This window comes from Arthrobacter sp. Soil763 (assembly GCF_001428365.1).
Classification (GTDB): domain Bacteria; phylum Actinomycetota; class Actinomycetes; order Actinomycetales; family Micrococcaceae; genus Arthrobacter.
This window is the reverse complement of the sequence record NZ_LMSH01000003.1, coordinates 629,554-685,928: the sequence shown is the minus strand read 5'-3', so window position 1 is coordinate 685,928 and position 56,375 is coordinate 629,554. Positions and strand designations below refer to the sequence as shown.

Sequence of the window (56,375 nt, the reverse complement as noted above, 5' to 3'; positions counted from 1 at the left end):
CAGCCCCTCCAGTACGGTGCCGAGCTCGATCAGGGTGTTCGGGCCCAGGGTGGTGGGTTTGGAGTGGTCCAGGCCGTTGTCCAGGGTGACCAGCGCGAAGGTGCCCGGGCTCGTGCCGTTCACGGCGGGGAGTTCGATGTCCTGGACGTAGGAGTGCGTCACCGTTTCGTTGGGAAACAGCTCGGCAAGCTTGTGGAAATCGGCGGCGCTCATGCTGCGGCTCCAGTCTCGGTGGTGTAGTCGGTGCCGTAGTCGGCGTGGTGCGGGTTTTCCCAGATGACGGTGGCGCCCATGCCCAGGCCAATGCACATGGTCGTCATGCCGAACCGGACGGACGGGTCCTCTTCGAACTGGCGGGCCAGCTGGTTCATCAGCCGGACGCCGGAGGAGGCCAGCGGGTGTCCGACGGCGATCGCGCCGCCGTAGCGGTTGACCCGCGGGTCGTCGTCGGCGATGCCGAAGTGGTCAAGGAAGCTCAGGACCTGGACGGCGAAGGCCTCGTTGATTTCGAACAGGCCGATGTCCTCGATGCCGAGCCCGGCGTTTTTCAGGGCCTTCTCGGTGGCCGGGACGGGGCCGATGCCCATGACTTCCGGCTCGACACCGGCGAAGGCGTAGCCGACCAGGCGCATCTTGACCGGCAGGCCGAGTTCCTCGGCGGCGTCGGCGGAGGCCAGCAGGGCCGCGGTGGCGCCGTCGTTGAGGCCGGCGGCGTTGCCGGCGGTGACGCGGCCATGGGCGCGGAACGGGGTGCGCAGCGCCGCCAGGTCCTCCACCGAGGTACCCGGGCGCGGCGGTTCGTCCACGGTGTTCACGGTCCAGCCCTGGCCCGGCTTCATGGTGGCGACGGGAACCAGGTCCGGCTGGATCTGGTCCTTGGCGTAGGCGGCGGCCAGCTTGTCCTGGGAGGCGACGGCGTAGGCGTCGGTGCGTTCCTTGGTGATGGCGGGGAAGCGGTCGTGCAGGTTCTCCGCGGTGTTGCCCATGTTCAGGGCGGCCGGGTCGACGATCCGTTCGGACATGAAGCGCGGGTTCGGGTCGGCGCCGGCTCCCATCGGGTGGTTGCCCATGTGTTCGACGCCGCCGGCGATGACGACGTCGTAGGCGCCGAAGCCGATGCCGCTGGCGGTGGTGGTCACGGCGGTCATGGCGCCGGCGCACATCCGGTCGATGGCGAAGCCGGGAACGGTGCGCGGCAGGCCGGCCAGCAGGGCGGCGGTGCGGCCGATGGTCAGGCCCTGGTCCCCGGTCTGGGTGGTGGCGGCGATGGCCACCTCGTCGATCCGTTCCGCCGGAAGCGACGGGTTGCGGCGCATCAGTTCGCGGATGCACTTGACCACGAGGTCATCGGCGCGGGTTCCGGCGTAGATGCCCTTCTCGCCGGCGCGGCCGAACGGGGTGCGCACGCCGTCGACGAAGACGACGTCGCGGACGCTGCGGTTCCGTCCGACGGCGGGCGGCGCGGTGGTGGTGTTCCCGCTGGGACTGGCTTGGCTCACGTGTAACTCCTCATTGAGACAGGGTGCCGGATCCGGGCCCGCGGGCTTGGCGGGACTGGAGGATCCAGACGGCATCTCCAGCTATGTTACCCGCGGGTAACTTAGCTGGCAAGGAGTTTCGGAACGGCGGCGGGGCGCGCTCAGGGAGCCGGGTCGGCCGCGGCTGCCCGGGGTTCCTTGGGCGGCAGCGGTGCCGGGTTGAGGAAGGCGTCGGCGATCAGCGGGGAGGTCAGCTGGATCTGCCACTGCCGGGCGCCCAGGTTCTGCAGTTCCTCGGCGATGCCTTCCTCGCTGATCTCCGCCGGCGGACGCCAGGCCACGCGGCGCAGGTAGTCCGGGGTCAGCAGGTTTTCGACCGGCAGGTTCAGTTCCTCTGCCAGTGCCTGCAGCTTGGGGCGGGCCGTGGCGAGCCGGGCGGCGGCCTCCGGATCCCGGTCTGCCCAGACGCGCGGCGGCGGGGGAGCGTTGGTGGCCAGGTGCAGCGGCGGAAGGTCTTCGAGGCTGCGGGCGGCGCTGATGCAGCGCAGCCAGCGCGGTGCTTCGCGCTGTGCGGCCCGGCCGTGGAAGCCCTTGGTCCCGAGCAGCTGCGGGACGGTGCCCGGCATGGCCTTGGCGGCGGCCACCAGGGCGGAATCGGGAATCAGCCGGCCCGGCGCGACGTCACGCTTCTGGGCCAGCGAGTCGCGCTCCAGCCATAGTTCCCGGACCGCGGCCAGCTGGCGGCGGTCCCGGATCTGGTGCAGCCCCGAGGTTTTGCGCCACGGGTCCACGCGCGGGGGAGCCACGCCGGCTTCGAGGATCGCGGCGAACTCCTGCTCGGCGTACTCGAGCTTGCCGTCCGCGGTGAGCATCTCGATCAGCTCTTCGCGGAGCTCGGTGAGGACCTCGACGTCGAGCGCCGCGTAGCGCAGCCAGGGTTCCGGCAGGGGCCGGGTGGACCAGTCCGCGGCGGAGTGTTCCTTGGCCAGGCCGAAGCCGAGGAGCTGTTCGATGACGGCGGCCAGGCCGACGCGGGGCAGGCCGGCCAGGCGGGCGGCGAGTTCGGTGTCAAAGAGCCTGTCCGGCCACATGCCCAGTTCGGAGAGGCAGGGGAGGTCCTGGGTGGCCGCGTGCAGGATCCATTCGACGCCGCGCAGTGCGTCGTTGACGATGCGCAGGTCCCCGAAGGGTTCCGGGTCGATCAGCCAGGTGCCGGCTCCCTCGCGCCGGATCTGGACCAGGAAGGCCCGCTGGCCATAGCGGAACCCGGACGCGCGTTCGGCGTCGACGCCGGCGGGACCGTGTCCGGCGGCCAGGGCCGCGGCGCAGCGCTCCAGCCCCGCCTGGGTTTCGATGACGAGCGGGACGCCGTCGCGGGGAGCATCAAGGTCGATGACCTCGGGGACCAGGCTGTCGAAGCCTTCCACCGTGATGTGGGCCGTGGTGTCGGCAGCTCCAGCTGCGCCGGGGGAGCTGGCGGGGACGGTGCCGGCCGTGGTGGTTTCCGGGTTATGAGGGGTCATGGTGCCTCCAGTTTACCGGCGGCGCGGCAGTGCCGTGACGCCGTCGGGCAGGGGAGGCAGGCCGGCGAAGGTGCAGACCATGTCCGACCACGCTTCCAGGTGGGCGGTGATGTCCCGCCCGGCCGGCGTCCACGAGGCGCGCAGTTCAATGTCGATGGTGCCGGGCCGGTCCGCGAGCGAGCCGAAGCTCTCCGAGAGGACCCGGGTGGCGGTTCCGCCCGCCGAGCGGTATTCCGCGGCGTGGTTGTCCAGTGCCTCCACCAGCCAGGTCCAGGCCACGGAGCCGAGCATTTCGTCGTTGCCCATGTCCGGTTCCAGCTGGGCGCGGATGTACGTGACGATCCGGAATTCGCCGTCCCAGACCGCCGAGCCCTCCGGGTCGTGGAGCAGGATGAAGCGGCCGGTGGCGAGTTCGACGTCGTCGCTGCCGGCTGCCGGGGCCAGCGCGGCTGCCGCCGGCCCGTGGACCGAACCCGGCAGTCCGCCCGGGACCACCACCTCGGCGCCCAGCGCCACCGCGAACGGCGCCAGCCGGGCCGGGGCCGGGATCTCGTCGAGGCGCAGCTCGGCCCGGACCCGTGCCTTTCGCAGGGTTTCCAGCGCGAAGCGGAAATCCGGGGGAACCTGGTCGAGTGCGTTCACAGTGACAGGGTATGCACGGCCGCCGCCCGGCCCCGGCAGGCTCGCCGCCGGGCCGGGGTGGGCGGGCCGCTAGCCGGCAGCGAGCTCCCGCTTGATGGCGGCGATGAAGGAATCAACGTCTTCCTCGGTGGTGTCGAAGGAGCACATCCAGCGCACTTCACGGGCCGCTTCGTTCCAGTCGTAGAAGCGGAAGGACTTCCGCAGCCGGTCCGCGACGCCGGCGGGCAGCACCGCGAAGACGCCGTTGGACTCGGTCTTCTGGCTCAGCTCCACGCCCGGGATCGACTCGACGCCGGCGCGGAGCCGGGCCGCCATGGCGTTGGCGTGCGAGGCGGAACGCAGCCACAGGTCGCCTTCCAGCAGGGCGATGAACTGCGCGGACATGAAGCGCATCTTGGAGGCCAGCTGCATGTTCATTTTGCGAAGGTAGACCAGGCCGTGGGCGGCCTCCGGGTTCAGGGCCACCACGACCTCGCCGAAGAGCAGGCCGTTCTTGGTGCCGCCGAAGGAGAGGATGTCGACGCCGGCGTCGCGGGTGAAGGCGCGCAGCGGCACGCCCAGGTGCGCGGCGGCGTTGGCGAGGCGGGCGCCGTCCATGTGCAGCTTCATGCCCTTGGCGTGGACATGCTCGGCGATGGCGCGGACCTCCTCGGGGGTGTAGCAGGTGCCCAGTTCGGTGGTTTGGGTGATGGAGACCGCCAGCGGCTGGGCGCGGTGTTCGTCACCCCAGCCCCAGGCCTCCTGGTCGATCAGCGCCGGGGTGAGTTTGCCGTCGGGGGTGGGGACCTGCAGGAGCTTGATCCCGCCGATGCGCTCCGGTGCGCCGTTCTCGTCCATGTTGATGTGGGCCGTGGAGGCGCAGATCGCGGCGCCCCAGCGGGGAAGCAGGGACTGCAGGGCCAGGACGTTCGCGCCGGTGCCGTTGAAGACCGGGAAGCACTCGATGCCGGCGCCGAAGTGCTGCTCCATCAGCTGCTGCAGGCGGGCGGTGTAGTCGTCCTCGCCGTAGGCGACCTGGTGCCCTTCGTTGGCGGCGGCCAGGGCCGCGAGTATCTCGGGGTGCACGCCGGAATAGTTATCCGAGGCGAAGCCCCGGACGGACGGGTCGTGGAGCCGGGCCGGGGCCGGGCTCGCCGTGCTTGCTGGGACGGTGGTGGTTTCGACCGTAGTCGTCATCGCTTTGCTCACGCTTTCAGTCTAGAGAGGTGCCGGGTCATCGGCTAAGAGGCAGCCGGCGGCCGTTCAGCTCGGCGGCCGGGGTCCCGAACAGCCCGACAGCGGCCGCCGCGAGCTCCTCGACGTCGGTGAAGCCGGGGAACTTGCGTTCGGGGGAGGCTGCCCGCATGGCGTCGTCCACGAGGGCTTTGACCACGAAGATCACCGCCGCGCTGTGCTGCTCGACAGGTTCCTCCTTGTGTCCTGCCTGGGCGCGCCGGAAGCCGTCCGCGACCGCCAGGGTCCAGGCATCGGCGGCGGCCTTGGCGGCGGCGTAGGTGGCGCCGGCCGCCGTGGGGTTGGCCACCGCGGTCGAGGAGACGATGGCCAGGCGCCCCGTGCCGGAGGCGGCGAGGTCGTCGTAGAAGGTTCGGCTGACGTTGCGGAGGGTGGTGATGGCGTTGCGCGCCAAAAAGTCCCAGTCCTCGTCGCTTTGGTCGGCGATGCCCTTCGCGCCGCGCCAGCCGCCGACGAGGTGGATGACGCCGTCGATGCCGCCGGTCCCCTCGAGCAGATCCGCGTGGAGCCCGCGGACCTCCTCCGGGTCGGCGAGGTCGCAGGCCAGCGGCACCACGCCGTCGCCGGCGGCCGCGGCGGCAGCCTCGATCCGGGCGGCGTCGGAGCCGACGGTGAAGACCGCGTGGCCGGCGCCCCGGAGGGCGCGGGCCACGGCAACCCCCGACGGGCTGCTGCCGCCGGCTACCAGGATATTGAGGGCGCCGCCGCTCATCCGGCGTTCAGTGCGGCGTTGGAGCTGCCCGTGTCGGACGTGCCCGTGATTCCGGCGGTGGACTCAATCACGGCGCGCATCTTCTTCTCCAGCGCCTCGTAGAACATGGACAGCGGGAACTCGTCGTCCATCACCTGGTCGGTGAGGCCGCGCGGCGGGCCGTCCAGCGGCAGCGCGTCCGGACCCTTCGCCCAGACGGAGGCCGGGTGCGGCGTGACGGTGCCGGAGATCAGCTCGTAGGCAGCCAGCCAGTGGGCGGTCTTCGGGCGGTCGATCGAGCGCCAGTAGAGTTCCTCGATCTTGGCGCCGAGCTCCACCACGACGTCGGCGACCTCGTCCCAGTCGATGCTGAGCTTGCTGTCGGTCCAGTGCAGCACGTGGTGCTGGTGCATCCAGGCGAAGAGCAGCTGGCCGCCGAGGCCGTCGTAGTTGCGCACGCGGCTGCCGGTGATGGCGAAGCGGAAGATGCGGTCGAAGATGACTGCGTACTGCACCAGCTTGGCGTGACGGCGGGCCTCCGGGTCGGCGTCTTCGTCCTTTTCGATCTTCACCGATTCGCGGAACGCCGTGAGATCGCAGCGCAGTTCCTCCAGCGAGTACAGGAAGAAGGGCATGCGCTGCTTGATCATGAACGGATCAAAGGGCAGGTCGCCGCGCATGTGGGTGCGGTCGTGGATGAGGTCCCACATCACGAAGGTTTCCTGCGTCAGGTCCTGGTCCTCGAGCAGGGCTGCGGCGTCCTCGGGCAGCTGCAGGGAGGTGATGTCCGCGGCGGCGCGCAGGACGCGGCGGAAGCGGGCGGCCTCGCGGTCGGCGAAGATGGCGCCCCAGGTGAAGGTGGGGGTCTCGCGGACGGCCACGGTCTCCGGGAAGAGCACCGCGGAGTTGGTGTCATAGCCGGGGGTGAAGTCCAGGAAGCGGATCGGCACGAAGAGCTTGTTGGAGTATTCGCCGGCTTCCAGGCCGTCGATGAACTCGGGCCAGATCACTTCGATCAGCACGGCCTCGACCAGGCGGTTGCTGCTGCCGTTCTGGGTGTACATCGGAAAGACCACGAGGTGCTGCAGGCCGTTGACCCGGTGCTCCTGCGGCGCGAAGGCCTGCAGGGAGTCCAGGAAGTCGGGGACGCCGAAACCGCCGTCGGCCCAGCGGGCGAAGTCGGTGACCAGGAGTTCGAGGTAGCGGGCGTCGTGCGGGAACGACGGCGCCAGTGCCGCGATTGCCTCGGTGATGGTGGCGACGTGGGCCGCGGCTGCGCTGTGGTCGGCGGTCTCCGGTACGGAACCATCCTGGACCTGGAGTGCCTGCAGGGCGGTGGCGGCGGCCTTGAGCCGCTGCCATTCCGGGCTGGCGGCGGTGATCGGGGCGGGGGCGGTGAGGGCGGTGGTGGTCATCGTCGGTCGCCTTTCTGGTTGCTGGGAACGTCTAAGCCGAGCGTAACAAGCAACCAGAACCGCTAACTCAAAAACGGCGTGAGCATAAGAGACTCTGAGTCATTGACGTGTCCGCGGCCACGCCAGAACCAGCCCCACCGCGGGCTGGCCTAAGCCTCCGCCTCCGGCGCAGCGGGCTCCGCCGCGGGAACGAGCCGCAGCGATACCGAGTTGATGCAGTAGCGCTGGTCCGTTGGCGTGCCGTAGCCCTCGCCCTCGAAAACGTGGCCCAGGTGTGAGTCGCAGGCCGCGCAGCGGACCTCGATGCGCTCCATGCCCAGGCTGCGGTCGTGGATGTAGCGCACGGTGCCGTCCGCCAGCGGGGCCCAGAAGGAGGGCCAGCCGCAGTGCGAATCGAACTTTTCCCGGCTGGTGAACAGTTCGCTGCCGCAGGCCCGGCACTGGTAGACGCCTTCGGTGTGGGTGTCCCAGTACTCGCCCGTGTAGGGACGTTCCGTGCCGGCTTGGCGCAGCACGTGGTATTCCTCAGGGCTGAGCTCTTCACGCCACTGCTCGTCGGTCTTGGCCGCCGCGGCCGGGCTGCCGGCGTCGGCGGCGCCCGCGGTGGTGCCGGGGAGGGTGACGGACGGGTTCGTGGGCTTGTTGCCGAAAATACTCATGACTTCATCAACGCCTAGGAGTCCCCGATAAATCCCGACCCGGCGTACAGGTGCAGGACCGGAACCCCGAGCTTGTCCTGGGCTTCGTTGGCCCAGTCGGTGTGGAAGGTGTCGGCGACCGCGTGCGGCCGGGTGATCACCACGGCCTGGCTGGCGTTGAGTTCCCGGACCTTGGCGACCAGGCCGTCCACGGCCTTGCCCTCGACGACCTCGCCCGTGACGCCGCCGCCGAGGCCGCCGAGCGTGGCCAGCGAGGTGGCCAGGGTTTCGGCCGCAGCCGTCCGCTCCTCGGCCGGGTCCGGATGCCGGGCGGTCAGTTCGCGGAATGCCTTGGCGATCTCCAGCAGGGAAAGATTCTCGAGGAAGTCCACCAGCAGGTGCCGCTCGGTGTTGGCCGGGACCAGCACCACCAGCGGCACGTCGCCGTCGGCCACCAGGGTGGCGATATTGACGCGGTCGTCCGCGCCGAGGGGCTCTTCTGTCAGGATGACGATTGGGTCGCTCATGCCCCCAGCCTAGTCCCCGCACCGCCGGCGCCGCACGGACGGGCGCGGCGGGCCCGGTGCGGGGGTTGGACACGCGTGCGGTAAGAATGGACCATGGGATCCTTTCCGCGCCTGGCCCCGCCGCCGCGCAACTCCGCCGCCCGTGCAACCGGCCCTGCTGCTGCCCTCTCAGCTGCGAGCTCAACTGCCCGCCCGGCTGCGCTCCCGCCCGTCCGGTCCGACCAGGGCGCCGGCAGTGCCCGGTGGGCCGTGGGCGGGATCCTCGGCGGCGGCGCGGCGGCCAGCCTGCTGGCCGCCGGCTCCTCGGCGCTGGCCCTATACTTTGCCCGCCGCGTCATCACCCCGGTGCGCGTGCGGGAGGAAGACCAGGAGATCCTGGCGGTCATCCGCGACGGCCGCCGGCAGCAGGTCATCCTCAAGGCGACCATGGACTCCACGGTGGAGGGCGTTTACGGCCTGTTCTTCGACGGCGGCCGGGGACACGCCCGGCTGGGCCGGGTGGTGTCCTATTCGCCGTCCGAGCAGACGGTGCTGCGCGAGGTCGAGGCGGTCTACAGCGGAGACCTGACCAGTGCGCGGCGCGGCTACTGGAGCGGCGCGGTCCATCCCGACCCGGCGGCCCTCGGGCTGCCCTACGAGGACGTGCAGATCGAGGTCGACGGCGGCACGGCTCCCGCGTGGTTTGTACCGGCAGCGCCGTCGGACGGGAAGCCGGCCCCGAACATCTGGGCCATCATGGTGCACGGGCGCGGCGCCACCCGCCAGGAGGGCCTCCGGGCGGTCCGGGTGGCCCGGGACCAGGGCCTGTCCAGCCTGCTGATCTCCTACCGCAACGACGGACTGGCGCCCTCGGCCGAGGACGGCCGCTACGGCCTGGGTTCCACCGAGTGGCGCGACGTCGAGTCCGCGATCGGCTATGCCCTGGACCACGGCGCCACCGAGGTCGTGCTCTTCGGCTGGTCCATGGGCGGGGCGATCTGCCTGCAGACGGCGGACCTGTCCCGCTACCACCACCTGATCCGGGCCATGGTGCTCGACGCCCCGGTGATCGACTGGGTCAACGTGCTGGCACACCACGCCCAGCTGAACCGGATCCCGTCCGCCGTCGGACGCTACGGGCAACTGATGATGAGCCACCCGCTGGGCCGCCGGCTCACCGGGCTGGCCGCCCCCGTGGACCTCAAAGCGATGGACTGGGTCTCCCGGGCCGTGGAACTGCGGACACCGACGCTGATCCTGCACTCGGTGGACGACGAATACGTCCCCTACGGCCCGTCCGCGGCGCTGGCGGAGAAGAACCCCGAGATGGTGACCTTCGAGGCTTTCGCGACCGCGCGGCATACGAAGGAGTGGAACGTGGAGCCGGAGCGCTGGGAGTCGCTGGTCAGCGCCTGGCTCCGGCAGCAGCTGGCGCCCCGCCCCACCCCGGCAGGCTGACCCCCGGAAGCGCGAACGGACAGTTGGAGCCCTCCGCGGAAGCGCGAACGTACAGTTGGAGCCCTTAGGGGGAGCGCGAACGGACAGTTGGGGCCCCAATCCCTGTGGGAAAAGGGCCTCAAGTGTACGTTCGCGCTCAGCGGTGGCGGGTGCTGATCCTGGCCGTGGTGGCAGCGGTCAGCCGGACCAGGTCCGCCGGGCTGAGCTCCAGGTCCAGCCCGCGCCGGCCGCCAGAAACCAGGATCGTCTCCAGCGCCAGCGCGCTCTCGTCCAGCACGGTGGGGGAGGGTTGGCGCTGCCCCAGCGGGGAGATGCCGCCAAGCACATAGCCGGTGCGGCGCTGCGCCGTCGCCGGGTCGGCCATGGCCGCTTTCTTGCCGCCCACCGCGGCGGCCATCGCTTTGAGGTCCAGGTTGCCGCTGACCGGGACGACGCCGACCGCCAGGTGCCCGTCGACGTCGACCATGAGCGTTTTGAAGACCCGGGCGGGGTCGATGCCCAGCACCTCGGCGGCTTCCAGGCCGTAGCTGAGCGCGGCGGGGTCGTGGCTGTAGGGATGGGCGACGAAGGACACCCCGGCTGCCGCGAGTGCCGCGGTGGCCGGGGTGCCCTGGGACGCCTGCTTGCGGGCCATGCCGCTGCCTAGCCCTGCTGCGGCAGTTCGGCGACCTTGCGCTTGATCCGGCCGAGCATTGCCGTCATGCCGCGCATCCGCAGCGGCGTGATGGCCCGGGTCAGGCCCAGTTGTTCGGGCATGTCGTCGGGGACGGCCAGGATCTCGGCCGGGCTTAGCCCGTCCAGCCCCTCGTGCAGCACGCCGGCGAAACCGCGGGTCGTGGGCGCCTCGGGCGGAGCCTTGAAGAACAGCCGCACCCGCTCGGCCGAGCCGGAGTCGCCGGACTCGGTTTCGATGGTCAGGAACAGCGGCGACTGGCACTCCACCACCTGCTCCATCAGCTCCGGATGGTCCTGCAGCCGGGCCGGGGGATCGGGCAGCTCGCGGGAAAATTCCAGCAGCAACTGCAGCCGCTCGGCTTCTTCGAGGGCCTGGAAGTCGTCAACGATTTCCGCCAGGGCGGCGGGGAGGGCGGAGGTAGTCATCTGTTCCAGTTTACTTGCCGACCGGGACGGTGCCGCGGTCGGCGCCCTTGACGATCGGGACCCGGACGGCGTTGCCCCACTCGGTCCATGAGCCGTCGTAGTTCCGGACGCTGTCAAAGCCCAGCAGGTACTTCAGGGCGAACCAGGTGTGGCTGGACCGTTCGCCGATCCGGCAGTAGGCCACGACGTCGTCGCCCGGCGTCAGCCCGGCCTCGTCCAGGTAGAGGGCCTCGAGTTCGCCCCGGTTGCGGTAGGTGCCGTCCTCGGCGGCGGCACGGGCCCACGGGATCGAGGCGGCGGTCGGGATGTGGCCGCCGCGCAGGGCGCCCTCTTCCGGGTATGCGGGCATGTGCGTGCGCTGGCCGGTGTATTCCTCGGCCGAGCGGACGTCGATCAGCGGCTTGCCCAAGTGGGCCAGGACGTCGTCCTTGAAGGCGCGGATCGGGGCATCGTTGCGCTCCACCACCGGGTAGTCGCCGGGGGTCCCGGCGGGCTTGTCCGTGGTGAGCGGGCGGCCCTCGGCCATCCACTTGTCGCGGCCGCCGTCGAGCAGCCGGACATCCTCGTGGCCGAAGAGCGTGAAGACCCACAGCGCGTACGCGGCCCACCAGTTCGACTTGTCGCCGTAGATCACGACCGTGCTGTCCCGGGAAATGCCCTTGGCCGCGGCCAGGGCGGCGAACGCCGCACCGTCCACGTAGTCGCGGGTGACCTCGTCGTTCAGGTCGGTGTGCCAGTCGATCTTGACGGCCCCCGGGATGTGGCCGGTTTCGTAGAGCAGCACGTCCTCGTCGGACTCGACCAGCACCAGCTTCCCGCCGTCGAGCGCGCCGGCGTCTAGTGCCGCGGCGAGCCATTCGGTGGAGACCAGGCGTTCGGGGTGGGCGTAGGCGGCGAATTTCTCGTTCTGCTCAACGGGGTAGGGCATGGGGCTGGCCTTTCACTGGGCGGTCGGGAGGCCGGGCCGTGGCTGCTGCGCGGCGACGGGCCTGTTACAACACTAGCCACGCGGCGCCGGGTTTGCTCCACCGGGTACTCACACGGAAATATGGCCTTCGTCACGTCGACGCGGCCGCCCGGAAGCGGGCGCGCCCATTGCCGGTATCCTTTCTGGGGACACGAGACCAGCAGAACGGACCACCTTGGTACAGATCGAACAGCTTGCCGCCAGAACGCCGGCGGTTTCCGTCGATGAACTCCTCAACGGGTTTTATCCGTCACCGCGGTTCGGCGAGGTCTCCTTTGCCAGCTACCGGCCGGATCCCGCGCAGCCGAGCCAGGCCCACGCCGTGCACGCGCTGCAGAGTTTCGCCGCCGGCGTCGGCTCCCGCGACGGCGAGGGGCTGTTCAAGCGGCTGTTCGGCAAGAAGCAGGAGTCCCGGGCGGGCATCTATCTCGACGGCGGCTTCGGCGTCGGCAAGACGCACCTGCTGGCCTCGCTGTGGCACGCGGCCCCGGGCCCCAAGGCGTTCGGCACCTTCGTGGAGTACACCAATCTGGTGGGCGCTCTGTCCTTCCGCAAGACGGTCGAGGCGCTGAGCCACTACAAGCTCGTGTGCATCGATGAGTTCGAACTCGACGACCCGGGTGACACGGTGCTGATGTCCCGGCTGATGCGCGAACTGGCCGACGCCGGCGTGAAGCTCGCGGCCACGTCCAACACCCTGCCGGGCTCCCTCGGTGACGGCCGCTTCGCCGCCGTCGACTTCCAGCGAGAAATCCAGGTGCTGGCCGACCAGTTCGACGTCGTCCGGATCGACGGCGAGGACTTCCGCCACCGCGGGCTGCCCAAGGCGCCCGCGCCGCTGCGCAACGACGAACTCACCCACCACATGCAGGCGGAGTTCGACGGCAAGACGGTCGCCAAGGACGAGTTCAGCACCCTGATCAACCACCTCGCCGGTGTCCACCCGAGCCGCTACCGCCAGCTGATTGACGGGATCGACGGCGTCGTCTGGCGCAACGTGGAGACGATCACCGAACAGGCCGTGGCGCTGCGCTTCGTCGTGCTCGCTGACCGGCTCTACGACAAGGACGTGCCGATCCTGGCCAGCGGCGTGCCCTTTGACCAGCTCTTCACCGAGGAAATGATGACCGGCGGGTATATGAAGAAGTACTTCCGTGCCGTCTCCCGCCTCACCGCCCTGGCCCGCGAGGGCCAGAACCACGAGCCGTCGTAGCGTTCCGGTCCTTCCGGCGGCCTGACCCGGCCGCTGCTTAAACGACGAAGGTGCCGGCGCCGCCTCTCGGCGGGACCGGCACCTCGCTGACGTACCTGGGTCAGAGGCCCTGCTGCCGGGGTTCCCCGGTGACTGGGGGCACTTCCGCGACGTGCGGCTCTGCGGCGGGGGCCGTTGCCGGCCGGCCGTTCGCGTTGTCGACGTAGTCGGAGGCGCCACGCTGGACGGTATCGACCTTATCGGCGTACTTTCCGCCGGTCTTCGAATCGACGAAATCACCCGCCTTTTCGATGCCGTCCTTGATGGCCTGCTCGTTGCCACCAATCAGATGCTGAGCCTTGCCCTTAAGATCGTCAATTAAACCCACGGGCACCTCCCTTCAGTCGCGGAGCCAGATCGCTCCTAGCACTTCCGATGCTAACCGCCGGGCCGGAGCCTGCCAAGGGAATACGCCCAGAGGAGAAAGGCCCTGGGATCGGGGGGGCAATGAGCCTGGCGCGAGGCCCGCGGCGGATGGCGGGGAGAAATCCTGGGAAACGAAAAAAGCAGCTCCCGGGGGAGCTGCTCTCTTGGTGGGCGATACTGGGATCGAACCAGTGACCTCTTCCGTGTCAGGGAAGCGCGCTACCGCTGCGCCAATCGCCCGCAACCGGAAGGATCCGGAGTGGAATTGTTGAAACAAGAGAGCGGACGACGAGATTCGAACTCGCGACATCCACCTTGGCAAGGTGGTGCTCTACCAGCTGAGCTACGTCCGCATTTAGTCCATTCCGGCTATGCCGGCGGTACTGGATCAAGCAAGTTGCCTTGCTTTGGTGGGCGATACTGGGATCGAACCAGTGACCTCTTCCGTGTCAGGGAAGCGCGCTACCGCTGCGCCAATCGCCCCTATGCATCCGGCGTGAACCGGAAACCAGGGTTTTCACCGAGGTGGGTACGGGATTCGAACCCGTGTATACGGCTTTGCAGGCCGCTGCCTCGCCTCTCGGCCAACCCACCGTGTAAGCAGGATTCCGAAGAATCCGTCTGCCGTGACAGTGTCCTGCGAGCGGACGACGAGATTCGAACTCGCGACATCCACCTTGGCAAGGTGGTGCTCTACCAGCTGAGCTACGTCCGCAATGTTGGCTGCGATTTTCCTGCCGCAATCGGCATTTCCTCGCGTTCCAACGAGTAAGAACTCTATAGGAGGTTCAGGGAACTTACAAATCGGAGCCTCGGCAGGCGGCCGGGACCCCGCTGCTTCCCTGCAATCTCGCGGATTCTGCTAATTACAGGTGTGTAATTCGGAGCCCCGCCGGGCAGCCCATCGAAGGACAGAGACGCCGACTGCGGTGCGCGAGCCATGGCGCAGGGTGCGGGTGTCCGGGGCCGCGCTGCGCGCCCCGGCTAGGGATTGGACGAAAGCGGTTCCTAAAGAGGCCCTCGAAGCGGCCATCTCCGTCAAATGGATGCAGCGCGGTGCTAGCGCGGCGGCTGGAACGGCGACGGCGGCGGGGCGGGTTGACGTGCCGGATGCGACACCCTGGGCCGATTTCGTAATTGCCGCAGGGGTGGGCTAGCATTCAAGGGCACCGGGGCGATTGGCGCAGTGGTAGCGCGCTTCGTTCACACCGAAGAGGTCACTGGTTCGAACCCAGTATCGCCCACCTGGCAAATGGTCCGTTCCGCTCAGCAGAGCGGGGCGGACCATTTTTGTTATGCCGCAGCCCGCGTGCCGCCGCCTGCCGTGCGGCCGCCCGCTGCGGCGTCCTCCTACAGTGTCCGACCCCTGTGAAAGAGTCACGCTATGACCGCCCCGCTTCTTGCCCACGCCACCGAATACGGACGGATGTACGCCCGCTCCACGTCCGCGCAGTTCTCCGTCCCCTCCATCACCACGGTCATCGGGCAGCAGCCGCACGGCCTGGACGGCTGGTTCGGGTACATGGGAGCGAACAGCCTCGCCGCCGACCCGCAGCTGCCTGCCATCCTGGGCAGCCCCGCCAAGATCCGCCAGGCGGTCAGTCGGGCCGCCAAGGCCGCGGAGACCCACCGGGACGACGCCGCAAAGCGCGGGGACCGGGTGCATAACTACTGCGAGCAAGTGGCACTGCGCGCCCTCGGCCGTCCCCACCGGATGCAGGAAACCCGGGAAGCCCTCGCGGCCAACGGCGAAGAAGCCTTCGCTGCCCGCTTCGACGAATGGTGGGAGTTGTTCCAGGTGGAACCCATCGCGCCGGAGATTACGGTTTGGAACGCCACGGTCGGCTATGCGGGGACCCTGGACTTGGTGGCCAAGATCAACGGCCGCACGTGCCTGATCGACTACAAGACCAAGGGAACCACCCGGGACGGCACGGTCAAGCCGCTCGACGACAAGGTTGTCATGCAGCTGGTGGCCGGCATGAAGGCCGAGGAAAGCCTCGTGGACCCGGTGGCAGGGGAGTGGGAGCCCTGGCAGCACGGCGAGTCACCCATCCTGCTGGCCGTCGCCATCGGCGAGACGGAAGTCAGGCCGCAGCGGGCAAACCCCGAAATCCTCAAACACCACTGGTGGAAGTTCTGCGCCCTGCGCCGCGTCTGGGAGATGTCCGCAGACACCCGGGCCGCCGGACCGGCGCTCCTGCCGATCGCGCCGCCGGTGGCGCGCTAAATCCCAGCCCGGGGCTGGCACTAAACTGGTTGGGATCCCTAGCCGCCTACCGTGAGGACAGACAGCCCATGGCCATTTTGAATATCCGTATCATCGGCGACCCCGTGCTGCGCACCGTCGCCGATCCCGTCACGGAATTCGGGCCTGAGCTGGAGAAGCTTGTCGCCGACATGACCGAAACCATGGAGGACGTCGAGGGCGCCGGCCTGGCCGCACCCCAGGTCGGCATCAGCCAGCGGGTCTTCACCTACCGTATCCGCGGCGTCGAGGGCCACATCATCAACCCCGTGCTGGAAAACAGCGACGATTTCCAGCCGGACGAGGTCGAGGGCTGCCTGTCCATCCCCGGGCTGGGGTTCCCGGTCCGCCGCCACCGTGCCACCCGGGTCACCGGCGTCGACGTGCACGGCAACCCGGTGGTGCTGGAAGGTGAAGGCATGCTCGCCCGGGTCTTCCAGCACGAAACCGACCACCTGGACGGCATCCTCTTCACGGACCGGCTCGAGGGCGAGGACCGCAAGAAGGCCCTGCGCGCGATCCGCAACGCCAACTACGACGCCATCACCGGGCAGACGACGGCGAAGCGCGCCAAGTCCGTCGGCTCCAGCTTCGGCGCCGGCGCGTCCTTCGGGGCCGGCCAGTGAGGGTCCTCTTCGCAGGAACCCCGGCCGTCGCCGTCCCCTCGCTGGACGCGCTCGTCGCGGCCGGTTTCGACGTCGTCGCCGTCCTCACCCGCCCGGACGCGCCGCTGGGGCGCAAACGCGTGCTGACGCCGTCGCCGGTTGCCGCCCGCGCCGCGGAGCTCGGCATCGAGATCATCCACGCAGCGAAGGTCGACGCCGGCGTCACGGACCGGATCGCCGCGGCCGCGCCCGACGTCGCCGCGATCGTCGCCTACGGCGGCCTCATCCCGCGGGCGGCCCTGGACATTCCCCGGCACGGCTGGATCAACCTGCACTTCTCGCTCCTGCCGGCCTGGCGCGGAGCGGCGCCCGTGCAGCACGCTCTCATTGCCGGCGACGACGTGACCGGCGCCGTGACCTTCCGGCTCGAGGAGGGCCTGGACACCGGCCCGGTCTTCGGAACCCTCACCGAGACGGTCGGCCTCAAGGACACTGCCGGTGAACTGCTCGAGCGGCTGTCCCACAGCGGCGCCGTGCTGCTGACCCAGACGCTCTCCGCCGTCGACGCCGGACAGGCCGCCGCCGTGCCGCAGCAGGGCGACATCAGCCTCGCCCCCAAGCTGACCCTGGACGACGGCCGCCTCGACTGGCGCCAGCCGGCGCTGGCAATCGGCCGCCGTGCCCGCGGCGTCACCCCCGAGCCCGGCGCCTGGACCACCGTGGACGGTCAGCGGATCAAGCTCGAACCGGTGCTGCTGCGGCCCGAAGGACCGGCACTGGAGCCGGGGCGGGTGGCCCTGGCCGGCAAATCCGTGCTGGTGGGCACCGGCTCCCACCCCGTAGAACTCACCCGGGTCCAGCCCGCGGGCAAGAAAATGATGAACGCCGCCGACTGGGCGCGCGGACAGGCGAAACTGGAAAGCGTGGTCTTCGAATGAGCGAGTCCGGAGCAAGCGGCAGCGGCCGCGGACGGGGCCGGCAGCCCGGCAGGCAGGGCAACAGCGGCACCGGCGGGCAGAACCCGCGCGGCGGTGTCCGGCGCGACGCGCAGGGCAGGGAACGGAACCGCGGCCCCAAGCGCGGCTTCAGCGAAAGCGCTCCCTCCCAGCGCACCCGACGCGCCGACCCGGCCCGCCTCGTCGCTTTCGAGGTGCTGCGTGCCGTGGCGGCCGAGGACGCCTACGCGAACCTGGTGCTGCCGGCCCGCATCCGGCACCACGGCCTGGACAAGCGCGACGCCGGGTTCGCCACCGAGCTGAGCTACGGAGCCCTTCGCGGGCAGGGCACCTACGACGCCATCCTGGCCCGCTGCGTGGACCGCCCCCTGGACCAGCTCGACCCCGCCGTCCTGGATGCGCTCCGGATCGGTGCGCACCAGCTGCTGGCCATGCGCGTCCCGGCCCACGCCGCCCTGGACGAGACCGTAGGCCTGGCCCGCGCCGTGATTGGCGCCGGACCCTCCGGCTTGGTCAACGCCGTGCTCCGCAAGGTCTCCGCGCACACACTGGACGAGTGGCTGGAGCTCCTGCTCAGCGGCGAAGCGGACGAGACCCAGGAGGCGTCGGTCCGGTACGCCCACCCCGAATGGATCGTGCGGGCCTTCCGGCAGTCCCTGGTCGCCCACGGCCGTCCGGTCTCGGAAATCACCGAGCTCCTCGCGGCGGACAACGCCGCTCCGGTGGTGAACCTCGTGGCACTGCCCGGCCTGGGCAACCTCGACGAGGCCCTGGAAAACGGCGCAACGCCCGGCGAGCTGGTCGAAGGCTCGGCGCTCTCCGCCGGCGGCGACCTCGGCCGCCTCGCCTCCGTACGGGAGGGCAGCACCCGGGTGCAGGACGTCGGTTCCCAGCTGGTCGCCCGCGCCCTGGCCGCGGTGGACCTGGCTGGCGGCGGCAACGCCGGCAGCACTGCCGGCACCGCGGACGGCGGCGAACGCTGGCTTGATCTCTGCGCTGGACCCGGCGGGAAGGCGGCGCTGCTTGGTGCCCTGGCCCGCCAGCACGGCGCGACCCTGCTGGCCAACGAGCCGGCGCCGCACCGCGCCAAGCTCGTCAGCCAGGCCCTCAGCGCGGTTCCGCACGAGGTCTGGACCGTGCGCACCGGTGATGGCCGCGACGTCGGTACCGAGATGGCCGAGGGGTTCGACCGGGTCCTCGTGGACGTGCCCTGCACCGGCCTGGGCGCGTTGCGGCGCCGCCCGGAGTCGCGCTGGCGGCGCAGCCCCAAGGATCTTGCCGACCTCGGTCCGCTGCAGCGGGACCTGCTCAAGTCCGCCCTGGACGCGGTCAAGCCCGGCGGCGTGGTGGCCTACGTGACGTGTTCCCCGCACCCGGCCGAGACCACCGCCGTCGTCAGTGACGCCCTGCGCAAACGCGATGACCTGGAACTGCTCGACGCCGGCGAAGCACTGGACAAGGTCAGCCTCACCGGGCACCTCGAGGCCGGCCACGACCTGACCGCCCAGCTCTGGCCGCACCGGCACCGGACGGACGCCATGTTCCTGGCCCTGATCCACAAAAAAGCCTGAGCTTCGGGCCATACTGGCACCAGCTCCCAACTTTCCGAACGAAGAGGACTCCATGGCCCATTGCTGCATCAACCCGAGCATCCTGTCGGCGGACTTCGCGAACCTGCAGTCCGAACTGCACAAGATCCGGACCGCCGATGCCGTGCACGTGGACGTGATGGACAACCACTTCGTGCCCAACCTGTCGCTGGGCCTGCCCGTCGTCCAGCGGCTGCAGGAGGTCAGCCCGATTCCGCTGGACGCCCACCTGATGATCGAACACGCCGACCGCTGGGCGCCCGCCTACGCCGACGCCGGCCTCGCCTCGGTGACCTTCCACGCCGAGGCGTCGATCGCACCGGTTAAGCTGGCCCGCGAACTGCGGGCCCGCGGCGCCAAGGCAGGCATTGCCCTGCGGCCCGGCAGCGCCGTGGAACCGTTCCTGGACATGCTCGGCGAACTGGACATGATCCTCATCATGACCGTGGAACCGGGTTTCGGCGGGCAGGAATTCCTCGACCTGACCCTGGCCAAGATCAGGCGCGCCCGGGCCGCGATCGACGCGTCCGGGCTGGACGTCAAGCTCCAGGTCGACGGCGGCATCACCGAAAAGACGATCCAGCGGGCCGCCGGGGCAGGGGCGGACGTCTTCGTCGCAGGGTCCGCGGTCTACGGCGCCGATGACCCGGCCGAAGCCATTGCCCGGCTCCGCGCCGCCGGCCGCCGCCCGCACCAGTAGGCCGCCCGTACCTGTAGGCACTCCGCCGGCTCCTCACCGGCCACAGATGACGAATATTGCGGCCGTCCGATGCGGGAATAGCCGGGCAGAGCCGGCAGTTGTGCCAGAATAGCTACACACATACGTGCTCCGGGGTCGGTGTAAGTCCGAACCGGCGGTCATAGCCCGCGACCCGCGAGCCGGCAGCCTCCTCCCGGAGGCCGACGGCGGACGGTTGAACCGGTGGAACTCCGGTACCGACAGTTAAAGTCTGGATGAGAGAAGCACGTACAGCTGTTCCCACGGCGCCTCAGGTGCCGTGGAACTGCGCTGTCGTATACCCCCGGAGCCATCGCGGTTCTTGAGGGAAGGAACGACACACGCATGAACCCCCTGCGATGGCTCTCCGCCGACTCCGGGTACCTTCGGGTCCGGGCGGGCGGCAAATGAGCCTGCCAGCACAGCACGCCGGTCACGACGTCGAGGAGCAACAAGCCCCGCACCAGGGCTTCCAGGCCGCCGGCTTCAGCGCCGCGGAGACCGCCGCCATGGACACCGCCCTCGCTGCCGCCGCGCGCGGACCCCGCGGGGCGAACCCCCTGGTGGGCGCGGTCGTGATCGACGCCGACGGGACAGCCCTTGTGACCGGCTACCACCGCGGCGCCGGCACCCCCCACGCGGAGGCCGACGCCATTGCCCAGGCCCGGGAGGCCGGACTGGACCTGGCCGGCACCACCATGGTGGTCACGCTCGAGCCCTGCAACCACTGCGGACGCACCGGCCCGTGCGCCCGGGCGATCATCGACGCGGGCATCACCGACGTCGTGTACGCCGTCGATGACCCGCACGACCCGGCCGCCGGGGGAGCGGCGACGCTCCGCGCCGCCGGGGTACGGGTCCGCTCGGGGCTGGGCGCGGTCGCCTCCCTGGACCTGAACCGGCGTTGGTTCGACGCCGTCGCCGCCCGCCGGCCGTTCGTGACCCTGCACATCGCGCAGACCCTGGACAGCCGGATCGCCGCCAGCGACGGCACCAGCCAGTGGATCTCGAGCGCCGAATCGCTCGCCGACAACCACGCCCTGCGTGGCCGGATCGACGCGATCCTGGTCGGTACCCAGACCGTCCTGGTCGACAACCCGCGGCTCACCGCCCGGACTCCTGACGGCGCACACGCCGAGCGCCAGCCGCTGCGGGCCGTGATGGGCCTGCGCCCCATCCCGGAAGATGCCGCCGTCAACGGCACCGACGGCAAGGTGCTGCACCTGCCCACCCGGGACCCCCGCGAAGTGCTGGACCGGCTGTTCGACGCCGGGGTCCGGCACCTGATGGTCGAGGGCGGCTCGAAGATCCTCAGCGCCTTCCTCGCCGCCGGCCTGGTCGACGAACTCATCGTCTACCTGGCCCCGACCCTGCTCGGGTCGGGCACAGCGGCCCTCGGCGACCTCGGCATCGGCACCCTTGCCGATGCCCAGCACTGGGACTGGGACGAGGCTTCGGGCGGCGCCGTCCAGACACTCGGCCGCGACCTGCGCCTGCACTTGCGCCCCGCCACCACGACTTCATCCGATTCCACCCCGCGCAGCGACGCGGACACTGCCGCAGGAGGCAACTGATGTTTACCGGAATAATCGCCGAACAGGGGAAGGTGCTCTCGGTCGAGCGGAACGGCGACACCAGCGCCACGCTGCGCCTGCACGCCCCCGAAAGCACCGACGGACTGGCCCATGGCGGCTCCATCGCGGTCAACGGGGTCTGCCTGACGGCCACCGACATCACGGGCGCGGACTTCAGCGTCGACGTCATGGGCGAGACCCTGGTCCGCAGCACCATCGGCGCACTGGCCGCCGGTGACACGGTCAACCTCGAACGCTGCGTCCCGGCCGGCGGCCGGCTCGACGGCCATGTGGTGCAGGGGCACGTCGACGGCGTCGGCGAACTGCTCGAGCGCGAAGCGCTTGGCAACTGGGACCGGCTGCGGTTCAGCGTGCCGCAGCCGCTGGCCCGCTACATCGCGGAGAAGGGCTCGATCGCCGTCGACGGCGTCTCCCTCACCGTCACGGCCGTGAGCCCCGCCGGGGAGCCGGCACCGTGGTTCGAGGTGGGGCTCATTCCGACCACCCTGGCCGAGACCGGGCTCGGCGCCAAGCGGCCAGGCGCCGGCGTCAACCTCGAGGTCGACGTCCTGGCCAAGTACACCGAGCGGCTGCTCGCCTTCGCCCCCGCCTCGCCCCGGCAGGAAGGCGCACACCGGGCGGAGGCCGCATCATGAGCCGGCTCCAGGACCCCAGCGGCCTCGCCGTCGAAACGCCCGCCCTGGACCCGATCGAGGACGCCGTCCGCGCCATGGCCGCCGGCCGGCCGGTCCTGGTAGTGGACAACGAGGACCGCGAGAACGAAGGCGACATCATCTTCGCCGCCCAGCACGCCACCCCGGCACTGATGGGCTGGACCATCCGCTACAGCTCCGGAGTGATCTGCGTTCCGCTCGACGCCAGCCGCGCCGATGCGCTGGGGCTGCCGCCCATGGTCGCCGTGAACGAGGACGCCAAGGGGACCGCCTACACCGTCTCCTGCGACGCGGCCGCCGGCGTGAGCACCGGCATTTCCGCCACCGACCGGGCGCTGACCGCCCGCGTCCTCGCCGACCCGGCGAGCCGGCCGGCCGCCCTGACCCGGCCCGGGCATGTTTTCCCGCTCCGGGCCGTTGAGGGGGGTGTGCGGGAGCGTCCCGGGCACACCGAAGCAGCCGTCGAGCTGTGCCGGCTGGCCGGGCTCGAACCCGTCGGTGTGATTGCCGAAGTGGTGCACGACGATGGGGAGATGATGCGCTTGGACGGACTTCGCGGCTTTGCCCTCGAGCACGGCTGCCCGCTGATCTCGATCGCCGACCTGGTGGCCCACCTCGAAGCCGCCGAGCCCGCCGGGCCTTCAGCCCAACCCGCCCGAGACCTTGACTGAGGAGAAACGATGACGACTTCTGAAACGCGCCCGGCGGCCCCGGGCCAGCAGCCGCACCCGGTCAGCGGCGGACCGATCGTCCAGCTGCCCACGGCCTTCGGCGACTTCGTGGCGCAGGCCTGGACCGATCTTGAAACGGGCGCCGAACACCTCGCCGTCAGCTCCCCGCGCCCCGCCGCGGACGGCACCGCGCCGCTGGTCCGGCTGCACTCCGAATGCCTGACCGGAGACGTGTTCGGTTCCTACCGCTGCGACTGCGGCGAACAGCTGGCCTACACCCTGGAACTGATTCACGAGAACGGCGGAACGCTGCTGTACCTGCGCGGGCAGGAGGGCCGCGGCATCGGGCTGGCGAACAAGATCAAGGCCTACGCCCTGCAGGAAGCCGGGTTCGACACCGTCGAAGCCAACGAACAGCTCGGCCTGCCGGTGGACGCGCGCTGCTACAAGGCCGCCGCCCAGATCCTCGCCGAGATGGGCCTGCAGGAGATACGCCTGCTGAGCAACAACCCGGACAAGCAGGACCGGCTGGCCGAGGCGGGGGTGCGGGTGGTCGAGATGGTCGCCACCGAGGTCCCCTCCCGCGAACAGAACCTCCGCTACCTGCAGACCAAGAAGGACCGGATGGACCACCGCCTGGTCCTGGACATGCAGCCTGCCGCAGCGGAGCCCGGGACGGGGCCCCGCGGGTTCGAGCACGAGCAGGACTGACCCCGGCTGCGCCCCGCAGTCCAACCCCCGTACCTCCCCAGAGCAAGGAATTCACATGAGCGGCCACGGCGCCCCCCAGATTGACCTGACCACCTTCCAGCCCGAGGAAACCTCCCAGCTGAAACTCGCCATCGTGGCGGCCAGCTGGCACACCACCATCATGGACGGCCTGCTGGCCGGCGCACTGCGCGCCGCCAAGGACGCCGGCATCGCCGAGCCGACCGTGCTGCGTGTCCCCGGCACCTTCGAGCTGCCGGTCGCGGCCGCCCGGCTCGCACCGCATTTCGACGCCGTCGCGGCGCTCGGCGTCGTGATCCGTGGCGGCACCCCGCACTTTGAATACGTCTGCGAGGCGGCCACCATCGGCCTGACCGACGTCAGCGTGCGCACCGGCGTCCCCGTCGGCTTCGGCGTGCTCACCTGCGACACGGAGCAGCAGGGCCTGGACCGGGCCGGGCTGCCGGGCTCCACCGAGGACAAAGGCCACGAAGCGGTCACCGCCGCGCTGGCCGCCGCCGTCACGCTCAAACAGTACGCCTAGGCTGTGTATTCGCTCACATCCGGGCCGTCTTCCGACGGCCCGGAAGGCGAGGTCCGGCCGTGAACAAGTAGGCTGGAGGGTGTGAAGAATTTCGAGTCGCTGTTCGCAGAACTGAGTGAGAAGGCAGCCACCCGCCCGGAGGGCTCCCGCACCGTCGCCGAACTGGAGTCCGGAATCCACGGCATCGGCAAGAAAGTCGTGGAGGAAGCGGCCGAGGTGTGGATGGCCGCCGAGTACGAATCCGATGAGGCCGCCGCGGAAGAGATTTCGCAGCTGCTCTACCACTTGCAGGTTCTCATGCTCGCCAGAGGCCTCAGCCTGGAAGACGTCTACAAGCATCTCTAGCCACGCCGCACCGCCCCGGCCGGACCTGTGTCTGTCCCGGAGCGGCCCCCGCGTGGCCCGCAGTGCCTGTACATCCAGAACGTCACCACCAGAAAAGAGCCTCCCATGCTGAGAGTTGCCGTCCCCAACAAGGGGTCCCTGTCCGAAGCCGCCTCCGCCATGCTTGCCGAAGCCGGCTACCGCCAGCGCCGCGACACCCGCGAACTGGTCATGGTCGACCCGGACAATGACATCGAATTCTTCTTCCTCCGCCCCCGCGACATCGCCGTCTACGTCGGCCAGGGCACGCTCGACGTCGGCATCACCGGCCGCGACCTGCTGCTCGACGCCGAGGTGGAAGCCGAAGAACTGCTGCCGCTGGGCTTCGCCGCCTCCACCTTCCGGTTCGCCGGCCCGGTCGGCGACTTCACCTCCATCGACCAGCTCGAAGGCAAGCGCCTGGCCACCAGCTACGACGGCCTGCTCCGCGGCTACCTGGCCCAGCGCGGCATCAACGCCAAGGTCGTCCGCCTCGACGGCGCCGTCGAATCCTCGGTCCGGCTCGGCGTCGCGGACGCGATCGCCGACGTCGTCGAGACCGGCACCACGCTCAAGGCCGCCGGCATGGAGATCTTCGGCGAACCGATCCTGCACTCCGAATCGGTGCTGATCGGCCGCAAGGGCGAACAGAACCCCGCCACCGAGGTGCTGATCCGCCGCCTCCAGGGTGTCCTCGTGGCCCGCCAGTACGTCCTGATGGACTACGACATCCGTAAGGAGCTCGTCGAGCAGGCCGCCGCCCTGACCCCCGGCCTGGAGTCTCCGACTGTGTCGCCGCTGCGCGACTCGGACTGGGTTGCCGTCCGTTCGATGGTGCCCAAGCGGGAGACGAACCGGATCATGGACGAACTCTACGACCTCGGCGCCCGCGCCATCCTGGTCAGCAGCATCCACGCCTGCCGGATCTGATTCGAAGCCCGTGAAGCCAACACCCGCAAGCGAAGAGCAGGAGCAGCCATGTCCCTAGCAGTCCGCGTCATTCCCTGCCTGGACGTCGACGCCGGCCGCGTGGTCAAGGGCATCAACTTCGAAGGCCTGCGCGACGCCGGTGACCCGGTGGAGCTGGCGCACCGCTACGACAACGGCGGCGCCGACGAACTGACCTTCCTCGACGTCACCGCGTCCTCGGGCAACCGGGAAACCACCTACGACGTCGTCCGCCGCACCGCGGAGGAGGTCTTCATCCCGCTGACCGTCGGCGGCGGAGTCCGCGGCGTCGCCGAGGTGGACAAGCTGCTGCGCAACGGCGCCGACAAGGCGGCCATCAACACCGCCGCGGTCGCCCGGCCCGACGTCATCGACGAGATCACCCGGCACTTCGGCTCCCAGGTGCTGGTGCTCTCGCTCGACGCCCGGCGCACCCGCCCGGGGTCGCAGCCGACCCCCTCCGGCTTCGAGGTCACCACCCACGGCGGCCGCCAGGGAACCGGGATCGATGCCCTCGAGTGGGCCAAGGAAGCCGCGGACCGGGGCGTGGGCGAGATCCTGCTGAACTCAATCGACGCCGACGGCACCAAGGACGGCTTCGACCTGGAGCTCATCCGGCTGGCGCGTGCGGCCGTCAAGGTGCCGCTGATCGCCTCCGGTGGCGCCGGCCGGCCCGAGCACTTCCCGCCGGCGGTTGCCGCCGGGGCGGACGCCGTCCTGGCCGCCTCCGTATTCCACTTCGGCCCGCTGGACATGATCGCCCAGGTCAAGGCCGCCATCCGCGACGCAGGCTTCGAAGTCCGCTGACCGGCCAGCCTCCCGACCACTGAGACTGCCTGCCACAGACAAAAAAGACGGAGCCACCCACCGGGTGGCTCCGTCTTTTTGTGTCGAGTTTTTGTGTCCCGGGCGGGTTCAGAGCCCGACTTCGGCGGACTGCAGCAGCGCGACGGCGTCCGGCTGGCCCTCGAAGGTCACGAGCGCGTGCCGGGTGCGGCCGTGGGCGTGCATGAGCAGCTCGCCCGGCTCGCCGACGATCGCCACCGAAACGGGGGCCCGTTTGGCCACGTGCCGGGGGCCGGACGGGCGCACCAGCACGATGCCCAGGTCCACGCCCCGGTAGAGGATGGCGGCGCGCTTGATCAGCTCGTCCCAGAGTGCATCGGAGTAGGCCTCGTCGAGGGCCCGCGGCGCCCAACGGTCCACGGCCCGGCGGACGTCCTCGGTGTGCACGAAGTATTCGATCAGGTTGGAACTCTCGTCCAGCGCCTTGATCCGCATGGGGGAGAGCGCCGGGGGACCGGCCCGGAAGGTGTTGACCAGGCTGGCGTAGGCCTCCGGCGTGCGGAGCTCGGCGGCAAGTTCCGCCGTGGCCTGGTCCGAGGCTTTGGACAGGCGCTTGATCAGCAGGCCCAGTCCGACGCGGGCTTTGCGCTCCCGAAGGTAGAGGTGGGCGGCCAGATCGCGGGTCAGCCACCCCTTGCAGAGCGTGGGGGAGTCAGGACCGGCCGCCAGCAGGGTTTCGGCCAGAACTTCACGGGACGGATCGACGAAATTCATCACTTGTGAAACTAGCACGAGACGCCGGTTCATGTGCACTGGAAGCGCCGTGGTTTCGGCGCCTGCGGGGCTTTCGACCGGGATGTTAAGCGCCGGCGCCCGGTCCCGGAGGGCGGCGGGCCCGGAGGCACTAGACTGGCAGTGATGTCTGAGCAGCCCGCCCCCGCCCCCGAACCCGCCAGCGCACCCGCCGGAAGTCCGCTTCCGGCCGAGCTCGCCGCCAGCCTGAAGCGCGACAGCGCCGGCCTGGTGGCCGCGGTCATCCAGCAGTACGACACCAACGAGGTGCTCATGCTGGGCTGGATGGACGACGAGGCGCTGCACCGGACGCTGACCTCCGGACGGGTCACCTTCTACTCCCGTTCGCGGCAGGAATATTGGCGTAAGGGCGACACCTCCGGCCACGTGCAGTGGGTCAAGTCGCTCGCGCTCGACTGCGACGGCGACGCCCTGCTGGTCCGCGTCGACCAGGTCGGCGCCGCGTGCCACACCGGCACCAGGACCTGCTTCGACGGGCGCGGACTTCCCGCCGTCGTCGGCTCCGCCGACTGACCCGGTGCACCCACCCGGCCCTTGCGCCGGCACTTTAGCAACAGCCAGAGAACAGGCGGAAAATCGCAGCCATGCAGGACCTTGGAATCATTAGCCCCAGCCTGGAAGAGTTCCGGGAGCTCGCCGGCCACAGCCGGGTCATCCCCGTCCGGCTCAAGGTGCTGGCCGACGCCGAGACACCGATCGGCCTTTACCGCAAGCTCGCCAAGGGCCAGCCGGGAACCTTCCTGCTCGAATCCGCCGCCGTGGGCGGCGCCTGGTCCCGGTACTCCTTCATCGGCGCCAAATCCCGTGCCACTCTGACCACCAAGGACGGCCAGGCGCACTGGCTCGGCGAACCGCCCGTGGGCGTGCCGCTGGACGGCAGCCCGGTGGACGCCGTGCGGGACACCGTCCGCGCCCTGCACACCGAACGGTTCGAGGGACTCCCGCCCTTCACCTCCGGACTCGTGGGCTTCCTCGGCTGGGAAGCGGTCCGGCACTGGGAAAAGCTCACCAGCCCGCCCGAGGACGACCTGCAACTGCCCGAACTGGCGATGAATCTCGTGACCGACATGGCCGTCCACGACAACATGGACGGGACCGTGCTGCTGATCGCCAACGCGATCAACTTCGACAACAGCTCGGAGCGCGTCGACGAAGCCTGGCACGACGCCGTCGCCCGCGTGCAGGACCTGCTCGCCCGGGTCAGTGCCCCCACGGAACAGCCCATCTCCGTGCTCACGGCCCCGGCAGCAGACTTCGCCGCCAGTGTGCAGGAGCGGTGGGATGAGAACGACTACCTGGCCGCGCTGGACCGGGGCAAGGAAGCGATCGTCGACGGCGAAGTCTTCCAAGTGGTGATCTCGCGCCGCTTCGAAATGGAGTGCGGCGCCGATCCGCTCGACGTCTACCGGGTGCTGCGCAACACCAACCCGAGCCCCTACATGTACCTGTTCAACCTCGAGGACGCCACCGGCCGGCAGTACTCGATCGTGGGCTCCTCACCCGAAGCCCTCGTCACGGTCACCGGCGACGAAGTCATCACCCACCCGATCGCCGGATCCCGGCCGCGCGGCAAGACCACCGAGGCCGACAAGGCCCTGGCCGAGGAACTCCTCGCGGACCAGAAGGAACGCGCCGAACACCTCATGCTGGTCGACCTGTCCCGCAATGACCTCTCCAAGGTCTGCGTGGCCGGAACCGTGGACGTCACCCAGTTCATGGAGGTGGAGCGCTTCAGCCACATCATGCACCTGGTCTCCACGGTGGTCGGCCGGCTCGCCCCGGACGCCACCGCCTACGACGTGCTCAAGGCCACCTTCCCCGCCGGCACCCTGTCCGGCGCGCCGAAACCCCGGGCGCTGCGCCTGCTGGACGAACTCGAACCCCACCGCAGGGGCATCTACGGCGGCGTCGTGGGCTACCTCGACTTCGCCGGCGACATGGACATGGCCATCGCCATCCGCTCCGCCCTGCTCCGCGAGGGCCGCGCCTATGTGCAGGCCGGCGGCGGGATCGTGGCCGATTCGGTGAACGCCACCGAGGCGCTGGAGACGGTGAACAAGGCCGCCGCCCCGATGCGCGCCGTCCACACCGCGCAGTCGCTGCGCAACATCACCGCCGCCACCGTGCCCGGACCCGGGACGGGACAGGCATGAGCGGCGCCGCAATGAACGGGCAGGGGACTACCGTCAAAAGCACCAGCCCGGCTGTTCCTCGCTGGGCCAGGAAGTCGACCCTGGTCCTGCTCATCGCCGTCCTGGCCCTGGCGGTCTTCGGCACCACCACCCAGACCTGGCTCACGGTCAAACTGGACCCGAGCCAGCTCGGCCAGGCCGTCGGCAGCCAGGACGGGCTGCAGGTCCAGGGCAGCAAGGCCGCCACCACCGTCACCGCCCTGGCCCTGGTGGCCCTGGCCGGCGGGCTGGCCGCCTCGATCGCCGGCCGGGTGGCCCGCTGGATCATCACGGCCATCATCCTGCTCGCCGCCGCCGGAATCGTGGCCGCCGCCGTCACCGTGCTCGCCGACCCGCTCACCGCGGCGCAGGGCTCCATCGCCGCCGCCACCGGCATCAGCGGCAGCAACGCCCAGGTGGCCGTGACCGCGTTCCCCGTCCTCGCCGTCGTCGCCGGGGCCCTGCTGGGCCTGGCCGCCCTCGCGATTGTCCCGGCCGGGCGGCACTGGAAGAGCCGGACCAGGTACGACGCCGCGGCCACCGGCGCCGCCGGGGGCCCCGCCCGGCCGGCGGACGAAATCGAGAGCTGGGACCGGCTGTCCCGCGGCGACGACCCCACCTGAGTGCCGCCCGCTGCGCGGGCAGCACCCTGGCGGACACCCCGGCGAACGCCCCGACAAACAACGCTGCCAATAAATGGCAGAATGTAAGCAGTATTGATCCTGAGGAGATTTTCGATGAGCAAAGCCCCTGTTTCTGCACCCAAGCCCGCCGCCGGCACCGGCATCTACGACGACGTCGACCACAGCGAGCCGACCGGCCACGGCAACAGCCCCGCCGCCTGGACCACCGTGATCATCATGCTGGTCGGCGCGCTCATCGCGTCCATCGCCTTCGTGATCGCCAACACCCCGATCTTCATCGCAGGGGCGGTCGTCATGCTCGCCGGCCTCGTCGTGGGCTTCGCGATGCGGAAAGCCGGCTACGGCGTGGGCGGCAGCAAGCTGAAGAACTCCGGCCACTAGGAGTGACTGTTCTCGATGACATCAACGCCGGTGTCAGGGAGGATATGGAGGCCCGCCAGCGCCTCGTCACGCTCGCCGAACTGAAGGACCGCGCCGCGGCCGCAGCTCCGGCACGGGACGCGTGGGCGGCCCTTGGCGGTCCCTCAGCCCGCGACCAGCTCAAGGTGATCGCCGAGATCAAGCGGCGCAGCCCCTCCAAGGGCGACCTCGCGAACATCGCGGACCCCGCGTCGCTGGCCGTCCAGTACGCCGACGGGGGAGCCGCCGTGATCAGCGTGCTCACCGAACAGCGCCGGTTCAACGGATCGCTCGCGGACCTGGACGCCGTCCGGGCCGCCGTGGACGTTCCGCTGCTCCGCAAGGACTTCATGATCGATGAGTACCAGATCTGGGAGGCCCGGGCCCACGGAGCCGACCTGATCCTGCTGATCGTGGCCTCGCTGTCGGACGCGCAGCTGCGCGACTACAGCGCGCTCAGCCATGAGCTCGGTATGAACGTGCTCGTGGAAACCCACACCCCGGATGAGGTCGAGCGCGCCGTGGATGCGGGCGCCCGCATCATCGGCGTCAACGTCCGCAACCTCAAGACGCTCGACGTCGACCGCTCGGTCTTCGCCGGGCTCGCCGCCGGGATCCCCGCCGGCGCCCTGATCGTCGGCGAATCCGGCGTGCGCGGCGTCGAGGACGTCCGGCACTACGCCGCCAGCGGCGCCAACGCGGTGCTGGTCGGCGAAGCACTGGTCAGCGACGCGACCCCGCGGGAGCGGATCGCCGAGTTCATGGCCGCCGGGGCCGAAGAAATCGCCGCACGCTCCTGACCGCGCCCCGGCCGGATGACCGGCCGGGCGCCGCGGCGGACCGGTGCGGCCCGCAGTTTTAGCTAGCAGACAGGATGGTGAGACCGATGGCCGATGCGCCTACGACGGGCCCCGAGGACAACACGGTGGAGGCGTTCCTGGAAGGGAACAGGCCGGACGAGAACGGGCCGCAGGCCACGCCGTCGCTGCGCCACGCCCCCGGACCCTACTTCGGCTCCTACGGCGGCCGCTGGATGCCCGAGTCGCTGATCGCCGCCCTCGACGAGCTTGAGGACACGTTCGAGAAGGCCAAGGCCGACCCCGACTTCACCGCCCAGATCGCCGACCTGAACAAGAACTACTCCGGCCGGCCCTCCCTGCTCACCGAAGCCAAGCGCTTCGCCGAGCACGCCGGGGGAGTGCGCATCTTCCTCAAGCGCGAGGACCTCAACCACACCGGTTCGCACAAGATCAACAACGTCCTGGGCCAGGCGCTGCTGGCCAAGCGCATGGGCAAGACCCGGGTCATCGCCGAAACCGGCGCCGGCCAGCACGGCGTCGCCAGCGCCACCGCCGCTGCCCTGCTGGGCCTGGAGTGCGTGGTCTACATGGGCGCCGAAGACTGCCGCCGGCAGGCCCTGAACGTGGCACGGATGGAACTGCTCGGGGCCACCGTCATCCCGGTGACCAACGGCTCGCAGACGCTCAAGGACGCCATCAACGAGGCCCTGCGCGACTGGGTGGCCAACGTCGGCACCACCCACTACCTGCTGGGCACGGCCGCCGGAGCGCACCCGTTCCCGGCCATGGTCCGCTACTTCCACGAGGTCATCGGCGACGAGGCCCGCGCCCAGATCCTGGACCAGACCGGCCGGCTGCCCGACGCGGTGTGCGCCTGCATCGGCGGCGGGTCCAACGCCATCGGCATCTTCCACGGCTTCCTGGACGATCCCTCCGTGAGGATCTACGGCTTCGAAGCCGGCGGCGAAGGCGTGGAGACCGGCCGGCACGCGGCCACCATCACCCTGGGCAAGCCCGGCGTGCTGCACGGCGCGCGCTCCTACCTGATGCAGGACGACGACGGCCAGACCGTCGAGTCCCACTCGATTTCCGCCGGCCTGGACTACCCCGGCGTCGGCCCGGAGCACTCCTACCTCGCCGACATCGGACGGGTCAGCTACGAGCCGATCACCGACAGCGAAGCCATGGAGGCCTTCCGCCTGCTGTGCCGCACCGAGGGCATCATCCCGGCCATCGAGTCCGCGCACGCCCTCGCCGGCGCCATCAAGGTCGGCCAGCGGCTTGCCGCGGAAGCCGAGGCCGCCGGCGACGCCGCGGCAGCCGCGGACAAGGTCGTGATCGTCAACCTCTCCGGCCGGGGCGACAAGGACGTGGCCACCGCCGCGGAATGGTTCAACCTGCTGGACAAGGATTCACCCGAGCACGAAATCGCCCAGGAGGGGGAACAGCTGTGAGCACCGCCGAGAACAGCGCCAACGCGACGGTGCCCGGCACCAGCAAGTCCGCCGCCGCCATCGACCGGGCCCGCGCCCAGGGCCGTGCCGCCCTGATCGGCTACCTTCCGGCCGGTTACCCCAGCGTCGAGGACACCATCGCCGCCGGCATCGCGCTGGCGGAAAACGGTGCCGACCTGATCGAGATCGGCATCCCCTACTCCGACCCGGTGATGGACGGCCAGGTCATCCAGGCCGCCACCACCGAGGCCCTCGCCAAGGGCTTCCACGTCAGCCAGGTCTTCGACGTCGTCCACGGCATCACCAGCAAGACCGACGCCGCCGTCCTGGTCATGACCTACTGGAACCCGGTGGTCCGGATGGGCGTGGACGAGTTCTCCCGGCGCCTGGCCGAGGCCGGCGGTGCCGGGCTGATCACCCCCGACCTGATCCCGGACGAAGCCGCCGAATGGATGGCCGCCTCCGACAAGTACAGCCTGGACCGGGTGTTCCTGGTCGCGCCGTCCTCGACGCCGGAACGGATGAAGCGCACCGTGGACGCAAGCCGCGGCTTCGTCTACGCCGTCTCGATCATGGGCGTCACCGGTGCCCGCGCCTCGGTCAGCTCCGCTGCCCGGGACGTCGTCGCCGCCGCCCGCGCCGCCGGCGCCGAACGCGTCTGCGTCGGCCTGGGTGTCTCCAACTCCGGGCACGTGCGGGAGATCGCCGCGTACGCCGACGGCGTGATCGTCGGAACGGCCCTCGTCGCGGCAATCGGGGAAGGCGGCGTGGATGCTGTAGCGTCCCTGACGAAAGAGCTCAGCACCGGTCTCACCAAGGAAGAAGCGTAAGCAATGCAGTCAGTCCTCCGCGCGGCGGCGATGGTCCCCGCGAGCATTCCTAGCCCGGACTGGTCCGGCTTCGATATCCCGCTGCCCTGGGGGACCCTGCGGATCCATGCCTACGCGCTGTGCATCCTGGCCGGCATCATCGCCGGCCTCTGGCTCACCTCGGTGCGCTGGGCCCGCCGCGGCGCCCCTGAGGGCAGCGTGTGGGACATCGCCATCTGGGCCATTCCCTTCGGCATCATCGGCGGCCGGCTCTACCACGTGGTCTCCTCCCCGGACGCCTACTTCGGCCCCGGCTTTGACGGCACTGGCGACCTGTCCCTGATCCCGCAGATCCAGCGCGGCGGCCTGGGCATCTGGGGCGCCGTGGTGCTCGGCGCCGTCGGCGCCTGGATCGGCTGCCGCCGCGCCGGCGTCAAGCTCAGCGCTTTCATGGACGCCGCCGCCCCCGGGCTGCTGCTCGCCCAGGCGATCGGCCGCTGGGGCAACTACTTCAACCAGGAACTGTTCGGCGGCCCCACCACGCTGCCATGGGGTCTGCAGATCGACGCCGACAACCCCAACTTCCCGGCCGGAATGCCCGCCGACACCCTCTTCCACCCGACGTTCCTCTACGAGTCCCTCTGGAACCTCGTCGGCGTGGTCATCCTGCTGGCCCTGGACCGGAAGTTCAACTTCCGCCGCAGCCGGCTGTTCTGGCTCTACGCCATCTACTACACGCTGGGCCGGGTCTGGATCGAAGCGATGCGCATCGACGACGCCGAGCAGATCAGCCTCTTCGGCATCACCACCCGCCTGAACGTCTGGACCAGCATCTTCGTCCTGGTTGCCGCGGCCGTCGTATTCGTTCTCCTGGGGCTTCGCAAGGGTGAAGGAGCGGACACCCCGTACCTGCCCGGCCGGGAGCCGGCAGCCGTCGCAGCCACGGGCGACGCCGACGCCGCCACTGACGACGACGCAGAGGGGGACCGCGCACCCGCAAAGGACTCCGCTGCCGCGGATGCCGCCGCTCCGGAAACCGATGCTGCCGACGTCGTCCGCGATCCGGACACTGATGTCTCAGATAGTGAATCGCGTGATAATGTCCCGGAGAAGCACAGCGGTCCGGACCGCACTCCGGCCGCTGACGAAGCGGCCGGGGAACCCTCCGGCGGCACCATGGCCGCCCACGGGGAACCGGCAGCCGGAGTATCCGGCCGCCGGACCGGACCGGCCGGGCCGGAAGCTGACAGCACCAAGTAACCAAGCACCGGCCACCGGGCTGCACGGCGACCCCCGCCGGGCCCGGGTCCACAACGTCGTGGCAAGAAGGGATGTACGGCCAGCAACAACTGGATGCCGTGCAAACCCTGTTCCGGGGCCCGCGTAACCGTTCGTTCGGAAAGCGGCCGCTGGCCTACAATTCCAGTAGGAAAAACACACTGTTGTGCCCGTCACACCGGCGCACCGATTCGGGCCAATGTTGTCCCTCCCATACGCACGATCAGGAGGAAGGACGTCTACCATGACCCAAACTCTTCACCGCCCCAGTTGGTCCGGCAACGATGATGCCGGCGCAGCCGTGTCCCCCTTCAAGCGCTTCGCCGCCCTGCCGGAATCGGCGGGGCTGTACAACGCCGAGCAGGAAAAGGACGCCTGCGGCCTGGCCATCATCGCGACCCTGCGCGGGGAGCCCGGCTATGACATCGTCGACGCCGCCCTGACGGCGCTGCGCAACCTGGAACACCGCGGCGCCGTGGGCGCCGACGAGGGCACCGGCGACGGCGCCGGGCTCCTTATGCAGGTCCCGGACGAGTTCTTCCGGGCGGTCACGGACTTCGAACTGCCGGCCCCCGGCCAGTACGTCGTCGGCACCGCCTTCCTGCCGGCCGAACAGCGCGAATCCGACGCCGCCAAGGCCGGCATCGAATCGCTCGCCGCCGACGAGGGCCTCACCGTCCTTGGCTGGCGCGAGGTGCCGATCGTGGCCGACCTGGTCGGAGCCATGGCCCGGGCCTGCATGCCGTACTTCGCCCAGCCGTTCTTCGCCTCCAGCACCGGCGAGGCGCTCTCCCGGAACGAACTCGACTCCCGGGCCTGGCGGATCCGCAAGCGCGCGCAGAACAAGTTCGGCGTGTACTTCCCCTCGCTGTCCTCCCGGACCATCGTCTACAAGGGCATGCTGACCACCGCGCAGCTGGAGCCGTTCTACCCGGACCTCTCGGACACCCGCTTCAAGACCAAGCTCGCGATCGTGCACTCGCGCTTCTCCACCAACACCTTCCCCTCCTGGCCGCTGGCGCAGCCGTTCCGCACCATCGCCCACAACGGTGAGATCAACACCGTCAAGGGCAACCGCAACTGGATGCGCGCCCGGCAGTCGCAGCTGGCCAACCCGCTGCTCGGGGATAGCCCGGAAGAGCTCTACCCGATCTGCACCCCCGGTGCCTCCGACTCGGCGTCGTTCGACGAGGTCGCCGAGCTGCTCTGGCTCTCCGGCCGCCCCATCACGCACTCGATCATGATGATGATCCCGGAGGCCTGGGAAAACCACGCCACCATGGACCCGGCCCGCCGCGCGTTCTACGAGTACCACTCCCTGCTGATGGAGCCGTGGGACGGCCCCGCCGCCGTGTCCTTCACCGACGGCGCCCTCGTCGGTGCCACCCTGGACCGCAACGGGCTGCGCCCGGGCCGGTACTGGATCACCGAGGACGGCCTGGTCGTCTTCGCTTCCGAGGTGGGCGTCATCGACGTCGAACCCTCCAAGGTGGTCAAGAAGGGCCGCGTCTCCCCGGGCAAGATGTTCCTGGTGGACACCGAAGCCGGCCGGATCATCGACGACGCCGAGGTCAAGGCCGAGGTCGCCGCCGCCAACCCGTGGGCCGAGTGGGTCAAGGACAACCTGATCGACCTCAAGGACCTGCCCGAGCGTGAGCACGTCGTGCACACCGCGGCCTCGGTCAACATCCGCCAGCGGACCTTCGGCTACACCACCGAGGAACTGAAGATCCTGCTCGGCCCGATGGCCCGCACCGGCGCCGAACCGCTCGGGGCCATGGGCTCCGACACCCCCGTCGCGGTGCTGTCCAAGCGGCCCCGGCTGCTGTTCGACTACTTCGTGCAGTCCTTCGCGCAGGTCACCAACCCGCCGCTGGACGCCATCCGCGAGGAACTGGTCACGTCCCTGACCTGCGCCATCGGTCCCAACGGCAACCTGCTGGACACCAAGCAGGTCCGCCAGCCGCAGGTCTCGCTGCCGTTCCCGGTGATCAACAACGACCAGCTGGCCAAGATCTCGAACATCGAGAACGCCGACGGCGACCGGGTCGCCATGAAGGTCCGCGGCCTGTACCGGCCCGACGGCGGCGAGCACGCCCTGCGCGCCCGGCTGACCGAAATCTGCGAGCAGGTATCCGGCGCCATCAACCGCGGCGTGCAGTACGTCGTCCTCTCGGACCGCGACTCGAACGCCCAGTGGGCCCCGATCCCGTCCCTGCTGCTGGTCAGCGCCGTGCACCACCACCTGCTGCGCAGCGCCAACCGCACCAAGACCGCCCTCGTCGTCGAGGCCGGCGACGTCCGCGAAACCCACCACGTGGCCGTGCTGATCGGTTACGGCGCCTCCGCGGTGAACCCGTACCTGGCGATGGAATCCGTGGAGCAGCTCATCAGCTCCGGCGACGTCACCGGCGTCACCCCGCAGGACGGCGTCTACAACCTGATTAAGGGCCTCGGCAAGGGCGTCCTGAAGATCATGTCCAAGATGGGCATCTCCACCGTCGCCTCGTACACCGGCGCCCAGACCTTCGAGGCCCTGGGCCTGGGCCAGGAACTGGTCGACGAGTACTTCGCCGGCACGCACTCCCAGCTCGGCGGCGTCGGCCTCGACGTGATCGCGGCCGAGGTCGCGGCGCGCCACCGGATGGCGTACCCCGAAAGCGGGATTGAGCTGCCGCACCAGCCCCTGCTGGGCGGCGGTGAGTACCAGTGGCGCCGCGACGGCGAACCGCACCTGTTCAACCCGGAGACCGTGTTCCGGCTGCAGCACGCCACGCGCGAACGCCGCTATGACATCTTCAAGGCCTACACCCGGGGCGTGGACGACCAGTCCACCAACCTGATGACGCTGCGCGGGCTGCTGAAGTTCAAGGGCGGACTGCGTCCGGCGGTTCCGCTGGAAGAAGTGGAACCGGTCTCCAGCATCGTCAAGCGCTTCTCCACCGGCGCCATGAGCTACGGCTCCATCTCCCAGGAGGCCCACGAAACCCTCGCGATCGCGATGAACCGCCTCGGCGGCAAGTCCAACACCGGGGAAGGCGGCGAGGACGTCGACCGGCTGCTGGACCCGACCCGCCGGTCCGCGGTCAAGCAGATCGCGTCCGGCCGGTTCGGCGTCACGAGCCTGTACCTGACCAACGCCGACGACATCCAGATCAAGATGGCCCAGGGCGCGAAACCCGGCGAGGGCGGCCAGCTGATGGCCCAGAAGGTCTACCCGTGGGTGGCCCGCACCCGGCACTCCACACCCGGCGTCGGGCTCATTTCCCCGCCCCCGCACCACGACATCTACTCGATCGAGGACCTCGCGCAGCTGATCTACGACGCCAAGCGCGCCAACCCCTCGGCGCGGGTGCACGTCAAGCTCGTCTCCGAGGTCGGCATCGGCACGGTCGCGGCCGGCGTGACCAAGGCCAAGGCCGACGTCGTGCTGGTCTCCGGCCACGACGGCGGCACCGGCGCCTCGCCGCTGAACTCGCTCAAGCACGCCGGCGTGCCCTGGGAGCTCGGCCTCGCCGAGACCCAGCAGACGCTCATGCTCAACGGCCTGCGCGACCGCGTGGTGGTGCAGGTGGACGGCCAGCTCAAGACCGGCCGCGACGTCGTGATTGCCGCGCTGCTCGGCGGCGAGGAGTTCGGGTTCGCCACCGCGCCACTGGTGGTCTCCGGTTGCATTATGATGCGCGTCTGCCACCTGGACACCTGCCCGGTGGGCGTCGCGACCCAGAACCCCGAACTGCGGTCCCGGTTCAACGGCAAGCCCGAATTCGTGGTCAACTTCTTCGAGTTCCTGGCCGAGGAAGTCCGCGAAATCCTCGCCGAGCTCGGTTTCCGCAGCCTCGAGGAGGCGATCGGCCACGCCGAGATGCTCGACACCCGGGACGCGATCAGCCACTGGAAGGCCGAAGGGCTGGACCTGGACCCGATCCTGCACGGGCTCGAGTTCGACGACGACGCGCCGCTGCGCAACCTCACCGGCCAGAACCATGAGCTGGACAAGCACTTCGACCAGCGGCTGATCGCGATGGCCGCCGAGGCGCTCAGCGACCGCACCCCGGTGAAGATCACCGTGGACGTGATCAACACGGACCGTTCGGTCGGCACCATGCTCGGGCACACCGTCACCAAGACGTTCGGCACCGACGTGCTGGCCACCGACACGATCGACGTGACGCTGACCGGCACCGCCGGCCAGTCGCTCGGTGCGTTCCTGCCGGCCGGCATCACGCTGCGGATGTTCGGGGACTCCAACGACTACGTCGGCAAGGGCCTCTCCGGCGGCCGGATCATCGTCCGCCCGGACCGCACCAATGTCTTCCCGGCCGAACGGAACGTGATCGCGGGCAACGTGATCGGCTACGGCGCCACTAGCGGCGAGCTGTTCCTCCGCGGCCAGGTGGGGGAGCGGTTCATGGTGCGCAACTCCGGCGCCACCGCCGTCGTCGAAGGCATCGGCGACCACGGCTGCGAGTACATGACCGGCGGCCAGGCGCTCATCCTCGGCCGGACCGGACGCAACTTCGGCGCCGGCATGTCAGGCGGCACCGCCTACGTGCTGGACCTGCAGCCCGAACGGGTCAACAAGCAGGCCCTAGACGCGGGGGAGCTGCAGCTGCGCGAACTCGACGCCGAGGACCGCGACATTGTCCACGGGCTGCTGGTCAAGCACCTTGAGGAAACCGAGTCGCAGTACGCGGCGCGGCTGCTCGAGGACTTTGACGACACCGCAGCCCGCATAACCAAGGTGCTGCCGCGGGACTACGCGGCCGTACAGCAAACCCGTCTTGACGCCATCGAAGAGGGCCTGGACCCCGACGGCGAAGAAGTTTGGTCTCGAATCCTGGAGGTGACCGGTGGCTGATCCACGCGGATTTCTGAAAGTACGCCAGCGTGAAACCCAGCCGCGCCGTCCCGTTCCGGTCCGGATCATGGACTGGAAAGAGGTCTATGAGGCCCAGGAGAAGGGCGTCCTGAAGGCCCAGGCCGGCCGCTGCATGGACTGCGGCGTGCCGTTCTGCCACCAGGGCTGCCCGCTGGGCAACCTGATCCCGGAATGGAACGACCTCGTCTGGCGCGACAAGGGCGAGGAAGCCATGGAACGGCTGCACGCCACCAACAACTTCCCCGAGTTCACCGGCCGGCTCTGCCCGGCCCCCTGCGAGGCGTCCTGCGTGCTGGGGATCAACCAGCCCGCGGTCACCATCAAGCAGGTCGAGGTCTCGATCGTGGACCAGGCCTTCGACAACGGCTGGGTCACCCCGCTGCCGCCGGCGCGCCTAACGGGCAAGACGGTCGCCGTCGTCGGTTCCGGCCCCGCCGGGCTCGCGGTCGCGCAGCAGCTGACCCGGGTCGGGCACACCGTGGCCGTCTATGAGCGCGACGACAAGATCGGCGGCCTGCTGCGGTACGGCATCCCCGACTTCAAGATGGAAAAAGAGCACGTCGACCGCCGGCTGGACCAGATGAAGGCCGAGGGCACCCGCTTCCGGACCGGCGTCGCGGTCGGCACCGACGTGACCTGGGAGCAGCTGCGCCGCCGCTACGACGCCGTCGTGATCGCGACCGGCGCGACCGTCCCGCGGGACCTGCCGATCCCGGGCCGCGAGCTCGAGGGCGTGCACTTCGCGATGGACTACCTGGTCCCAGCGAACCGCGCCGTGGCGGGCGAAACGGTGGAGAACCAGATCAACGCCGCCGGCAAGCACGTCGTGATCCTCGGCGGCGGCGACACCGGGGCAGACTGCCTCGGAACCGCGCACCGGCACAAGGCCGCGTCCGTGACCACGCTGGCGATCGGCAAGCAGCCGTCCGCCGAACGCGCCGCCCACCAGCCATGGCCGACGTTCCCGACACTGTTCGAGGTAGCCAGCGCCCACGAGGAAGGCGGCGAACGCACGTACCTCGCCTCCACCGTGGAGTTCGTCGGCGAGAACGGGAAGCTGACCGGCGTGAAGGTCGCCGAAACCGAGTTTGTCGACGGCAAGCGCCTGCCCAAGGCAGGCACCGAGCGGATCATCCCGGCGGACCTCGTCTTCCTCTCCCTCGGGTTCACCGGCGCGGAACCGGCCGGCATCACCGACCAGGTCCACGCCGAGTTCGACGGCCGCGGCAACGTGGCCCGCGACGGCTACTACATGACCAACACCGACGGGGTTTTCGTCGCCGGCGACGCCGGCCGCGGCCAGTCGCTGATCGTCTGGGCCATCGCGGAGGGACGTGCCTGCGCCGCCGCGGTGGACAAGTTCTTGATGGGCAGCACCGTTCTGCCGGCGCCGGTCGCGCCGACCGACCGGGCGATCGCGGTCCTCTAAGCGGTCCGGGCCGCGGCCGGCCCGGACCGTCACCGGCTGTTCGCCGCCCCGAAGACTTAAATCAACCAAGAGACAACTAGGGTAGGTATATGAGACGCGCTAAAATTGTGGCCACTTTCGGACCGGCGATCGCGAGCTTCGACAACACGCTCGCCGTCCTCGAAGCCGGGGTCGACGTGGCCCGGATGAACATGAGCCACGGGGATTACTCCGTCCACGACAACACGTACGAGAACGTGCGCAAGGCCGCCGGCCAGCTGGGCAAGGCGGTCGCGATCATGGCCGACCTCCAGGGACCGAAGATCCGCCTCGGCCGGTTTGTTGACGGCCCGCACCTGCTCAACGTCGGTGACACTTTCACGATCACCACCGAAGACGTCCCGGGCACCAAGGACATCTGCTCCACGACGCTCAAGAGCCTCACCGAGGACGTCAAGCCCGGCGATGCCCTGCTGATCGACGACGGCAAGGTCGCGCTCCGCGCCCTCGAGGTCGACGACGTCAAGGTCGTCGCCACGGTGACCGTCGGCGGCTACGTCTCGAACAACAAGGGCATCAACCTGCCCGGCGTTGCCGTCAACGTGCCCGCCCTGAGCGAAAAGGACGAGGACGACCTCCGCTGGGCCATGCGCCGCGGCGTGGACATGGTCGCCCTGTCCTTCGTCCGCGACGCCACCGACATCAAGCGCGTCCACGAAATCATGGACGAGGAAGGCCGCCGGGTGCCGGTGATCGCCAAGATCGAAAAGCCCCAGGCCGTCGAGCAGCTGCCCGAGATCATCGATGCCTTCGACGCCATTATGGTGGCCCGCGGCGACCTCGGTGTGGAACTGCCGCTGGAGGAAGTGCCGATCGTCCAGAAGCGCGCCGTCGAGCTCGCCCGCCGCTGGGCCAAGCCGGTCATCGTCGCCACCCAGGTGCTCGAATCGATGATCGACAACCCGCGCCCGACCCGGGCCGAGGCGTCCGACTGCGCCAACGCCGTGCTCGACGGCGCCGACGCGGTCATGCTCTCGGGCGAGACCAGCGTGGGCAAGTACCCGATCGAAACGGTCAAGACCATGGCCCGGATCATCGAATCCACCGAGGTCCACGGCTTGGAGCGCGTTCCGCCGCTGGGCACCAAGCCCAAGACCCGCGGCGGCGCGATCACCCGTGCCGCCGTCGAGATCGCCGACCAGCTGGAAGCGAAGTACATCTGTACCTTCACCCAGTCCGGTGACTCGGCACGCCGCCTCTCGCGGTTGCGCCCGATCCGTCCGGTCTTCGCCTTCACCCCGGTGGAGCACGTCTGGAACCAGCTGGCCCTGACCTGGGGCATCCAGCCGGTCCTGGTGCCGATGGTCGGCCACACCGACGAGATGACGGCGCAGGTTGACCGCAACCTGCTGGAGATGGACCTGGTCGACGACGGGGACATGGTGGTCATCGCCGCCGGTTCGCCTCCCGGACAGGCCGGTTCCACCAACATGCTCAAGGTCCACAAGGTGGGCGACCTGGCCGACGCCGGCAGCCAGGGAGAGGCCGTCACCAAGGACAAGCTCGGCCCCTGGCCGGAAAAGAAGAAGAAGAACAACAAGGTCTAGGTTCTTCCAGGCCAAAGGGGGAGGGCCCCGCCGCTGATGCCAGCGGCGGGGCCCTCCCTTTTGTCTGCTTGCTGGTCGGCTAGTTGACCTGGTTGATGATGGTCTCGGCGACTTCGCGCATGCTCAGGCGGCGGTCCATCGAGGTCTTCTGGATCCAGCGGAAGGCTTCCGGCTCGGTCAGGCCCATCTTGGTGGTCAGCAGGCTCTTGGCGCGCTCGACCAGCTTGCGGGTGGCGAACTGTTCCTGCAGGTCGCTGACTTCGCTTTCGAGGGCCTTGATCTCCTCGTGGCGGGACAGTGCGATCTCCAGGGCCGGGATCAGGTCCGCGGGCGTGAAGGGCTTCACCACGTACGCCATGGCGCCGGCGTCGCGGGCGCGCTCGACCAGTTCCTTCTGGCTGAACGCGGTCAGCAGCACGACGGGGGCGATCCGGGCCTTGACGATCTTCTCGGCGGCGGAGATGCCGTCCATGACCGGCATCTTGACGTCCATCAGGACCAGGTCCGGCTTCAGCTCTTCGGCGAGCTGGACGGCCTTCTCGCCGTTGTCTGCCTCGCCGACGACGTCGTAGCCTTCGCCGCGCAGGATCTCGATGATGTCCAGGCGGATGAGGGTCTCATCCTCGGCGACGACGACGCGGCGCGCCGGCTGGGAGGTGGGGGTTGACTCCGTCTGTTCTGACACGGGTACTCCTTGGAAAGGTACGGCGGGAACTGGACCATGTAGGGCTCGTCCGCTGGTGTACTGGGGGCCGGTAGGGATCGATGCGGCGTCACTGGCGCGATTCTGGAATTCAGCCTATCTGCATGTAGAGTAAATCCGCGCACCGGAAGCGATCGCGTTGCTCACAGCACCCTGGAGCAGGCGAATATGACAACCGGTGTCCTCCGCGCCCGAGTGGCGGAATTGGCAGACGCGCCGCACTCAAAATGCGGTATCGAAAGGTGTGTGGGTTCGAGTCCCACCTCGGGCACAATGTTTCCGCAGGTCGGACCTCTTCGGCCAGTCGGATATGGACAAAATTTCAAAACAGGCTGCGGCCCCTGACGAAGGAGGGCCCCGGACCGGTCTTCGGTCCGGGGCCCTCCTGCTGGTTCACTAGTCGAAGCCGGCGTGGCCAGTTGCGGTTAGCGGTGGCGCTGCAGGTTCGCCTTGGCCGCGGTGACGGCCGCCTGGGCGGCGGCGTTCGCCTGGGCCGCGGCAGCCTGGGCTGCAGCGATGGATGCTTTGGCCGAGGTGATCGCTGCGGCGAGGTCGCTCTGCGCAGCGGCCAGGGCGGCCTGGTCCGCGGCGAGCTTGGCCTTGGCTTCGTCGAACGCCGTCCGAGCCTGCGTCTGGGCCTCGGTGTCGGCGGTCAGCTTGTCCTGCGCGGCGGTGAGGGCAGCGGCGTCGGCGTCCAGGCGGGCCTGGTCGGTGGCCAGTTGGGCGTTTGCTGCGTCCAGGGCGGTCTGGGCGGCGGTCAGTTCGTCCGGTGTGGTGGCGGCGGCGAGCTGGTCCTGCGCGGCGCTGACGGCTGCATTGTCCGCGTCAACGGCCTTCTGGTCATTCGCAACCGCGTCCTGCGCGGTGGTCACGGCGGTCTGGTCCGCAGCGACAGCGGCAGACGCGGCGTCCAACGCAGCCTGGGCGGAGGTGACGGCTGCGGAGTCGGCCGCAACCAGGGCCTGGGCCGCATCGACCTTGTCGTGGGCGGCACCGACCAGCTTCGCGCCGGCGGCGCGTGCCGCAGCGATCTGCTTGTTGCCGGCGGCCCGGACCTTGCCGGCGTTCGCCACTGCGGCGCCGAAGGCCTTGGCGGCGGCCAGGTGCGCGGCAGCCGTCTTGGCCGCCGTGGCGCGGGCAGGCACGGTGTGGGAGGGCTTGGCGTGGGCCACGGGGGCCGCCTGGGCAGCGCCCGCACCGACGGTGGCCGCGGAGGCGGCGATGGCGACGGCGGTGAGGATCTGGGAGGTTTTGCGCATGATGTTTCTCTCGGATAAGAGCGTCCGGCACCCTGAGGGTGTCTGACGCCGCCTTTGTGCCCGGTGAGACCGGCTGCTGTTATCGTGTCAGGCCTGAAGGGCGCTTATTCACGGGTTTGCTCAAAGCTGCGCGGAAAATTGCCTAAAGTTGCGCTGAAGCCGCAACAAGGTGCCGCGTCCTGCTGGGCCCGTGCCTCTCCTCTGAATGAAGCCCGCAACAGCTGAGGCCCATGACCGTCAGGTCATGGGCCTCAGCGCTCTTCCCGATCAGGGACGACGTTCCGCGGGCTGGAGCGACGCCGTCAGGACACCTGGGCAGTCAGGCCGGCGGCCTCGATCGCCGTCGTGGCTGCTGTCTCGTCATTGTCGGAGCTGTCTCCGCTGATGCCGACGGCGCCGATGACCGACCCATCCTGGTCGCGTACCAGGACTCCGCCGGGTACCGGGATCAGGCGTCCGCCGAGCGCAGCGGTTGCCGCCGCGATGAAGTACGCCTGCTGCTCGGCGCGCTCCATGATGGCACGCGACCCCATCCCGAGGGCCAACGCACCGTACGCCTTCCCTTGTGCGATCTCAAAGCGGTTGTTCGAGGCGCCGTCCTGGCGCGCGGCGGCGAGGAGGTGGCCGCCGGCGTCGAGCACGACGACGGTCAGGGGTTTGAAGCCGTGCTGCGCGCCCGCCGCTAGGGCGTCGGCGATGATGGACTGGGCGGATGCCAGGGTCAGGTTCATGATGCGTTCCTCGCCAGATCGTCGGTGTGTTTGTGTGCCGCGCGGCGCCGGTGCAGGATCGGTTCGGTGTAGCCGGACGGTTGGGCGGCGCCTTCGAGGACGAGTTCGCGTGCTGCGAGGAACGCCTCGGAGTCGAACGCCGGGGACATGGGCTGGTAGCCGGGGTCGGAAGCGTTCTGCTCGTCGACGACGGCGGCCATCCGCCGCAGGGACGCTTCGACCTCGTCTGTGGTGATGACGCCGTGCAGGAGCCAGTTGGAGACGTGCTGCGAGCTGATCCGGCAGGTGGCGCGGTCCTCCATCAGGGCGGTGCCGTGGATGTCGGGGACCTTGGAGCACCCGACGCCGTCGTTCACCCAGCGGACCACGTAGCCGAGCGTGCTCTGGATGTTGTTGTCCAGCTCGTTGCGGCGGTCTTCGGCGGTCCAGCCGGCGGGGTCGCCGAGGGGGATGGTGAGTAGTTGCCGCAGGGTCGAGCGTCGCTTTCCGGCGAGTTCGGCCTGTCGGGCGTCCACGTCCACCTCGTGGTAGTGGGTGGCGTGCAGTGTCGCGGCGGTCGGCGAGGGGACCCAGGCGCAGTCGGCGCCGGCGAGCGGGTGAGCGCCCTTCTGGGCGAGCATGTCCGCCAGGTTATCTGGAGCCGCCCACATGCCCTTTCCGATCTGGGCGCGGCCGCTGAAGCCGCACTCCAGGCCGATGTCGACGTTCGCGTCCTCGTAGGCCTTGATCCAGCTGGAGTTCCGCATGTCGGCTTTGCGGACCATGGGTCCGGCGAGCATGGAGGTGTGGATCTCGTCGCCGGTGCGGTCCAGGAAGCCGGTATTGATGAACGCGACGCGCTCCCGCGCCTCCCAGATGCACGCCTTCAGGTTCGCCGACGTGCGGCGTTCCTCGTCCATGATGCCGATCTTCAGGGTGAGCGGTTCAAGGCCCAGCACAGTCTCCGCACCGGCGAACAGGGCACAAGCCACGGCCACTTCATCCGGTCCGTGCATCTTCGGCTTGACGATGTACACCGAGCCGGTCCGCGAGTTGTGGCCGGCGTGCGGCCCGCGCAGGTCGTGCACGGAGCCGAGGCCGGTGAACAGGGCGTCGAGGATCTCTTCGGGGACCGGAGCGCCGGCAGGATCGAGCACGGAGTCGCTGGTCATCAGGTGGCCCACCTGCCGGATGAGCAGCAGCGAGCGGCCGGGCAGGGTCAGCTCCGAGCCGTCGGGTGCCGTGTAGACCCGGTCAGGGTTGAGCCGCCGGGTGGAGGTGCGTCCGTCCTTGGCGACCTCGGCGGTCAGGGTGCCCTGCATCAGCTGCAGCCAGTTGCGGTAGCCGGAGACCTTGTCCCCGGCGTCGACCGCGGCGACGGAGTCCTCGAGGTCCATGATCGTCGTCGTTGCGGACTCCAGCACAATGTCCTTCACGCCGGCCGCGTCACCCGATCCGATGGGGTGGCTGCGGTCGATCTGGAGTTCCACGTGCAGTCCGTGGTGCACGAGCAGCACGGATTCGGGCGCGTCGGCGGCCCCCTGGTATCCCGCGAGCTGGCCCTGATCGGCCAGCCCCTGCGGCCCCTCCGGCGTTTCGGCGACGAGAGTGCCGTCGGCGATCCGGTAGGCGGTGACATCAGCATGCGATCCGGCGGCCAGGGGCGTGTGTTCATCCAGGAACTTCCGCCCGTGGGCGACGACGGCGGCGCCGCGGACCGGGTTGTAACCGCCGGTGCGTTCGCGTCCCTCCGTCTCATCGATGACGTCGGTGCCGTAGAGCGCGTCGTACAGCGAACCCCAGCGTGCGTTGGCGGCGTTGGCCGCGAACCGGGCATTCAGCAGCGGCACCACCAGTTGGGGGCCCGAGACGGAGGCGATCTCGGCGTCCACGTGGTCGGTGGTGATGGCAAAGTCCCCGGGTTCCTGGACCAGGTAGCCGATGGAGCGCAGGAAGGCCTCGTAGTCCTCGGGATCCAGCGGCGCTGCGCCGTGCGAACGGTGGTACTCGTCGATCTGCTCCTGCAGGCGGTCACGGACGCCCAGCAGCTCCTGCACCCGCGGCGAGAACTCCGTGATCAGGGCGGCGGCACCGGCCCAGAACGCCTGCTCGTCGATGCCCGTACCCGGCAGCGCTTCGTCCCGGACGAAGGCGTAGAGGTCCTCGGCGACGCTTAGCCCGTTTGTCTCCACATGATTCGCCATACCGGCCACCTCTCAAGTCTGTCCTAGCAAAGAAATTTCGTATTGTGGAACTTAAATACCAATATACAAAAGCTACCCACCCCCGACGCCGCGTGTCAACGCCTGCGGCGGAGTGCCGCCGATTGCGGCGCCGCGCCGGGTCGTGCGGTTGACTGTGATCTGGATCGCACATAACCTCGGTCACTGAATATCACTGATCAAAAGATATATTTCACGATGCGGAATTACCTGTGTGGCTGAGTGGATTATCCGCCTCGGTGCTCTCGCAGTGCCCCACCGATTGCTCGGGAAAAACAAAGGAGTTTTTGTGAGTCCAAGGCTTGAGTCTTTTCAGCAGGTCACAGATCCGATTGCGGGATCCCTCGCCCTCTCGGCCGTGGTGGCCGCACTGCCGCTGCTGGTTCTCTTCGTGCTGCTGGGGGTGTTCCGCGTCAAGGCGCCCAAGGCGGCTATCGCGAGCCTGCTGCTGTCCATCGTGCTTGCCATCGTGGGCTGGCAGATGCCGTTCGGCCAGGTGCTCAGCGCCACGGCACAGGGCGCCTTCTACGCCTTTTTCCCGATCCTCTGGATCCTGATCAACGCCCTGTGGGTCTACAAGCTGACGGTCGATACGCCCTGGTTCGAGGTTTTGGGCCGGACCATCCGCTCCATTTCCAATGACCTGCGAATTCTCTCGATCCTGATCGCTTTCTGCTTTGGCGCGCTGCTTGAGTCGCTGGCGGGCTTCGGTGCGCCGGTGGCCATTTCGGCGGCGATGCTGATGGCTGCCGGCATGAAACCCCTCAAGTCGGCTATCGTCGCGCTGCTGGCCAATACGGCCCCGGTAGCATTCGGCGCGATGGCCGCTCCGATCATCGCCCTCAATGGCGTCACGGGCGTCCCGCTTCATGACCTCAGCTCCATGGCCGGGCGCCAAACGCCCTTCGTCGCCGCTGTCGTCCCGCTCATCCTTGTCTTCATCGTCGATGGCAGGCGCGGCCTCCGACAGACCTGGCCCGTGGCCCTCGTCTCGGGCGTCGTCTTCGGTTTGGCCCAGTTCGTGGCCTCAAACTTCATGGTCGTTGAACTCACCGACGTCGTTGCCGCCATTGCGACCGTCGTTGCGGTCCTGCTCATGCTCAAGTTCTGGCAGCCGGCCCAGATCATCGGAATGAACGACGTCGGCGAGAGCGACGGCGCCGACGCCGAACTCGTCAGTGTCGGCGCGCAGTCGCGCACGGGTTACGGAACGTCGTCAGGCCTGGGCGGCGTGAGCCGCAACGGTGCGCCGGTCCAGGCCGGCACGCCCGGCAAGGAAAACGGTGCAGCCGTACGGCCGCCCAACGGCGAGGTCTGGATGGCTGTTGCCCCCTATCTCATCATCATGGCCGTGTTCTCGATCGCCCAGATTCCGGCGGTGAAAGCCTGGCTCACGGCCATCGGTTCGGTCACGTTCGAATGGCCCGGTCTGGACGCTGTGGATCCCAACGGGAAGCCGGTCGCCGCCCACAAGTTCAAGCTTGACCACCTCAAGGCCACCGGCACGATGCTGCTGATCTCGGGCATGATCACCATGGCGCTCTACAAGCTGGCCCCCCTGCGGGGCCTCCGGATCTACCGCGAGACGCTGTTCCAGCTGCGGTGGACCATCGTGACCGTCACCTCGGTCCTGGCGCTGGCGTTCGTTATGAACGTCTCGGGCCAGACCAACTCGCTGGGCCTGGCCCTGGCCTCGGCCGGAGGTTTCTTCGCGATTTTGTCCCCGCTGCTGGGCTGGATCGGCGTGGCGCTCACCGGGTCCGACACTTCCTCCAACTCTCTGTTCGGGCAGCTGCAGGTCACCGCCGCCGAACAGACCGGCCTGTCGCCGACGCTCATGGCGGCGTCCAACTCCTCGGCAGGGGTGCTGGGCAAGATGCTGTCCCTGCAGAACCTGGCTGTGGCCGCCGCTGCGGTTGGCCTGGATGGTGCGGAGAGCGTCCTGTTCCGGAAGCTCATCGGCTGGAGCCTGGCGCTGCTGGCATTCCTGACCATTCTTATCTTCCTGCAGTCCACCCCCGTTCTGGGGTGGATGGTTCCCTAGGCAACCGACGCCGTCCCGTGCCGGCAGCCAGGCGGCTGCCGGCACGGGGCTTTGCCGGACCGCCAACAATCCGAAGAAACCGATAGAGAGCAGACCCTGTGACGACCAACGTAAGCGAGACCAACTCAGCCGGGGCGACCCTCGTTGCCGCGGCGCGGCACGGTTCGACGGCGGAAGCCGACCGCGTCAGCGTCAACACCGACCGCTCCGGGTACACCCCCGAGACACTGCCGGACGGCGTCGTGTACGCGACCACTATTGACGACGTCGTCGGGACCATGGTCCGCGCCACCGCGGGGCGGGTACCCGTCGTCGCACGTGGTGCCGGCACCGGCCTGGCTGCAGGTTCGGCCGCCAAGGCCGGGGAGATCGTCCTTGACCTGTCCGGCATGAACGGCATCCTGCGGCTGGACCCGCTCGAACAAATCATCGTCGTCGAGCCCGGCATCCTCAACGCGGAGGTCAACGCCGCCGCCGGCGAGCACGGGCTGTTCTACGCCCCGGATCCCGCGAGCACCGCCATCTGCTCCATCGGCGGCAACATCGCCACCAATGCCGGCGGCATGCGGTGCGCCAAGTACGGCGTCACGCGTGAATCCGTGCTGGCCCTGAAAGTCGTCCTGCCGGACGGCCGGCTCCTCGTGACCGGCCGGGAAACGATCAAGGGAGTCACGGGGTACGACCTCAACGCCCTCATGATCGGCTCCGAAGGGACGCTCGGGGTAGTGGTCGAGGCGACGCTGAGGCTGCGGCCGCTCCCTGCCGCGACGGCCACCGTTGCAGCGTTTTTCCCTGACATCGTCACCGCCGCCCAGGCCGCCTCGGCGATCATTTCCTCCCGCGTCACGCCCTCCGTGCTGGAACTTATGGACGGCCCGACCCTGGCCGCCGTCGATGCCGCACTCGGAACCGACTACCGGAGCCGCGGCGGTGCCTTCCTCCTCGCCCAGACGGACGGGTACGGGGCCTTCCTGGAACAGGAGGTGCTGATCGATGCCATCGCCCCGCTCGCTTCGTCCTACGAAAAAGCCACGGATCCGGAGATGACCGCCGAACTGTTGAAGGTGCGCCGCGAGGCCATTCCGTCCCTGGAACTGCTGGGGGACGTCTGCATCGGCGACGTGGGAGTGCCGCGCGGACGCCTCGCCGAGATGGTCTCCGGGATCGAGGAAATTTCACGGCGCACTGGAGTGCGGATCTTCACGGTGGCCCACGCGGCCGACGGCAACCTGCATCCGATGATCGTCCTGGACGAAGGCCAGCCCTCCACGGAAGGACCGGCGAAGGACGCGCTGGGCCAAATGTTCGATTTGGCCCGAAGCCTCGGCGGCACGCTCACCGGGGAGCACGGGGTTGGAATCCTCAAACGCGACTGGTTGCACGACGAACTGGGCGGCGAGTCCCTCGAACTGCAGCACGCCATCAAGAAGGTTTTTGACCCGCTCGGAATCCTTAACCCGGGCAAGGCAATCTAGGGGAGGGGTTAGCGCATACGGCCGGTTGGCGCCGTATGCGCTGGCGACGGGCTCCAGATCCGGCCCGCGGCGTGTTATAGCTTAGGATTCAAAGGCAGAGTTTTCACGATGCGGATAAAAGTTGTCGGCAGCGACCAGCAGGAGTCAACGACATGGTGGAGAAAACCCCCGGCGGCGTGCAGTCGGTCGAGCGCGTATTTGAACTCCTGGAACTGATCGCCGATGCCGGCGGCGAGGTGATGCTGAGCGAGCTTTCGGCCTCCACGACGCTGCCGCTCCCCACGATCCACCGTCTGCTGCGCACCATGGTGACGCTGGGCTATGTCCGGCAGCTGCCCAACCGGCGGTACTCCCTGGGTCCCCGACTGATTCGGCTGGGTGAGGGCGCCAACAAGCAGCTCGGGGTCCTGGCCCGTCCGCAGCTCAAGTCCCTGGTTGACCGCTTGGGGGAGACCTCCAACATGGCGGTTTTGGACGGGGACATGGTCGTCTACGTGGCCCAGGTGCCGTCCCGGCACTCGATGCGCATGTTCACGGAAGTGGGGCGGCGCGCCCACACGCACGCCACCGGCGTCGGCAAGGCGATACTGGCCCAGCTGGACGATGAGACCGTCCGGGGGATCATTTCCCGTGCGGGAATGCCCACACCGACCAGCAAGAGCATTGGGGATATCGACACCCTGCTGGCGGACCTCGAGCGGATCCGGGAGCGGGGCTACGCGATCGACGAAGAGGAGCAGGAGATCGGTGTCCGGTGCTTCGCGACGGCTGTCGCCGATGCCCCCACGCCGATGGCCATTTCCGTCTCCGGGCCGGTCTCGAGGGTGGACCAGGCCTTCGCGGACAGGGCTGTCCCCGTCCTGAAGGAGGCCGCCCAGGCCATTTCAAAGGAGCTCAAGCTGGCCTAAAGGGCGTGCGGTGAGGTGCGGGCGGCGGGGCCGGTGGATCTCGCCGCGGACAAGGTCATCTTCGTGGACACCCGCGCCAACGCCCAGGTGCATGGTTTTTACCGGTCCGGCCCGGATGGTTGGATTGGTCGGTGCTTCGTCTTAAACGCCTGATGGTCTTCGGCCTATTCGCACTGTGCGCCATCACGGCTTTTTGCTTTTGGGCCGTCGGTCAGGCCGGCGCCGGCGCCGGGGGAGCGGTCCCCGCACCGCCGCGGGCCGGGGCGAAGCTGGCCGCGCTCTCCACCGGCATGACCACCGCCGTGAACGTCACCCGCAGCCCGGACGGCCGGTGGCTGGCCCGGGCCGCCGCGCAAACCGGCATCCCTCCCCGCGCGCTCCGGGCCTACGTGGCGGCGGCCGTCTCAGCGAACGATGCGGCTCCGGCCTGCGGGATCGGGTGGAACACCGTCGCGGCCGTGGGCTTCGTCGAATCCGCCCACGGAAGCTACGGCGGCGGCAGGCTCAACGCCACGGGCCAGGCGAGCCGGCCCATCGTGGGCCCAAGCCTCGACGGCGCCGGCTTCGCCGCCATCGCCGACACCGACGCCGGCGCCCTGGACGGCGACGCCCGCTGGGACCACGCCGTCGGACCCATGCAGTTCATCCCCTCCACCTGGCAACTGGCCGGCCGGGACGGCAACGGGGACGGCAGGGCGGATCCGTTCAACATCGACGACGCCGCCCTTAGCGCCGCGGGGTACCTCTGCGGACACGGCCGCGACCTCACCACGGCGCAAGGGTGGACCGACGCCATCTACGCCTACAACCAGTCAGGCGCGTACATCCGCCAGGTGCGGAGCCAGGCCATCGCCTACGCCGAGAAGGCGGGAACCCCTTGAGCCTCGGGGTGCGGTCACCATAGAGTGTCCGCACAACACCCCGCACCCCCAGGAGATGTCATGTCCCTCGTCCGCGTGCACAACTTCTCGGTCTCGCTGGATGGCTTCGGCACCGGCGAGGGCCAGCAGCTCGAGACCCCCTTCGGCCACGCAGGCTCCCGGCTCATGCAATGGGCTTTCGAGACGCGCACCTTCCGCGAGATGGGCTTCCACGGGGAGTCGGAAGGCTCCTTCGGTGTCGACGAGGCCTTCGCCAGCCAGTGGAAGCCCGCGATCGGCGCGGAAATCATGGGGCGGAACAAGTTCGGCCCCCAACGCGGGCCCTGGCAGGACGAGGAATGGAAAGGCTGGTGGGGCGGGAACCCGCCCTTCCACACCCCGGTCGTCGTCCTGACGCACCATCCCCGGCCGGTCCTCGAAATGGAAGGCGGGACAACTTTCCACTTCGTCGACGCCGGCCCTGAGGCCGCGCTCGAGCAGGCGCGCGCCCTCGCCGGCGGGCTCGACGTGCGCATCGGCGGCGGCGTCGACACTGTCCGCCAATTCCTCGCCGCCGACCTGATCGACCACATGCACATCGTCCTCGTACCGGTCCTCCTGGGCCGCGGCGAGCGGCTCTGGGACGGGCTCGAAGGACTCGAGCAGCGGTTTGAGATCGAAGCGACCCCGTCTCCGCAGGGAGTCCAGCACCTGGTCTTCACCCGCCGGAGCAAGGACCGGCCTTGATGGCACGGCGCCTGCCCGGTCTCTTCGGCCGCCCACGGCCCATCGAACCTTCGCCCGGCCAGGAGTCGGTGTGGGACTACCCCCGGCCGCCCCGGGTCGAGCCGCGCTCGGAACGGGTGGTCGTGCGGCTTGGCGGGCAGGTAATCGCGGACACCACCGACACGGTGCGGGTCCTCGAGACGAGCCATCCGCCGGTCTATTACCTGCCGCTGGACGCCTTCCGGGCGGGGGTGCTGGTCCCGGTGGAGGGCACCAGCTTCTGTGAGTTCAAAGGCGAGGCGCGCTACTTCGACGTCGTTGCGGGCGGCGTCGCCGCGGCCCGGGCAGGGTGGACCTACCCGGAACCGGCCCGCGGGTTTGAGGCGCTCAGCACCCGGGTGGCCTTGGACCCCGGCCGGATGGACTCCTGCGAGGTCGACGGAGAGCAGGTGACCGCCCAGGAGGGCGACTTCTACGGCGGCTGGACCACCGCAAAGATCGTCGGTCCGTTCAAGGGCGGCCCCGGCACAACCGGCTGGTGAGCAGCCCGGCCGCCACCGCTGTCAGCGGCCGCGGCGCCCCGCCGAGAGCGCGTGCAGGAGCGGGAGAACCGACACGGTCATCAGCACGGTGCCGAGCACCACATCGTCCGCCCGGACCACGGCGCCGGCAATCAGCAGGGCACCGAAGACCAGCGCCGACGCCGACCGGCGCGCCGTGCGGTCCAGCCGTGCCAGCTGGCGTTCGAGCCGCGGATTCGCCACGGACAGTGTGCCGTCCTCGATCCGGGTCAGCAGTCCGTCCAGGCGCCTGGGCAGGCCCAGCGCCAGCCCGGCGGCGTCGAGCGCCTGCTGCGCCACGTCCCGGGCGATGTTTCCGCGCTCCTCGCGCAGCAGCCGCGCCGCGTAGGGCTCCACCGCGTCCCAGATGTTGAACCGGGGATCGAGCGCGCTGCACATCCCCGAGGTCAGTGACATGGCCCGGATGATGAGCAGGAAGTTCTCCGGCAGCTGGAACGGCAGAGAGCGGACCAGGTCGCCGAACTCCACGGCAAATTCGAGGAACTCCCGCGGGTCCACCTCCCGCAGCTCGGCGAAGCCCATTCCGCCGAACCGGCCGAACAGGTGCGTCATCGCCCGCTCCAGCTCGGCCCGGTCGGCGGTCGCCGCCAGCACACCGACGTCGCTGATGGCGCTGACCAGGCCCTTCCCGTCCCGTTCGGCGGCCGCGATCAGCAGTTTCCGCAGGCCGCCGCGGGTCCCGGGAGGCACCTGGCCCATCATGCCGAAATCGATGAACGTCAGCTTCCAGGAGCCGCCCGCGGGTGACCCTCCAGCCGGGGTGACAAAGATGTTGCCGGGGTGCGGGTCGGCGTGGAAGAAACCGTTGGAGAACAGCTGTTCGAACATCACGGACGCGAACACCGGCGCAACCTGCACCGGATCGATGCCCGCCGAGAGCAGGGATTCGGTGTCGGTAATCTTGATCGCCGTGACGTCCTCGAGGGTCAGGACGCGGCGGGTGCTCCACTCCCAGACGACGCCGGGAACAGCCACCCTGTCGTCGGCGGCGAAGTCGGCCGCAAAGCGCTCCGCGTTCGCCGCCTCGTGCAGGTAGTCGATCTCCTCCCGGCAAATCTGCGCGAACTCCTCGACCAGGGCGGGCATGTCTGCGCGGCTGGAGACCAGACGCACCCGGCTGAGCCAGCCGCCCACCTTGCGCAGGGCCGCCAGGTCGACGTCGACAATCGCCTCGATGCCCGGACGCTGCACCTTCACCACCACCTCCCGGAGCCCGGCGTCGGCGGCGTTCTCCGGCAGCAGGCGGCCGCGGTGGGCCTGGCCCAGCGAGGCGGCCGCGAGCGGAACCTCGTCGACGAACGCGAACACCTGGTCCAGTGCCGTCCCCAGCTCCGCCTCGGCCAAGGCCCGGATGGCGGGGAACGGGACCGGAGGCACCTCATCCTGCAGGCCCTCAAGCTCCCGGGTGATTTCGGGCGGAAGCACGTCCAGCCGGGACGAGAGGAACTGGCCGACCTTGATCATGAGGCCGCCCAGCTCCACCGCCAGTACGCGGAAGCGCTGCGCGAAGCGCTGCATCCGCTGAGTCCGGGTGCGCGCGGCGATGCTGCCGAGCCCGATGCGGGGAAGGAACAGCTCGAACCACCAGGTCACCGCCAGATGCCACGCAGCGAACCGCAGGATGCGCCGGTAGCGGGCGCGGGTGTTGCCGGCGCCGGGACCCGGGTCTGCCCGGTCCCGGCGAACCGAGGGCACCTGCGTCAGTCCTGGGCCAGAATCGAGTACAGCCGGCGACGTGCCTCATCAAGCACCGCTACGGCCTGCTTCACCTGCTCCGGCGAACCGGTGCGGCCCACCTGTGCCGCGGCCTGGGCCAGCTCGACGCCGGCTTTCGGCAGTGCCGCAAATCCCGGGCCGGACGAGTGGGCCGCCTCTTCCCACGGCGCCGAGGCGCCCTCGCCCGCGAGGGTCTCCCGCCCGGCCTCGGTCAGCGAGTAGATCTTGCGTCCGTTGGACTCCTCGGCCCGGATCAGCCCTTCGTCAGCGAGTAGTTGCAGCGTCGGATAGACGGAGCCGGCGCTCGGCTTCCAGCTGCCGCCGCTGCGCTCCTCGATCTCGCGGATGATCTGGTAACCGTGCATTGGCCTTTCCGCGAGCAGGGCCAGCACCGCTGACCGCACTTCGCCCCGTCCCGCCCGGCCGCCGGCGCGCTTCTCGAACCGTGACCGCAGATCTTCCACCGCCTGCCACATGCTGTCGATATTGGGGGTTCCGAAGCCGCCGGCCGGGTATGAATTACGCATGCTGGTCTCCTTAAATGGATCGCGAACGATACTCAACGATACGTTCCCGACATGGACAAAAACCAGCACTTTTTCGAGGCCGGAAGCCCCCGCGCCGGAGCGGTCGGGCGCCGTGGAAGCGGGCCGCCACAGCGGAACGCTCGCGCCGGATACGATGGCTGCCTGGGACGGCCGGGGGAGCCGCCCGGAGCATGAGCGATAACCCCGGGCGGTTCCGCAGCAGGCCGCAGGAAAGGATGCAGGATGGAAACGAAGCGCACGGTGGCGGTGCTGGGCACCGGCATCCTGGGGGCCGCGATGGCCCGCAACCTGCTGCAGGCCGGACACGAGGTCCGGGTCTGGAACCGGGACCGGGCCAAGACCGGGCCACTGGTCGGCGCCGGGGCGCTGGCCGCAGAAACGCCGGCGGAGGCGGTGGCCGGCGCGGACGTGGTGCTGACCATGCTCTTCGACGCCGCCGCCGTCGCCGACGTGATCCGGCAGGCGGCCCCGGGAGTGCGGCCGGGCACCGCCTGGGTGCAGTCCACCACCGTGGGCGTGAACGACGCTGCACCCCTGGCGGACCTGGCCGGCGAGGTCGGGCTCGACCTGGTCGAAGCACCCGTCTCCGGGACCCGCGCGCCCGCCGAGGCCGGCGCCCTGCTGGTGATCGCGGCCGGGCCGGACGCCGTGCGGGAGCGCGTGGCTCCCGTGCTGGACGCGATCGGCGCGCGCACCTTGTGGAC

53 protein-coding genes, 7 tRNA genes and 1 riboswitch (2 of these 61 only partly in view) are annotated in these 56,375 nt (G+C 69.4%); of the genes, 35 read left to right on the top strand and 25 right to left on the bottom strand.

The annotated features are described in order from the left end of the window. The 9 genes from ASG71_RS12880 to ASG71_RS12840 form a co-directional block, all read right to left on the bottom strand. A protein-coding gene (locus ASG71_RS12880; RefSeq protein WP_056739803.1) for a 3-hydroxyacyl-CoA dehydrogenase NAD-binding domain-containing protein crosses the window boundary here: on the bottom strand, positions 1-213 show its start. Its footprint begins 1,953 nt before the window's first position; only the first 213 of its 2,166 coding nucleotides appear in the window; the start codon lies at positions 211-213; the stop codon falls past the left edge of the window. Continuing rightward, positions 210-1,499 (bottom strand): thiolase family protein, encoded by a 1,290-nt coding sequence (locus ASG71_RS12875; protein WP_056739801.1) that lies wholly within the window; start codon positions 1,497-1,499, stop codon positions 210-212. Before ASG71_RS12875 ends, ASG71_RS12880 begins: the two co-directional genes overlap by 4 nt. A gap of 140 nt (positions 1,500-1,639) precedes the next feature. Beyond that, positions 1,640-3,001, bottom strand: a complete 1,362-nt coding sequence (locus tag ASG71_RS12870; protein WP_056739798.1) for an HRDC domain-containing protein — start codon at positions 2,999-3,001, stop codon at positions 1,640-1,642. 12 nt (positions 3,002-3,013) lie between these two features. Then, positions 3,014-3,643 (bottom strand): DUF3000 domain-containing protein, encoded by a 630-nt coding sequence (locus tag ASG71_RS12865; protein WP_056739796.1) that lies wholly within the window; start codon positions 3,641-3,643, stop codon positions 3,014-3,016. A gap of 69 nt (positions 3,644-3,712) precedes the next feature. Then, a complete protein-coding gene (locus ASG71_RS12860) occupies positions 3,713-4,819 on the bottom strand; it encodes a threonine aldolase family protein (RefSeq protein WP_056739794.1) in 1,107 nt (368 codons plus the stop codon). Positions 4,820-4,856: 37 nt separating this feature from the next. Further along, positions 4,857-5,588 carry an SDR family NAD(P)-dependent oxidoreductase gene (locus tag ASG71_RS12855; RefSeq protein WP_056739792.1) on the bottom strand — a complete coding sequence of 244 codons (732 nt, stop codon included), beginning with the start codon at positions 5,586-5,588 and terminating at the stop codon, positions 4,857-4,859. Further along, positions 5,585-6,982: a DUF6421 family protein gene (locus tag ASG71_RS12850; protein WP_056739790.1), complete on the bottom strand. Its 1,398-nt coding sequence runs from the start codon at positions 6,980-6,982 to the stop codon at positions 5,585-5,587. The genes ASG71_RS12855 and ASG71_RS12850 overlap by 4 nt, the downstream gene beginning before the upstream one ends. Before the next feature lie 149 nt (positions 6,983-7,131). After that, the gene (gene msrB, locus ASG71_RS12845) at positions 7,132-7,641 is read right to left on the bottom strand and encodes a peptide-methionine (R)-S-oxide reductase MsrB (RefSeq protein ID WP_056739788.1); all 510 of its coding nucleotides are present in this window, start codon (positions 7,639-7,641) and stop codon (positions 7,132-7,134) included. 14 nt (positions 7,642-7,655) lie between these two features. After that, complete coding sequence (locus ASG71_RS12840; RefSeq protein ID WP_056739786.1) at positions 7,656-8,147, bottom strand: hypothetical protein; 492 nt, start codon at positions 8,145-8,147, stop codon at positions 7,656-7,658. A gap of 93 nt (positions 8,148-8,240) precedes the next feature. Between ASG71_RS12840 and ASG71_RS12835 the strand changes: the two genes are divergently transcribed. After that, entirely contained in the window at positions 8,241-9,584 is a 1,344-nt protein-coding gene (locus ASG71_RS12835) for an alpha/beta hydrolase family protein (RefSeq protein WP_082575115.1), read from the top strand. Positions 9,585-9,720: 136 nt separating this feature from the next. Here ASG71_RS12835 and ybaK read toward each other — a convergent pair whose 3' ends face one another. The 3 genes from ybaK to ASG71_RS12820 are packed head-to-tail and all read right to left on the bottom strand — an operon-like array spanning position 9,721 to position 11,613. Beyond that, a complete protein-coding gene (gene ybaK, locus ASG71_RS12830) occupies positions 9,721-10,218 on the bottom strand; it encodes a Cys-tRNA(Pro) deacylase (protein WP_056739783.1) in 498 nt (165 codons plus the stop codon). 8 nt (positions 10,219-10,226) lie between these two features. Further along, entirely contained in the window at positions 10,227-10,685 is a 459-nt protein-coding gene (locus ASG71_RS12825) for a SufE family protein (protein WP_056739781.1), read from the bottom strand. A gap of 10 nt (positions 10,686-10,695) precedes the next feature. Next, positions 10,696-11,613: a sulfurtransferase gene (locus ASG71_RS12820; protein ID WP_056739779.1), complete on the bottom strand. Its 918-nt coding sequence runs from the start codon at positions 11,611-11,613 to the stop codon at positions 10,696-10,698. A gap of 214 nt (positions 11,614-11,827) precedes the next feature. On the opposite strand from ASG71_RS12820, the gene zapE reads away from it, so the two are divergent. Next, positions 11,828-12,865 carry a cell division protein ZapE gene (gene zapE, locus ASG71_RS12815; protein WP_056739777.1) on the top strand — a complete coding sequence of 346 codons (1,038 nt, stop codon included), beginning with the start codon at positions 11,828-11,830 and terminating at the stop codon, positions 12,863-12,865. Positions 12,866-12,965: 100 nt separating this feature from the next. Here zapE and ASG71_RS12810 read toward each other — a convergent pair whose 3' ends face one another. The 6 genes from ASG71_RS12810 to ASG71_RS12785 all read right to left on the bottom strand — a co-directional run bounded on the left by ASG71_RS12810 (position 12,966) and on the right by ASG71_RS12785 (position 13,985). Continuing rightward, on the bottom strand, positions 12,966-13,232 hold the full coding sequence (locus ASG71_RS12810) for an antitoxin (protein ID WP_056739775.1): 267 nt from the start codon (positions 13,230-13,232) through the stop codon (positions 12,966-12,968). Positions 13,233-13,435: 203 nt separating this feature from the next. Continuing rightward, positions 13,436-13,510: transfer RNA gene (locus ASG71_RS12805), tRNA-Val, on the bottom strand. Between the two features lie 40 nt (positions 13,511-13,550). Further along, positions 13,551-13,623: transfer RNA gene (locus tag ASG71_RS12800), tRNA-Gly, on the bottom strand. Positions 13,624-13,678: 55 nt separating this feature from the next. Then, positions 13,679-13,753, bottom strand: a tRNA-Val gene (locus ASG71_RS12795). A gap of 40 nt (positions 13,754-13,793) precedes the next feature. Then, positions 13,794-13,864, bottom strand: a tRNA-Cys gene (locus ASG71_RS12790). Positions 13,865-13,912: 48 nt separating this feature from the next. Next, positions 13,913-13,985: transfer RNA gene (locus ASG71_RS12785), tRNA-Gly, on the bottom strand. A gap of 457 nt (positions 13,986-14,442) precedes the next feature. Here ASG71_RS12785 and ASG71_RS12780 point away from each other — a divergent pair. From ASG71_RS12780 to hisF, 14 genes are all read left to right on the top strand, one after another. Continuing rightward, positions 14,443-14,514, top strand: a tRNA-Val gene (locus ASG71_RS12780). Positions 14,515-14,654: 140 nt separating this feature from the next. Continuing rightward, positions 14,655-15,500 (top strand): cytochrome, encoded by an 846-nt coding sequence (locus tag ASG71_RS12775; RefSeq protein WP_056739773.1) that lies wholly within the window; start codon positions 14,655-14,657, stop codon positions 15,498-15,500. A 68-nt stretch (positions 15,501-15,568) separates the two neighbouring features. Beyond that, entirely contained in the window at positions 15,569-16,144 is a 576-nt protein-coding gene (gene def, locus ASG71_RS12770) for a peptide deformylase (RefSeq protein WP_056739771.1), read from the top strand. After that, positions 16,141-17,061: a methionyl-tRNA formyltransferase gene (gene fmt, locus ASG71_RS12765; RefSeq protein WP_056739769.1), complete on the top strand. Its 921-nt coding sequence runs from the start codon at positions 16,141-16,143 to the stop codon at positions 17,059-17,061. Before def ends, fmt begins: the two co-directional genes overlap by 4 nt. After that, complete coding sequence (locus ASG71_RS12760) at positions 17,058-18,650, top strand: RsmB/NOP family class I SAM-dependent RNA methyltransferase (protein WP_056739766.1); 1,593 nt, start codon at positions 17,058-17,060, stop codon at positions 18,648-18,650. The genes fmt and ASG71_RS12760 overlap by 4 nt, the downstream gene beginning before the upstream one ends. 52 nt (positions 18,651-18,702) lie before the next feature. Then, positions 18,703-19,368, top strand: a complete 666-nt coding sequence (gene rpe, locus ASG71_RS12755) for a ribulose-phosphate 3-epimerase (RefSeq protein ID WP_056739765.1) — start codon at positions 18,703-18,705, stop codon at positions 19,366-19,368. 120 nt (positions 19,369-19,488) lie between these two features. Further along, positions 19,489-19,639, top strand: a riboswitch (FMN riboswitch). 154 nt (positions 19,640-19,793) lie between these two features. Beyond that, positions 19,794-20,960, top strand: coding sequence for a bifunctional diaminohydroxyphosphoribosylaminopyrimidine deaminase/5-amino-6-(5-phosphoribosylamino)uracil reductase RibD (gene ribD / locus ASG71_RS12750; protein ID WP_082575113.1), 1,167 nt, complete (start codon positions 19,794-19,796; stop codon positions 20,958-20,960). Beyond that, the gene (locus tag ASG71_RS12745; protein ID WP_056739763.1) at positions 20,960-21,616 is read left to right on the top strand and encodes a riboflavin synthase; all 657 of its coding nucleotides are present in this window, start codon (positions 20,960-20,962) and stop codon (positions 21,614-21,616) included. Before ribD ends, ASG71_RS12745 begins: the two co-directional genes overlap by 1 nt. Further along, positions 21,613-22,305 (top strand): 3,4-dihydroxy-2-butanone-4-phosphate synthase, encoded by a 693-nt coding sequence (ribB, locus tag ASG71_RS12740; RefSeq protein ID WP_056739761.1) that lies wholly within the window; start codon positions 21,613-21,615, stop codon positions 22,303-22,305. Before ASG71_RS12745 ends, ribB begins: the two co-directional genes overlap by 4 nt. A 9-nt stretch (positions 22,306-22,314) precedes the next feature. Beyond that, entirely contained in the window at positions 22,315-23,016 is a 702-nt protein-coding gene (gene ribA, locus ASG71_RS12735) for a GTP cyclohydrolase II (RefSeq protein WP_056739759.1), read from the top strand. 55 nt (positions 23,017-23,071) lie between these two features. Then, positions 23,072-23,557, top strand: a complete 486-nt coding sequence (gene ribH, locus ASG71_RS12730) for a 6,7-dimethyl-8-ribityllumazine synthase (RefSeq protein ID WP_056739758.1) — start codon at positions 23,072-23,074, stop codon at positions 23,555-23,557. Positions 23,558-23,638: 81 nt separating this feature from the next. Next, positions 23,639-23,902, top strand: a complete 264-nt coding sequence (locus tag ASG71_RS12725; RefSeq protein ID WP_056739756.1) for a phosphoribosyl-ATP diphosphatase — start codon at positions 23,639-23,641, stop codon at positions 23,900-23,902. Positions 23,903-24,007: 105 nt separating this feature from the next. Further along, positions 24,008-24,850, top strand: coding sequence for an ATP phosphoribosyltransferase (hisG, locus tag ASG71_RS12720; RefSeq protein WP_056739754.1), 843 nt, complete (start codon positions 24,008-24,010; stop codon positions 24,848-24,850). Between the two features lie 48 nt (positions 24,851-24,898). Continuing rightward, positions 24,899-25,675, top strand: a complete 777-nt coding sequence (hisF, locus tag ASG71_RS12715) for an imidazole glycerol phosphate synthase subunit HisF (protein WP_056739752.1) — start codon at positions 24,899-24,901, stop codon at positions 25,673-25,675. Between the two features lie 108 nt (positions 25,676-25,783). On the opposite strand, the gene ASG71_RS12710 is transcribed toward hisF, so the two are convergent. Continuing rightward, entirely contained in the window at positions 25,784-26,428 is a 645-nt protein-coding gene (locus tag ASG71_RS12710; protein WP_056739751.1) for a TIGR03085 family metal-binding protein, read from the bottom strand. 144 nt (positions 26,429-26,572) lie between these two features. On the opposite strand from ASG71_RS12710, the gene hisI reads away from it, so the two are divergent. The 11 genes from hisI (at position 26,573) to pyk (ending at position 41,919) form a co-directional block, all read left to right on the top strand. After that, a complete protein-coding gene (hisI, locus tag ASG71_RS12705) occupies positions 26,573-26,980 on the top strand; it encodes a phosphoribosyl-AMP cyclohydrolase (RefSeq protein WP_056739749.1) in 408 nt (135 codons plus the stop codon). Between the two features lie 71 nt (positions 26,981-27,051). Then, positions 27,052-28,620 (top strand): anthranilate synthase component I, encoded by a 1,569-nt coding sequence (locus tag ASG71_RS12700; RefSeq protein ID WP_056739747.1) that lies wholly within the window; start codon positions 27,052-27,054, stop codon positions 28,618-28,620. After that, on the top strand, positions 28,617-29,261 hold the full coding sequence (locus ASG71_RS12695) for a Trp biosynthesis-associated membrane protein (protein WP_056739745.1): 645 nt from the start codon (positions 28,617-28,619) through the stop codon (positions 29,259-29,261). The genes ASG71_RS12700 and ASG71_RS12695 overlap by 4 nt, the downstream gene beginning before the upstream one ends. 114 nt (positions 29,262-29,375) lie before the next feature. After that, positions 29,376-29,663 carry an HGxxPAAW family protein gene (locus tag ASG71_RS12690; RefSeq protein WP_056739743.1) on the top strand — a complete coding sequence of 96 codons (288 nt, stop codon included), beginning with the start codon at positions 29,376-29,378 and terminating at the stop codon, positions 29,661-29,663. Between the two features lie 2 nt (positions 29,664-29,665). Next, positions 29,666-30,481 (top strand): indole-3-glycerol phosphate synthase TrpC, encoded by an 816-nt coding sequence (trpC, locus tag ASG71_RS12685; RefSeq protein WP_082575112.1) that lies wholly within the window; start codon positions 29,666-29,668, stop codon positions 30,479-30,481. A gap of 86 nt (positions 30,482-30,567) precedes the next feature. Beyond that, positions 30,568-31,935, top strand: a complete 1,368-nt coding sequence (trpB, locus tag ASG71_RS12680) for a tryptophan synthase subunit beta (protein ID WP_056739741.1) — start codon at positions 30,568-30,570, stop codon at positions 31,933-31,935. Further along, on the top strand, positions 31,932-32,765 hold the full coding sequence (trpA, locus tag ASG71_RS12675; protein ID WP_082575111.1) for a tryptophan synthase subunit alpha: 834 nt from the start codon (positions 31,932-31,934) through the stop codon (positions 32,763-32,765). Before trpB ends, trpA begins: the two co-directional genes overlap by 4 nt. A gap of 3 nt (positions 32,766-32,768) precedes the next feature. After that, positions 32,769-34,004, top strand: coding sequence for a prolipoprotein diacylglyceryl transferase (gene lgt / locus ASG71_RS12670; RefSeq protein WP_056739739.1), 1,236 nt, complete (start codon positions 32,769-32,771; stop codon positions 34,002-34,004). A 262-nt stretch (positions 34,005-34,266) separates the two neighbouring features. After that, the gene (gltB, locus tag ASG71_RS12665) at positions 34,267-38,883 is read left to right on the top strand and encodes a glutamate synthase large subunit (RefSeq protein WP_056739737.1); all 4,617 of its coding nucleotides are present in this window, start codon (positions 34,267-34,269) and stop codon (positions 38,881-38,883) included. Further along, complete coding sequence (locus ASG71_RS12660) at positions 38,876-40,333, top strand: glutamate synthase subunit beta (protein ID WP_056739736.1); 1,458 nt, start codon at positions 38,876-38,878, stop codon at positions 40,331-40,333. Before gltB ends, ASG71_RS12660 begins: the two co-directional genes overlap by 8 nt. An 89-nt stretch (positions 40,334-40,422) precedes the next feature. Further along, positions 40,423-41,919, top strand: coding sequence for a pyruvate kinase (pyk, locus tag ASG71_RS12655; protein ID WP_056739734.1), 1,497 nt, complete (start codon positions 40,423-40,425; stop codon positions 41,917-41,919). Between the two features lie 79 nt (positions 41,920-41,998). Here the strand turns inward: pyk and ASG71_RS12650 are convergent, their stop codons facing one another. Beyond that, positions 41,999-42,604 carry an ANTAR domain-containing response regulator gene (locus ASG71_RS12650; protein ID WP_056739732.1) on the bottom strand — a complete coding sequence of 202 codons (606 nt, stop codon included), beginning with the start codon at positions 42,602-42,604 and terminating at the stop codon, positions 41,999-42,001. 207 nt (positions 42,605-42,811) lie between these two features. Here ASG71_RS12650 and ASG71_RS12645 point away from each other — a divergent pair. After that, positions 42,812-42,893 (top strand) — tRNA-Leu (locus ASG71_RS12645). A gap of 154 nt (positions 42,894-43,047) precedes the next feature. Here the strand turns inward: ASG71_RS12645 and ASG71_RS12640 are convergent. From ASG71_RS12640 to ASG71_RS12630, 3 genes are all read right to left on the bottom strand, one after another. Continuing rightward, complete coding sequence (locus ASG71_RS12640; RefSeq protein ID WP_056739730.1) at positions 43,048-43,881, bottom strand: hypothetical protein; 834 nt, start codon at positions 43,879-43,881, stop codon at positions 43,048-43,050. 302 nt (positions 43,882-44,183) lie between these two features. Then, a complete protein-coding gene (locus tag ASG71_RS12635) occupies positions 44,184-44,612 on the bottom strand; it encodes a GlcG/HbpS family heme-binding protein (protein ID WP_056739728.1) in 429 nt (142 codons plus the stop codon). Beyond that, positions 44,609-46,795: a malate synthase G gene (locus tag ASG71_RS12630; protein WP_056739726.1), complete on the bottom strand. Its 2,187-nt coding sequence runs from the start codon at positions 46,793-46,795 to the stop codon at positions 44,609-44,611. Before ASG71_RS12630 ends, ASG71_RS12635 begins: the two co-directional genes overlap by 4 nt. Before the next feature lie 307 nt (positions 46,796-47,102). Here ASG71_RS12630 and ASG71_RS12625 point away from each other — a divergent pair, with 307 nt between their 5' ends. The 6 genes from ASG71_RS12625 (at position 47,103) to ASG71_RS12600 (ending at position 53,368) form a co-directional block, all read left to right on the top strand. Then, positions 47,103-48,857, top strand: coding sequence for an L-lactate permease (locus tag ASG71_RS12625; RefSeq protein WP_056739724.1), 1,755 nt, complete (start codon positions 47,103-47,105; stop codon positions 48,855-48,857). Positions 48,858-48,955: 98 nt separating this feature from the next. Continuing rightward, entirely contained in the window at positions 48,956-50,332 is a 1,377-nt protein-coding gene (locus tag ASG71_RS12620) for an FAD-binding oxidoreductase (RefSeq protein WP_056739723.1), read from the top strand. Positions 50,333-50,484: 152 nt separating this feature from the next. Further along, entirely contained in the window at positions 50,485-51,240 is a 756-nt protein-coding gene (locus tag ASG71_RS12615; RefSeq protein WP_056739720.1) for an IclR family transcriptional regulator, read from the top strand. Positions 51,241-51,371: 131 nt separating this feature from the next. Next, complete coding sequence (locus ASG71_RS12610) at positions 51,372-52,121, top strand: lytic transglycosylase domain-containing protein (protein ID WP_056739718.1); 750 nt, start codon at positions 51,372-51,374, stop codon at positions 52,119-52,121. A gap of 60 nt (positions 52,122-52,181) precedes the next feature. After that, the gene (locus tag ASG71_RS12605) at positions 52,182-52,847 is read left to right on the top strand and encodes a dihydrofolate reductase family protein (protein ID WP_056739716.1); all 666 of its coding nucleotides are present in this window, start codon (positions 52,182-52,184) and stop codon (positions 52,845-52,847) included. Next, positions 52,847-53,368 (top strand): DUF427 domain-containing protein, encoded by a 522-nt coding sequence (locus tag ASG71_RS12600; protein WP_056739714.1) that lies wholly within the window; start codon positions 52,847-52,849, stop codon positions 53,366-53,368. The genes ASG71_RS12605 and ASG71_RS12600 overlap by 1 nt, the downstream gene beginning before the upstream one ends. Before the next feature lie 21 nt (positions 53,369-53,389). Here the strand turns inward: ASG71_RS12600 and ASG71_RS12595 are convergent, their stop codons facing one another. After that, positions 53,390-55,102: an ABC1 kinase family protein gene (locus tag ASG71_RS12595; RefSeq protein ID WP_056739712.1), complete on the bottom strand. Its 1,713-nt coding sequence runs from the start codon at positions 55,100-55,102 to the stop codon at positions 53,390-53,392. A 5-nt stretch (positions 55,103-55,107) separates the two neighbouring features. After that, positions 55,108-55,650 carry a PadR family transcriptional regulator gene (locus ASG71_RS12590; RefSeq protein WP_056739710.1) on the bottom strand — a complete coding sequence of 181 codons (543 nt, stop codon included), beginning with the start codon at positions 55,648-55,650 and terminating at the stop codon, positions 55,108-55,110. A gap of 243 nt (positions 55,651-55,893) precedes the next feature. Here ASG71_RS12590 and ASG71_RS12585 point away from each other — a divergent pair, with 243 nt between their 5' ends. Then, positions 55,894-56,375 carry the 5' portion of an NAD(P)-dependent oxidoreductase gene (locus ASG71_RS12585; protein WP_056739708.1) on the top strand. Its footprint extends 412 nt past the window's final position, so only the first 482 of its 894 coding nucleotides appear in the window; the start codon lies at positions 55,894-55,896; its stop codon lies off the right edge, out of view.

Bases quoted from the DNA above. Each gene is read 5' to 3' on its own strand.
- hisG (WP_056739754.1), top strand. From the start codon at position 24,008: ATGCTGAGAGTTGCCGTCCCCAACAAGGGGTCCCTGTCCGAAGCCGCC.
- ribD (WP_082575113.1), top strand. From the start codon at position 19,794: ATGAGCCTGCCAGCACAGCACGCCGGTCACGACGTCGAGGAGCAACAA.
- lgt (WP_056739739.1), top strand. From the start codon at position 32,769: ATGCAGTCAGTCCTCCGCGCGGCGGCGATGGTCCCCGCGAGCATTCCT.
- ASG71_RS12745 (WP_056739763.1), top strand. From the start codon at position 20,960: ATGTTTACCGGAATAATCGCCGAACAGGGGAAGGTGCTCTCGGTCGAG.
- ASG71_RS12695 (WP_056739745.1), top strand. From the start codon at position 28,617: ATGAGCGGCGCCGCAATGAACGGGCAGGGGACTACCGTCAAAAGCACC.
- ASG71_RS12850 (WP_056739790.1), bottom strand. From the start codon at position 6,982: ATGACCACCACCGCCCTCACCGCCCCCGCCCCGATCACCGCCGCCAGC.
- ASG71_RS12700 (WP_056739747.1), top strand. From the start codon at position 27,052: ATGCAGGACCTTGGAATCATTAGCCCCAGCCTGGAAGAGTTCCGGGAG.
- ASG71_RS12590 (WP_056739710.1), bottom strand. From the start codon at position 55,650: ATGCGTAATTCATACCCGGCCGGCGGCTTCGGAACCCCCAATATCGAC.
- ASG71_RS12710 (WP_056739751.1), bottom strand. From the start codon at position 26,428: ATGAATTTCGTCGATCCGTCCCGTGAAGTTCTGGCCGAAACCCTGCTG.
- ASG71_RS12600 (WP_056739714.1), top strand. From the start codon at position 52,847: ATGGCACGGCGCCTGCCCGGTCTCTTCGGCCGCCCACGGCCCATCGAA.
- ASG71_RS12835 (WP_082575115.1), top strand. From the start codon at position 8,241: ATGGGATCCTTTCCGCGCCTGGCCCCGCCGCCGCGCAACTCCGCCGCC.
- ASG71_RS12760 (WP_056739766.1), top strand. From the start codon at position 17,058: ATGAGCGAGTCCGGAGCAAGCGGCAGCGGCCGCGGACGGGGCCGGCAG.
- gltB (WP_056739737.1), top strand. From the start codon at position 34,267: ATGACCCAAACTCTTCACCGCCCCAGTTGGTCCGGCAACGATGATGCC.
- msrB (WP_056739788.1), bottom strand. From the start codon at position 7,641: ATGAGTATTTTCGGCAACAAGCCCACGAACCCGTCCGTCACCCTCCCC.
- trpB (WP_056739741.1), top strand. From the start codon at position 30,568: ATGGCCGATGCGCCTACGACGGGCCCCGAGGACAACACGGTGGAGGCG.
- ASG71_RS12860 (WP_056739794.1), bottom strand. From the start codon at position 4,819: ATGACGACTACGGTCGAAACCACCACCGTCCCAGCAAGCACGGCGAGC.
- ASG71_RS12855 (WP_056739792.1), bottom strand. From the start codon at position 5,588: ATGAGCGGCGGCGCCCTCAATATCCTGGTAGCCGGCGGCAGCAGCCCG.
- ASG71_RS12825 (WP_056739781.1), bottom strand. From the start codon at position 10,685: ATGACTACCTCCGCCCTCCCCGCCGCCCTGGCGGAAATCGTTGACGAC.
- ribB (WP_056739761.1), top strand. From the start codon at position 21,613: ATGAGCCGGCTCCAGGACCCCAGCGGCCTCGCCGTCGAAACGCCCGCC.
- ASG71_RS12690 (WP_056739743.1), top strand. From the start codon at position 29,376: ATGAGCAAAGCCCCTGTTTCTGCACCCAAGCCCGCCGCCGGCACCGGC.
- ASG71_RS12615 (WP_056739720.1), top strand. From the start codon at position 50,485: ATGGTGGAGAAAACCCCCGGCGGCGTGCAGTCGGTCGAGCGCGTATTT.
- ribH (WP_056739758.1), top strand. From the start codon at position 23,072: ATGAGCGGCCACGGCGCCCCCCAGATTGACCTGACCACCTTCCAGCCC.
- ASG71_RS12775 (WP_056739773.1), top strand. From the start codon at position 14,655: ATGACCGCCCCGCTTCTTGCCCACGCCACCGAATACGGACGGATGTAC.
- ASG71_RS12630 (WP_056739726.1), bottom strand. From the start codon at position 46,795: ATGGCGAATCATGTGGAGACAAACGGGCTAAGCGTCGCCGAGGACCTC.
- ribA (WP_056739759.1), top strand. From the start codon at position 22,315: ATGACGACTTCTGAAACGCGCCCGGCGGCCCCGGGCCAGCAGCCGCAC.
- hisF (WP_056739752.1), top strand. From the start codon at position 24,899: ATGTCCCTAGCAGTCCGCGTCATTCCCTGCCTGGACGTCGACGCCGGC.
- ybaK (WP_056739783.1), bottom strand. From the start codon at position 10,218: ATGGCCCGCAAGCAGGCGTCCCAGGGCACCCCGGCCACCGCGGCACTC.
- ASG71_RS12840 (WP_056739786.1), bottom strand. From the start codon at position 8,147: ATGAGCGACCCAATCGTCATCCTGACAGAAGAGCCCCTCGGCGCGGAC.
- ASG71_RS12605 (WP_056739716.1), top strand. From the start codon at position 52,182: ATGTCCCTCGTCCGCGTGCACAACTTCTCGGTCTCGCTGGATGGCTTC.
- hisI (WP_056739749.1), top strand. From the start codon at position 26,573: ATGTCTGAGCAGCCCGCCCCCGCCCCCGAACCCGCCAGCGCACCCGCC.
- rpe (WP_056739765.1), top strand. From the start codon at position 18,703: ATGGCCCATTGCTGCATCAACCCGAGCATCCTGTCGGCGGACTTCGCG.
- pyk (WP_056739734.1), top strand. From the start codon at position 40,423: ATGAGACGCGCTAAAATTGTGGCCACTTTCGGACCGGCGATCGCGAGC.
- ASG71_RS12640 (WP_056739730.1), bottom strand. From the start codon at position 43,881: ATGCGCAAAACCTCCCAGATCCTCACCGCCGTCGCCATCGCCGCCTCC.
- def (WP_056739771.1), top strand. From the start codon at position 15,569: ATGGCCATTTTGAATATCCGTATCATCGGCGACCCCGTGCTGCGCACC.
- ASG71_RS12820 (WP_056739779.1), bottom strand. From the start codon at position 11,613: ATGCCCTACCCCGTTGAGCAGAACGAGAAATTCGCCGCCTACGCCCAC.
- ASG71_RS12635 (WP_056739728.1), bottom strand. From the start codon at position 44,612: ATGAACCTGACCCTGGCATCCGCCCAGTCCATCATCGCCGACGCCCTA.
- ASG71_RS12870 (WP_056739798.1), bottom strand. From the start codon at position 3,001: ATGACCCCTCATAACCCGGAAACCACCACGGCCGGCACCGTCCCCGCC.